General features: G+C 63.2%; 52 protein-coding genes. 30 read left to right on the plus strand and 22 right to left on the minus strand.

Features of this window, described 5'->3' with window-relative positions:
- Window positions 1-121: 121 nt before the first annotated feature.
- The 8 genes from NMG80_RS23865 to NMG80_RS23900 all read right to left on the minus strand — a co-directional run bounded on the left by NMG80_RS23865 (window position 122) and on the right by NMG80_RS23900 (window position 9,217).
- Window positions 122-1,909 carry a cache domain-containing protein gene (locus tag NMG80_RS23865; RefSeq protein WP_254020374.1) on the minus strand — a complete coding sequence of 596 codons (1,788 nt, stop codon included), beginning with the start codon at window positions 1,907-1,909 and terminating at the stop codon, window positions 122-124.
- Window positions 1,910-1,916: 7 nt separating this feature from the next.
- A complete protein-coding gene (locus NMG80_RS23870; protein WP_254020375.1) occupies window positions 1,917-2,915 on the minus strand; it encodes an ABC transporter substrate-binding protein in 999 nt (332 codons plus the stop codon).
- 341 nt (window positions 2,916-3,256) lie between these two features.
- Window positions 3,257-4,684, minus strand: a complete 1,428-nt coding sequence (gene gnd / locus NMG80_RS23875) for an NADP-dependent phosphogluconate dehydrogenase (RefSeq protein ID WP_254020376.1) — start codon at window positions 4,682-4,684, stop codon at window positions 3,257-3,259.
- Between the two features lie 153 nt (window positions 4,685-4,837).
- Window positions 4,838-6,460, minus strand: coding sequence for a copper resistance CopC/CopD family protein (locus NMG80_RS23880; protein WP_254020377.1), 1,623 nt, complete (start codon window positions 6,458-6,460; stop codon window positions 4,838-4,840).
- 56 nt (window positions 6,461-6,516) lie between these two features.
- Entirely contained in the window at window positions 6,517-7,035 is a 519-nt protein-coding gene (locus NMG80_RS23885) for a YcnI family copper-binding membrane protein (protein WP_254020378.1), read from the minus strand.
- Window positions 7,036-7,090: 55 nt separating this feature from the next.
- Window positions 7,091-7,630 (minus strand): copper chaperone PCu(A)C, encoded by a 540-nt coding sequence (locus NMG80_RS23890; protein WP_254020379.1) that lies wholly within the window; start codon window positions 7,628-7,630, stop codon window positions 7,091-7,093.
- Between the two features lie 104 nt (window positions 7,631-7,734).
- Window positions 7,735-8,091 carry a hypothetical protein gene (locus tag NMG80_RS23895; protein WP_254020380.1) on the minus strand — a complete coding sequence of 119 codons (357 nt, stop codon included), beginning with the start codon at window positions 8,089-8,091 and terminating at the stop codon, window positions 7,735-7,737.
- A 232-nt stretch (window positions 8,092-8,323) separates the two neighbouring features.
- Complete coding sequence (locus NMG80_RS23900) at window positions 8,324-9,217, minus strand: GntR family transcriptional regulator (RefSeq protein WP_254020381.1); 894 nt, start codon at window positions 9,215-9,217, stop codon at window positions 8,324-8,326.
- Window positions 9,218-9,486: 269 nt separating this feature from the next.
- Here NMG80_RS23900 and NMG80_RS23905 point away from each other — a divergent pair, with 269 nt between their 5' ends.
- The 6 genes from NMG80_RS23905 (at window position 9,487) to NMG80_RS23930 (ending at window position 16,970) form a co-directional block, all read left to right on the plus strand.
- Window positions 9,487-10,992, plus strand: a complete 1,506-nt coding sequence (locus tag NMG80_RS23905; RefSeq protein ID WP_254020382.1) for a UxaA family hydrolase — start codon at window positions 9,487-9,489, stop codon at window positions 10,990-10,992.
- Between the two features lie 58 nt (window positions 10,993-11,050).
- Complete coding sequence (locus NMG80_RS23910; protein ID WP_254020383.1) at window positions 11,051-12,049, plus strand: aldo/keto reductase; 999 nt, start codon at window positions 11,051-11,053, stop codon at window positions 12,047-12,049.
- 232 nt (window positions 12,050-12,281) lie between these two features.
- Window positions 12,282-13,277: an ABC transporter substrate-binding protein gene (locus tag NMG80_RS23915; RefSeq protein ID WP_254020384.1), complete on the plus strand. Its 996-nt coding sequence runs from the start codon at window positions 12,282-12,284 to the stop codon at window positions 13,275-13,277.
- A gap of 91 nt (window positions 13,278-13,368) precedes the next feature.
- Window positions 13,369-14,922, plus strand: a complete 1,554-nt coding sequence (locus NMG80_RS23920; RefSeq protein ID WP_254020385.1) for a sugar ABC transporter ATP-binding protein — start codon at window positions 13,369-13,371, stop codon at window positions 14,920-14,922.
- Window positions 14,919-15,884 carry an ABC transporter permease gene (locus tag NMG80_RS23925; protein ID WP_254020386.1) on the plus strand — a complete coding sequence of 322 codons (966 nt, stop codon included), beginning with the start codon at window positions 14,919-14,921 and terminating at the stop codon, window positions 15,882-15,884. The genes NMG80_RS23920 and NMG80_RS23925 overlap by 4 nt, the downstream gene beginning before the upstream one ends.
- A 69-nt stretch (window positions 15,885-15,953) precedes the next feature.
- Window positions 15,954-16,970 (plus strand): zinc-binding alcohol dehydrogenase family protein, encoded by a 1,017-nt coding sequence (locus NMG80_RS23930; RefSeq protein WP_254020387.1) that lies wholly within the window; start codon window positions 15,954-15,956, stop codon window positions 16,968-16,970.
- A gap of 10 nt (window positions 16,971-16,980) precedes the next feature.
- Here NMG80_RS23930 and phnF read toward each other — a convergent pair whose 3' ends face one another.
- Window positions 16,981-17,730 carry a phosphonate metabolism transcriptional regulator PhnF gene (phnF, locus tag NMG80_RS23935; RefSeq protein WP_254020388.1) on the minus strand — a complete coding sequence of 250 codons (750 nt, stop codon included), beginning with the start codon at window positions 17,728-17,730 and terminating at the stop codon, window positions 16,981-16,983.
- Between the two features lie 123 nt (window positions 17,731-17,853).
- Between phnF and phnG the strand changes: the two genes are divergently transcribed.
- The 11 genes from phnG (at window position 17,854) to phnE (NMG80_RS23990) (ending at window position 27,859) form a co-directional block, all read left to right on the plus strand.
- Window positions 17,854-18,315 (plus strand): phosphonate C-P lyase system protein PhnG, encoded by a 462-nt coding sequence (phnG, locus tag NMG80_RS23940; RefSeq protein WP_254020389.1) that lies wholly within the window; start codon window positions 17,854-17,856, stop codon window positions 18,313-18,315.
- Window positions 18,315-18,926, plus strand: coding sequence for a phosphonate C-P lyase system protein PhnH (phnH, locus tag NMG80_RS23945; protein WP_254020390.1), 612 nt, complete (start codon window positions 18,315-18,317; stop codon window positions 18,924-18,926). Before phnG ends, phnH begins: the two co-directional genes overlap by 1 nt.
- A gap of 1 nt (window position 18,927) precedes the next feature.
- Complete coding sequence (locus NMG80_RS23950) at window positions 18,928-20,037, plus strand: carbon-phosphorus lyase complex subunit (RefSeq protein ID WP_254020391.1); 1,110 nt, start codon at window positions 18,928-18,930, stop codon at window positions 20,035-20,037.
- The gene (locus tag NMG80_RS23955) at window positions 20,034-20,939 is read left to right on the plus strand and encodes an alpha-D-ribose 1-methylphosphonate 5-phosphate C-P-lyase PhnJ (protein ID WP_254020392.1); all 906 of its coding nucleotides are present in this window, start codon (window positions 20,034-20,036) and stop codon (window positions 20,937-20,939) included. The genes NMG80_RS23950 and NMG80_RS23955 overlap by 4 nt, the downstream gene beginning before the upstream one ends.
- Window positions 20,936-21,712, plus strand: coding sequence for a phosphonate C-P lyase system protein PhnK (phnK, locus tag NMG80_RS23960; RefSeq protein WP_254020393.1), 777 nt, complete (start codon window positions 20,936-20,938; stop codon window positions 21,710-21,712). Before NMG80_RS23955 ends, phnK begins: the two co-directional genes overlap by 4 nt.
- Before the next feature lie 2 nt (window positions 21,713-21,714).
- Window positions 21,715-22,422 carry a phosphonate C-P lyase system protein PhnL gene (gene phnL / locus NMG80_RS23965; RefSeq protein WP_254020394.1) on the plus strand — a complete coding sequence of 236 codons (708 nt, stop codon included), beginning with the start codon at window positions 21,715-21,717 and terminating at the stop codon, window positions 22,420-22,422.
- Complete coding sequence (locus NMG80_RS23970; protein WP_254020395.1) at window positions 22,419-23,036, plus strand: DapH/DapD/GlmU-related protein; 618 nt, start codon at window positions 22,419-22,421, stop codon at window positions 23,034-23,036. The genes phnL and NMG80_RS23970 overlap by 4 nt, the downstream gene beginning before the upstream one ends.
- Before the next feature lie 295 nt (window positions 23,037-23,331).
- Window positions 23,332-24,189, plus strand: coding sequence for a phosphonate ABC transporter ATP-binding protein (gene phnC, locus NMG80_RS23975; protein WP_254020396.1), 858 nt, complete (start codon window positions 23,332-23,334; stop codon window positions 24,187-24,189).
- A gap of 162 nt (window positions 24,190-24,351) precedes the next feature.
- Window positions 24,352-25,260, plus strand: coding sequence for a phosphonate ABC transporter substrate-binding protein (gene phnD / locus NMG80_RS23980; protein ID WP_254020397.1), 909 nt, complete (start codon window positions 24,352-24,354; stop codon window positions 25,258-25,260).
- A gap of 75 nt (window positions 25,261-25,335) precedes the next feature.
- Entirely contained in the window at window positions 25,336-26,310 is a 975-nt protein-coding gene (gene phnE, locus NMG80_RS23985; protein ID WP_254020398.1) for a phosphonate ABC transporter, permease protein PhnE, read from the plus strand.
- A gap of 4 nt (window positions 26,311-26,314) precedes the next feature.
- Window positions 26,315-27,859 (plus strand): phosphonate ABC transporter, permease protein PhnE, encoded by a 1,545-nt coding sequence (gene phnE, locus NMG80_RS23990; RefSeq protein WP_254020399.1) that lies wholly within the window; start codon window positions 26,315-26,317, stop codon window positions 27,857-27,859.
- A 17-nt stretch (window positions 27,860-27,876) separates the two neighbouring features.
- Here the strand turns inward: phnE (NMG80_RS23990) and NMG80_RS23995 are convergent, their stop codons facing one another.
- The 3 genes from NMG80_RS23995 to NMG80_RS24005 all read right to left on the minus strand — a co-directional run bounded on the left by NMG80_RS23995 (window position 27,877) and on the right by NMG80_RS24005 (window position 31,334).
- Window positions 27,877-28,731 (minus strand): sugar phosphate isomerase/epimerase family protein, encoded by an 855-nt coding sequence (locus NMG80_RS23995; RefSeq protein WP_254020400.1) that lies wholly within the window; start codon window positions 28,729-28,731, stop codon window positions 27,877-27,879.
- 203 nt (window positions 28,732-28,934) lie between these two features.
- Window positions 28,935-30,122 carry a Gfo/Idh/MocA family protein gene (locus NMG80_RS24000; protein WP_254020401.1) on the minus strand — a complete coding sequence of 396 codons (1,188 nt, stop codon included), beginning with the start codon at window positions 30,120-30,122 and terminating at the stop codon, window positions 28,935-28,937.
- A 156-nt stretch (window positions 30,123-30,278) separates the two neighbouring features.
- Window positions 30,279-31,334, minus strand: a complete 1,056-nt coding sequence (locus NMG80_RS24005; RefSeq protein WP_254020402.1) for a sugar phosphate isomerase/epimerase family protein — start codon at window positions 31,332-31,334, stop codon at window positions 30,279-30,281.
- A gap of 390 nt (window positions 31,335-31,724) precedes the next feature.
- Here NMG80_RS24005 and NMG80_RS24010 point away from each other — a divergent pair, with 390 nt between their 5' ends.
- The 4 genes from NMG80_RS24010 (at window position 31,725) to NMG80_RS24025 (ending at window position 35,550) form a co-directional block, all read left to right on the plus strand.
- Window positions 31,725-32,612 (plus strand): sugar phosphate isomerase/epimerase family protein, encoded by an 888-nt coding sequence (locus NMG80_RS24010; RefSeq protein WP_254020403.1) that lies wholly within the window; start codon window positions 31,725-31,727, stop codon window positions 32,610-32,612.
- Between the two features lie 67 nt (window positions 32,613-32,679).
- Window positions 32,680-33,849 carry a mandelate racemase/muconate lactonizing enzyme family protein gene (locus NMG80_RS24015; RefSeq protein WP_254020404.1) on the plus strand — a complete coding sequence of 390 codons (1,170 nt, stop codon included), beginning with the start codon at window positions 32,680-32,682 and terminating at the stop codon, window positions 33,847-33,849.
- Between the two features lie 2 nt (window positions 33,850-33,851).
- Window positions 33,852-34,568 (plus strand): FadR/GntR family transcriptional regulator, encoded by a 717-nt coding sequence (locus NMG80_RS24020; RefSeq protein WP_254020405.1) that lies wholly within the window; start codon window positions 33,852-33,854, stop codon window positions 34,566-34,568.
- 1 nt (window position 34,569) lies between these two features.
- Window positions 34,570-35,550 carry a hydroxyacid dehydrogenase gene (locus NMG80_RS24025; RefSeq protein WP_254020406.1) on the plus strand — a complete coding sequence of 327 codons (981 nt, stop codon included), beginning with the start codon at window positions 34,570-34,572 and terminating at the stop codon, window positions 35,548-35,550.
- A gap of 5 nt (window positions 35,551-35,555) precedes the next feature.
- On the opposite strand, the gene NMG80_RS24030 is transcribed toward NMG80_RS24025, so the two are convergent.
- Window positions 35,556-36,851, minus strand: coding sequence for an amidase (locus NMG80_RS24030; protein WP_254020407.1), 1,296 nt, complete (start codon window positions 36,849-36,851; stop codon window positions 35,556-35,558).
- A gap of 131 nt (window positions 36,852-36,982) precedes the next feature.
- Here NMG80_RS24030 and NMG80_RS24035 point away from each other — a divergent pair, with 131 nt between their 5' ends.
- Window positions 36,983-37,330, plus strand: a complete 348-nt coding sequence (locus NMG80_RS24035) for a GFA family protein (protein ID WP_254020408.1) — start codon at window positions 36,983-36,985, stop codon at window positions 37,328-37,330.
- A 7-nt stretch (window positions 37,331-37,337) separates the two neighbouring features.
- Here the strand turns inward: NMG80_RS24035 and NMG80_RS24040 are convergent, their stop codons facing one another.
- Window positions 37,338-38,552, minus strand: a complete 1,215-nt coding sequence (locus tag NMG80_RS24040; RefSeq protein ID WP_254020409.1) for an MFS transporter — start codon at window positions 38,550-38,552, stop codon at window positions 37,338-37,340.
- Between the two features lie 92 nt (window positions 38,553-38,644).
- On the opposite strand from NMG80_RS24040, the gene NMG80_RS24045 reads away from it, so the two are divergent.
- Entirely contained in the window at window positions 38,645-39,616 is a 972-nt protein-coding gene (locus NMG80_RS24045) for an AraC family transcriptional regulator (protein WP_254020410.1), read from the plus strand.
- A 32-nt stretch (window positions 39,617-39,648) separates the two neighbouring features.
- Here the strand turns inward: NMG80_RS24045 and NMG80_RS24050 are convergent, their stop codons facing one another.
- The 7 genes from NMG80_RS24050 to NMG80_RS24080 all read right to left on the minus strand — a co-directional run bounded on the left by NMG80_RS24050 (window position 39,649) and on the right by NMG80_RS24080 (window position 46,337).
- Window positions 39,649-40,734, minus strand: a complete 1,086-nt coding sequence (locus NMG80_RS24050) for an ABC transporter ATP-binding protein (protein WP_254020411.1) — start codon at window positions 40,732-40,734, stop codon at window positions 39,649-39,651.
- A complete protein-coding gene (locus tag NMG80_RS24055; protein WP_254020412.1) occupies window positions 40,734-41,843 on the minus strand; it encodes an ABC transporter ATP-binding protein in 1,110 nt (369 codons plus the stop codon). Before NMG80_RS24055 ends, NMG80_RS24050 begins: the two co-directional genes overlap by 1 nt.
- Window positions 41,840-42,049, minus strand: coding sequence for a hypothetical protein (locus NMG80_RS24060; RefSeq protein ID WP_095493280.1), 210 nt, complete (start codon window positions 42,047-42,049; stop codon window positions 41,840-41,842). Before NMG80_RS24060 ends, NMG80_RS24055 begins: the two co-directional genes overlap by 4 nt.
- Window positions 42,046-43,005, minus strand: coding sequence for a carbohydrate ABC transporter permease (locus NMG80_RS24065; protein WP_128173440.1), 960 nt, complete (start codon window positions 43,003-43,005; stop codon window positions 42,046-42,048). Before NMG80_RS24065 ends, NMG80_RS24060 begins: the two co-directional genes overlap by 4 nt.
- Window position 43,006: 1 nt before the next feature.
- On the minus strand, window positions 43,007-43,912 hold the full coding sequence (locus NMG80_RS24070) for a carbohydrate ABC transporter permease (RefSeq protein WP_236393045.1): 906 nt from the start codon (window positions 43,910-43,912) through the stop codon (window positions 43,007-43,009).
- A gap of 66 nt (window positions 43,913-43,978) precedes the next feature.
- Window positions 43,979-45,295 (minus strand): extracellular solute-binding protein, encoded by a 1,317-nt coding sequence (locus NMG80_RS24075; RefSeq protein ID WP_254020413.1) that lies wholly within the window; start codon window positions 45,293-45,295, stop codon window positions 43,979-43,981.
- Between the two features lie 358 nt (window positions 45,296-45,653).
- The gene (locus tag NMG80_RS24080) at window positions 45,654-46,337 is read right to left on the minus strand and encodes a TetR/AcrR family transcriptional regulator (protein ID WP_254020414.1); all 684 of its coding nucleotides are present in this window, start codon (window positions 46,335-46,337) and stop codon (window positions 45,654-45,656) included.
- A 115-nt stretch (window positions 46,338-46,452) separates the two neighbouring features.
- On the opposite strand from NMG80_RS24080, the gene NMG80_RS24085 reads away from it, so the two are divergent.
- The 3 genes from NMG80_RS24085 to NMG80_RS24095 are packed head-to-tail and all read left to right on the plus strand — an operon-like array spanning window position 46,453 to window position 48,948.
- On the plus strand, window positions 46,453-47,649 hold the full coding sequence (locus NMG80_RS24085; RefSeq protein ID WP_254020415.1) for a Tm-1-like ATP-binding domain-containing protein: 1,197 nt from the start codon (window positions 46,453-46,455) through the stop codon (window positions 47,647-47,649).
- Window positions 47,650-47,660: 11 nt separating this feature from the next.
- Window positions 47,661-48,524, plus strand: coding sequence for a phosphoenolpyruvate hydrolase family protein (locus NMG80_RS24090; protein WP_254020416.1), 864 nt, complete (start codon window positions 47,661-47,663; stop codon window positions 48,522-48,524).
- Between the two features lie 4 nt (window positions 48,525-48,528).
- Window positions 48,529-48,948, plus strand: a complete 420-nt coding sequence (locus tag NMG80_RS24095) for a cupin domain-containing protein (protein ID WP_254020417.1) — start codon at window positions 48,529-48,531, stop codon at window positions 48,946-48,948.
- A 380-nt stretch (window positions 48,949-49,328) separates the two neighbouring features.
- Here the strand turns inward: NMG80_RS24095 and NMG80_RS24100 are convergent, their stop codons facing one another.
- On the minus strand, window positions 49,329-50,519 hold the full coding sequence (locus NMG80_RS24100) for a M24 family metallopeptidase (protein WP_254020418.1): 1,191 nt from the start codon (window positions 50,517-50,519) through the stop codon (window positions 49,329-49,331).
- Between the two features lie 277 nt (window positions 50,520-50,796).
- Here NMG80_RS24100 and NMG80_RS24105 point away from each other — a divergent pair, with 277 nt between their 5' ends.
- The 4 genes from NMG80_RS24105 to NMG80_RS37970 form a co-directional block, all read left to right on the plus strand.
- On the plus strand, window positions 50,797-52,407 hold the full coding sequence (locus NMG80_RS24105; RefSeq protein WP_254020419.1) for an ABC transporter substrate-binding protein: 1,611 nt from the start codon (window positions 50,797-50,799) through the stop codon (window positions 52,405-52,407).
- 276 nt (window positions 52,408-52,683) lie between these two features.
- Window positions 52,684-53,670, plus strand: coding sequence for an ABC transporter permease (locus NMG80_RS24110; RefSeq protein ID WP_254020420.1), 987 nt, complete (start codon window positions 52,684-52,686; stop codon window positions 53,668-53,670).
- On the plus strand, window positions 53,667-54,497 hold the full coding sequence (locus NMG80_RS24115; protein ID WP_254020421.1) for an ABC transporter permease: 831 nt from the start codon (window positions 53,667-53,669) through the stop codon (window positions 54,495-54,497). The genes NMG80_RS24110 and NMG80_RS24115 overlap by 4 nt, the downstream gene beginning before the upstream one ends.
- On the plus strand, window positions 54,494-54,788 hold a 295-nt coding region (locus NMG80_RS37970), incomplete at its 3' end, for an ATP-binding cassette domain-containing protein (protein ID WP_436798666.1). The genes NMG80_RS24115 and NMG80_RS37970, both read left to right, overlap by 4 nt.

A 54,788-nucleotide genomic window follows, 5' to 3' on the forward strand; every position in this document is an offset into this window, starting at 1 on the left:
GGCCCGCATCGAAAAACCTTCACCCTAGCTGCCGTCCAATCGCACGATCTCGATGGTCCGGTTTAGGGTGACGAGCTGCCATTCGCTCCAGCCGCGTGCCCAAGATCGGTTTTCAGCCGACCTAGCTTCTCGCGCTGATTTCATTCGCATCAGGAGCGAAATCTGACTTCATGCTTCGCGTTGCAACATCATATACGGGTACTTGCTCGTCGAAGCCCTTGAGGGGACGCATGCCAAGCGCGGCTACCGGAATCTTCCCACCCACCGCCCGCGCCACGGAATGATCGATAAGGATTTGCCGATCATCAGCCGACGAACACAGTCTAGACGCCAAGTTTACGACATTGCCGATCGCGGTGTAGTCAACGCGGGCTTCATAGCCAATTCGACCGACCGTTGCCCATCCCATCGCGAGCCCTATGCCGAAACCGACTGCATGGCCCCGCAGACGCCACGCGGCGATCAGGCGCTGAACGGCGTCCTGCATGTCGATTGCCATCTCGACTGCGCGAAGCGCCGGCTCCGCGCACGGCACAGGGGCGTTGACAAGCACCATCAACCCGTCCGCCGAGAAGTTGGTCAGCGTCGCCTCGTAGCGTGTGATGATCGCGCCGAGAGCCTCGTAGTAGTCGCGCAACACCTGCATGACGTCATCGGGTTCGGCGTGGGCCGAGAACGCGGTAAAGCCGCGTAAATCGCAGAAAACAGCGACCACTTCCGCCCGCTGGCCTGCGAGCACGCTCTCGTCACCGGACTTTTCCACAAGTTCCGCGACCTGCGGTGCGAGAAAGCGTTTCAGCCGCGCAATCCGCTCCGAACGATCCCGCGATATGGCGAGTTCCTGCGCCATCTGATTGAACCGGACCGCCAGCCGTTCAAGTTCATCTCCGGTGGCGATGTCGATCCGGTGATCGAACTGTCCGGCCCCGATTTTTTCGGTGCCCTCCTCCAGCAGGCGGATCGGGCCGGTCATGCGCCTGGCAAGCCAGTAGGCGAGCGCCGCCGCTAAGGCGATTGCCGCAAGCAACAGGCCGCCAGTCCGCCACAAAGAAGCATAGAGCGGTGCAAACGCCTCTGCCTGCGGCTGCTCGACGAACACAGTCCAGCCAACACTGGGGATCGATGCCATCGCAGTCACGACGCGTTCATCCTCGGCGTTGCGGGCCGTCGTCGCCTCGCCACCTGCCGTGGCGATCTCGTCCCGCAATCTGAGCAGGGCCGCCGCCGTGTTCTCGTCGGTGCCCCGCAACACCTTGCTGATGTCTGGGTGAGCGATGATCCGGCCGGTCTGGTCGAGAACAAATGCGTGGCCGCTGCGCCCCACACGAATTTCCGAAATGACTACCCAAATGAGCTTCAGGTTGATCTCGACGACGACGACGACGGAACTCAGTCCCCACAGTGCCATGGTCATGAACGGTTCGGAGCCATCGCGATAGGTGACCGGGCCATACCATATGCCCGTCGACCGGGCTCCCACTACGGCAGGATCACCTGAGCGATCCAATCCTCCTTCAACCCTGTTCAGGCCAATGCGGGAGACGTGCAGCCGCTCCACGCCGGTACGGTCGATAAGACTTACGCTGACGATTGCAGGGGCGCGGCGCATCGCCTGCAGGGCCTCGAGCCGATGCTGTCCCCGGTTGTCGGCGGTCAAGGTCCTTTGGACCGTCCAGCGGAGCTGATCCCTGATGCCGTCGAGAAAGCTCTGCATCCTGCCGGCTGCCGATCTGGTCTCGACCCGCAAGAGAGCACTGAGCATGGCACGCTGGTCGCGATAGCCGAACCAGGCGTCGCTGATGCCGCTGGCAGCTATCGGGACAATGACGGCGGCGAACAACGCGATGAAGTATTTCCGAAACAGTGATCGGCGCACGGGAGCGGCTTCGCGATGGATCGAATCCCGCACATCATCCTCATTCGATGACTTCGTCAGCCATGAGCAATACGGTCTGCGGCAGATCGATGCCCAGGGCATTGGCCGTTTTCAGATTGATTGACAGCTCGAACTTCGTTGGCTGCTCGATCGGCAGGTCGCCTGCCTCGGAGCCCTTCAAAATGCGGTCGACATAGAAGGCGAGCCGATGTCCCATTCCGCTATAGTCCGCCGAATAGGCCATCAGGCAGCCGGCTTCGGTGAACCATGGCCCCCAGGCCATGGTCGGCAGGCGATGCTCGATCGCTAGGGCGGCAATTTGCGGCGACAGCGAGGACAGCATGAGGTCGGGCAGCACGAAGACCGCCTGCGCGCCCGCGGCCTCCATGCGCGAGAATGCAGCATCGAGTTCGTCCGGATCGCTGACCTGCTGGACGTTCAAGGCAACTCCGAGCTGGTGGGCCGCACTCTTTGCGTCCTCCTCGAAGGGCAGATAGTTGACCACCGGGTTCGCCAGCACGCCGACTGTGGTCAGCTCTGGTATTGCCTCCATCAAAAGCTCCATCCGTTTGGCGGCGAGTTCGGTGGCGTAGTAGCTGACACCGGTGAGATTGCCGCCCGGCTTTGCGAGGCTGCTCGCCAGACCCGCCGCGACCGGATTACCGCTTATGATGGTCACGATCGGAATCACATCGGTCGCTTCGTGGGCAGCATGCGCCGCCGGCTGCGACGTCGTGACGATCACGTCGACCGGGAGTTGCACCAGGTCTGCCGCCGCTGTAGCCAAGCCACTGTCGTGCTTGCTCGCGCTTCGGCACTCGAAGCTGAGTTCGCTCAGCGTGTGGCCGAGTTCGCGAAGCCCTCGCATAAACGATCCGAATTCACTAGACTCGCCCGTATACGGCATGTCGCAAGGCCACCAGGCGATAAGCCCGATCCGTGGCATCTGAGCTGGCGACTGCTGCGCAGCCGCAACGGCGGGAAAGCTCATCGCCAGCGCGCCGGCGAGATTGAGGTAGTGTCGTCGTTTCGGTTTCATCCGGGCACCCTCGACCCCCGGCACATAGTGGGTGGGATCGTGAGATGGCTAAGCGCAACCCGAAGAAGCGGCGCACAAATGAGCCGGACTTTTCAGGTCCGGCAAACATAACCGATACTGCCGCGGATTGGTATGGGTAAGGACGTTCTGCGCCCTCTCAGGCGGCTTGGGATCAGTTTGCCTTGTAGCGCGTCCCCGGGGAACGACCACTTGATCTACAACTGCCATTCGCTGTTGTCCCCTCGAACGCTGCTGTTGGCGCATACGACCTCCAGCGTGATCGCCGGCAAGATCTGCTTCCAGGAAGCTGCGAAGCCGATCTCTACGGCTGAGATTGGGCGCTAACCTGCCGCCCCGCTCCCCCACGGGCCATGGAATGCGCCCGGCCCGTCGATGCGTTCGAAGCCGTGCGCGCCGAAGAAATCGCGTTGCGCCTGGATCAGGTTCGAGGTGCCGCGGCCCTGGCGGTAGCTGTCGAAATAGGCCAGCGCCGACGACAGCGCCGGCACAGGCGAGCCGGCCTCCGACGCCCTTGCCACGATCCGCCGCAGCGACGGATGCGCCTCCTGCATCATCGCGATGAAAGCCGGTGCCATCAAAAGATTGGTGGCCGCCCCGCCGGTGCCGAAGGCTTCCGCCATCGTGTCCAGCAATTGCGAGCGGATGATGCAGCCGGCCCGCCAGATCTTGGCGATGGTCGGCATCGGCAGGTTCCAGTTGAATTCCTTCGATGCGCCGCCCATCACCGCGAAGCCTTGCGCATAGGCAGCGATCTTGCCGGCGAACAGCGCCAGTTCGAGATCGTCGAGAAGCGCGTCCTTGTCTCCGGAAATGGTGGTCACGCTGCCTTTGCCATAGGCCTTTTCGGCGGCCAGGCGCTCGTCCTTGATCGACGACAGGACGCGCGCCGCCACCGCGGCCTCGATCGCGGTGGCCGGAATGCCGAGCTGCTGCGCCTCGATGACCGACCATTTGCCGGTGCCCTTCTGGCCGGCGCGGTCGAGGATGATATCGACCACCGGCTTGCCTGTCTTCGGATCATCGGCGGCCAGCACCTTGGCGGTGATCTCGATCAGATAGGAGTTGAGCCGGCCCTTGTTCCAGCCGGCAAACACCTGTGCGATCTGCTTCGGCCCCATACCGAGCCCGTCGCGCAAAATGCCGTAGATCTCGGCGATCATCTGCATGTCGGCATATTCGATGCCGTTATGGATGGTCTTGACGAAATGCCCGGCGCCATCGGTGCCAAGCCATGCCGCACAGGGCTCATCCCTGAACTTGGCCGAAATGGCGGTCAGCACCTTTTCGACGCGTTTCCAGGACTGTTCCGTGCCGCCGACCATGATCGACGGTCCATGGCGCGCGCCCTCCTCGCCGCCGGACACGCCCATGCCGATGAAGGTGAGACCCGAATCGGAAAGCTCGGAGAAGCGCCGCATCGTGTCGCGGAAATTGGCGTTCCCGGCATCGATGACGATGTCATTGGCTGACAGTACGCCGCGCAGCGCCGCGATCTGCTCGTCGACCGGCTTGCCGGCCAGCACCATGATGATGATCGGCCGCGGCGGCCGGATTGCGGCGGCGAGTTCCTCCAGGCTGTAGCAGGGCACGACCATATCCCTGAGCCCCCCTGCATTCTCGACAAAGGCGTCGGTGCGTGCCGCGGTGCGGTTGAAAACGGCTATGCGGTGCCCCTTTTCGGCGATGTTGAGCGCCAGGTTGGAGCCCATCGTGCCAAGGCCGATCAGGCCGATTTCGGCTTTTTCCATGGTTTCTTCCCTGCCTTCGGATCTTTTGTTGAGGCGGCGATTTGTGGCGACGCCAATTCTTGTCGGGATGCCATTCTTTGCCGCGATGTTTGACGAGCCTTCAGCGCGGCGTCAACCGCCTCGCCGAATTGTGTTTCGCAGACTGCCGGCTGGTCACCTGATATCGATCGGCGCCTCTATCTTCACGATCTCGAAATCCGAGACGAGAATATCGAGCCGGGCCGTCCAGCGGCCAGGGAGCGGGACGACGAGATCGTCGACGCGCCAGGTGCCGTCGCCGCGCTTTGTCGCCGCGCGCTTGATCGGCTCGATGCCGGAGTCGGGTTTTGACAGCATCAGCGTCACTTGTTCCGCGTCGAGCGGGCCGAAATCGCCTGTCATGATGACGATCGAGGCGGCAACCGGCCCAACATGGCCGGGCGTAATGCTGAGGTCGGCCATCGCCTTCGGCGTGTGGATATGCACCGACGCCGGCTGCGCTGCTGCGATCGCCAGGGCGCGTGGCGGCGGCGTGAAGCGCCAGCCGGCGGCAACGCCGAAGATCGCCAGAACGATCAGCATCTCAATGCCGATCGAGCGGACCAGCCTCCTCTGTGCTTCCGTCTCTCCCGCTTCGGCCGGGCCGGTGAGTTTCCAGCGGTTGGTGGCGGCAAGCGTGAACAGAAAGAACAGCAGTGCCAGCTTGACCAGCAGCAGCCGGCCATAGGCGGTCTCAAGCAAAGCTGCGGGCGCCTGCACCTGGATGACAGCCAGCACGAAGCCGGTGGCAGCAAGCACGGCCACGACAGGCAGTATCCCCTGGGAAAACCGGCGCAGGAAAGGCTCTGCCTCGACCGGCTTCCGCCTCATGGCAAGGCCGAGCGGTGCCAGCGCCCCGGCCCAGAAGGCAATGCCGACGCCGTGCAGAAACACTATCGGCCCTGTCAGCCATTGCGGTTCGGCAGCACTTGCATGTCCGCTGGCGGCGAGGGCGGCGCCGACACCGGCCAAGCCGGCAGCGGCAAACAGTTTTGCGCCGCCGCGCGGTCCGACCAGCGACAGCAGGCCAAACCCGAGCGCCACCAGTGCGACCAGCACCGTCCGGCCGAAGCTGGTGGCGAGCCCGGCCTGCCAGACGTCCGGCTGCGCCAGCCGGACGAGCGGTGCACGGAGCGCGTCCAGTCCTTGGAAGCCGAGCGACAGGGGCGCCGCGACAAGGCCACACAGGATTGCAGCGATGACGAAGCGCTGGCCGGAACGCCCGCCGTTCGCCAGCCAGGCGATGGCAAAGGCGCCGCCGACGCCGAGAAACAGGCCGACATAGAGAAAGACCTTGCCGATCCAGATTGCCGACCTCAGACCCCTGTCGACAGCTTCGGAGACGGCCGGCGCCGCACTCGGCGCGCCGATGGAAAACAGCACCGAGCCGCCGACCGGATGGCCATCGGCGGAGATCACCCGCCAGCTCAGCACATGCGTGCCGGATCCGAGCCTTTGCGGATTGTCGATGTCGAGCGTCTGGCCGTTGAGCCGAAAGGACGTCAGCGGAACCGGCGTTCCATCAGGCCGCACCAAGGCCAGCACCAGCGGTGACACCGGCTCGCTGAAGGTCAGCGAGAACTGCGCCGGGCTCTGCGCCAGCACGGCGCCGTCCGTCGGCTCGGTTGTGACCAGCGCCGCGTGGGCGAAGGCCTGACCTGGCGCGGCAATGGCGGCAAATAGCACGATCGCAGCCAGCAGGCAGATCGCAAATCGGCCGGCTGTGCAGACCGTTCGCAGCAGGGATGCAGCACTCATGTCACGGCCACAAAAATAGCGGCGCGCTCTTTCGAACAAAGCGCGCCGCCAAATAATCACTTCTTCGGCAGCAGCTTGAGGCCAGGCGCCGGATATTCCAGAGCATCCTCATTTTGGCCGGCCGCTGGAATCTCGATCCAGCGTTCGGCGGCGCCGTCGCATTCCTGCACCACCGGGAAATAGAGGATTTGGCCGGCCGGCAGATCCGCCGCCAGTGTGCCGCGGAAGACGAATTCGTCGTAGAACTCGTCCGGCAGGCTGCCGCCGCTCCAGTCGATTTGCTTGGCACCTGATGTCACCGCCTGGCCGTGGAGCTGGTAGGACTTTTCGTATCTGCCTTGCTTGGCCTGCAGCGTCCAGCCCGGCTTCGGCATCGGCTTTACCGAAATCACCCCTTCTGGGATCTGCACGCGCACGGCGGTCGTCGCCTTGCCCTCGCAGCCATGCGGCACGCGCAGGATCGCCTTATAGGTCGAGCCGACAGGCGCTTCCTGGGTTTCGAGCGTGACATGGGCGAAAGCTGCACCCGTCCCGAAGACGAGAAACGCGCAGGCCGACAAAAGATACTTGTTCATGATGGTCTCTCTGATTTCCATAATGATGCTTCTGGTTACGAAGCTTTTGGCCGGATCAATTGGCATGGTCGTGCATGCCGCCCATTTCGCCCATGCCCTCGACGGCGAACTCGACGATCACCGTGCCGGCCTTCTCGAAGGTCAGCGTCGCGGGAAATGTCTCGCCTTGCTTGGGCTGCTGCTTCAGCCCGACGAACATCAGATGATAGCCGCCGGCCGCCAGCGCGACCTTGCCAGCGGCCGGGATTTCGAGGCCGCCGCTGACCGGCCGCATGGTCATGACGCCGTCCTTGACGCCCATCTCATGCAGTTCGGTCTTGGCCGAAATTTCCGAGGAGATCGACAGCAGCCGGTCCGGCGAACTGCCGGTGTTGGTGACGGTAAAATAGCCGCCGGCCACTTTGGCGCCAGGTGGCGTGGCGCGCGACCAGGGATGCACGATCTCGAGGTCGCCAACCCTGAACTCATGCGCGAAAACGGCCTGGGCGCTGACGAACAGCAGGGCAAGGAGGAGTACGGTGACGCCGAGTCGCTCCTCGAAGCTGCGCAGGAAGCGGCTGTTGCGGCCGAACCGCGCGCGGAAAAAGTGAGACATGATAGCTCCAGGAACTGAGAAATCGCGCCGTCGGCCGGTCGCGAACAGTTTCGATGTTGAACGAATGCGCCCGCGAAAAATTCCGCAAGGCGAACTGGAACGGATCAGGCCGTCACCGGCGGCGCGCGCGGATTCGACGGAGAGCGGTCGCGGGCAAAGTCGAGATGCCTGAACGCCGGCAGCCCAAACGCGACGGTTTCGACGGAAAAATTGCCGGACACAGTGGCGGCAGCGGGCGGCGGCGCGTAGACAGCCGAGGCCATGCCGCAGCCAGACATGCAGCAAGGCGCCATGTGCTGATGGTGCGGATCGCTGCCGGGAAGCTGGGCGGCGCCCTCATGGGTGCAGATGACGTTGCCGAAGGCGTCGTGTTGCGAAGCATCCGGCCCGATGCCGAAGGCGAATGCGCCAAGCACCGACTGGAGCACGAGCAAATAGGCGGCGGCGAATGCCGCCGGCATGCTCCATCGTCTCCGCCGGATGTTCAAAGGCCTGCCTCCTCACGCAGCAACGGCAAGATATCTAGCACGCGGCCGGCGGTCGGAAAATCGCCAAATTACCACTGCGGCAACGCGGCGCTCTAATGCATGTCGCGCAAAAGTGTGCAGCGGTCTTGCGATAACGACATGCATAAAACAACTACGTAAAGCGCGTCGCATGAGGCCGGTCAAACGCGACGCGCTTTTAAGCTCGCTACGGTTGCTGGCCTTCTGGAATCGACGTCAGCAGCGTGTGCCGCGCGGACTTCAGATGCTTGCGGCAGGCGGCGTCGACCTTGCCGAGATCGCGCGATTTGAGCGCCGCTATATAGGCCAGGTGTTCCGTGACCGCCACTTCGTTGCGCTCGCGCTCCTGCGCCTTGTTCCACTGATAGTGGTAGTGGAAGATCATGGCGATAACGTCGTAGAAATCGACGATGAAGCGATTGTGCGATGCGCGGTGGATCAGCCGGTGAAAGCGCTCGTCGAGCTCCGAGAATTCGTTGAAGCGCGTGGCGATCTCGCGCGCCAGCCGGCGATGCTCGTCCTCCAGCAGGTCGAGGTCAGCCCACACCGGGCTGTCTTCCGGCAGGGCGGCGAAGGCGGCGGCCGAGCGCAGTTCGAACATCTCGCGGATTTCGGTCAATTCCAGCGCGAAAGCGCGGGTAAAACCTTTCAGCACCCAATGGCTGTTGCGGCGCTTCTCGATCAGCCCGAAGCGGGAAAAGCGGATCAGGAACTCGCGCACGCTGGTGGTGCCAACGCCGATCTCGCGCGCCAGCTCGAGTTCGTTGATCTGCATGCCGGGCTCGGCACCGCCGGCAAGCAGCCGACGCATGAAGGAGCGCTCGATGATCTGCGACAGCGTGTCGGTTTCTTCTTCGGGAAAAAAGTCGTCCGGCCGCGGCACGCGCAAGACCGTCTTGCTGCGCTTGTTCCAAGCGATCAGCCCCGTCTCTTCCATGCGCGCAAGGATGGTGCGGATGGTCGTGCGGCTGACGCCAAGCAGGGCGCCAAGCTCGGGCTCCGACGGCAGGCTTTTCGTTTCGTCGAGCAGCCGCAAACCGCGATTGTAGGCGTCTTTGTAGACGTTGTTGCTCTTCGACATCCCCTGCCCCGTTGCGCGCCGGCGCTTGCGGCGGCCGGCTTGAAGCGCGTTATGCAGATGCTCCTAGCGCAGGCTCCCAAGAAGCAGAATCGCTTTTCGGAAGTCAGGCCTGCTTCCAGTGTCCGGTCCTCTGCGCTTCCACAAGAACGCGCGGCTTCGTGATGAAAAAACATTTGACGCAAAACTGTTTTTTCACGATAAAAGACATTAACTGTTAACAGGCGCGTGTCAATCGCTTGCCGATCCCAGGAACACCCAGGAAACTGCCCGTGAACGCCGCAAACAGCATTCTTCTGTCCCCCGCCGACAATGTCGCGGTCGCCAACGGCCGCATCGAGATCGGCGCGCTGCTGCCGGGCGGCGCCGTTGCCACGGCGCTGATCGAACCCGGCCACAAGGTGGCGATCAAGCCGATTGCCGCCGGCGAGGCCGTGGTCAAATACGCCCAGGCGATCGGACGCGCCACTGAAGCCATTGCGCCCGGCGAGCATGTCCATTCGCACAATCTGGTCTTCGAGTCCGGGCGTTTGCCGGTGGTGCCGCCGAGCGAAGCCGTGCACGCGACCGAGGCCGACCGCAGCCGCACCTTCATGGGCTACCGTCGCGCCGACGGCCGTGCCGGCACGCGCAACTTCATCGGCATTCTCGCCAGCGTCAATTGCTCGGCCACCGTTTGCCACGCCATCGCCGACGAGGCGAACCGCACGCTTCTGCCCGGATATCCCGGCATCGATGGCTTTGTTCCCATCGTCCACGGCCAGGGCTGCGGCATGAGCGCCACCGGCGACGGCATGATGGTGCTGCACCGCACGCTCGCCGGCTATGCCCGCCACCCGAATTTCGGCGGTGTGCTGATGGTCGGTCTCGGCTGCGAGGTCAATCAGCTCACCCTCTATGGCCAGAAGGGCGTCGCCGCGGGAAAACGCCATTTCAACATCCAGGAAGCCGGCGGCTCGCGCAAATCTGTCGAGAAGGCGTTGGTCGTGCTGGCCGAGATCGCCGAGGAGGTCGGCAAGCTTGAGCGTGAGCCGATTCCGGTCAGCGAGATCGTCGTCGGCCTGCAATGCGGCGGCTCCGACGGCATGTCCGGCATCACTGCCAATCCGGCGCTGGGCGCCGCCGTCGACATCCTTGCCGGCGTCGGCGGCATCGGCATCCTCTCCGAGACGACGGAAATCTACGGCGCCGAGCATCTGCTCGCCTATCGCGCGGCGACCCCGGAGATCGCCGCCAAGCTCGACGGCTATGTAAAATGGTGGGAAGACCATGTTGCCAAGCATGGCGCCTCCATCGACAACAATCCGTCGCCCGGCAACAAGCGCGGCGGCCTGACCACTATTTTGGAGAAGTCGCTTGGCGCGGTCGCCAAGGGCGGCCAGACACCGCTCAACGGCGTCTTCGGCTATGCCGAGAAGGTCACCGGGCACGGGCTGGTGTTCATGGACACGCCCGGCTACGACCCGGTCTCCGCCACCGGCCAGGTGGCGGGCGGCGCCAACGTCATCGTCTTCACCACCGGCCGCGGTTCCTGCTTCGGCTGCCGGCCGACGCCGTCGATCAAGGTCGCCAGCAACTCGACCATGTACCACACCATGGAAGAGGACATGGACGTGAATTGCGGCGTCATCGCCTCGGGCGAAAAGACCATCGCCGGCATGGGCCGTGAGATTTTCGAGCTGATCGTCGAGACGGCTTCCGGCCGCAAGACCAAGAGCGAGGAGTTCGGCTACGGCGACAACGAGTTCGTGCCCTGGCACCTCGGCGCGACCCTCTAGACCAGCCATTAGCTGACTCAAGACGACGGGCCGGCAAATGGCCGGTGGGAGGCTTTGCATGAAGAAACGCCGTGTCGGCAGCACCGCGCTGGAAATAACCGAAGTCAGCTTCGGCGGCGCGGCGATCGGCGGCCTCTACCGAGCCTGCCCGCGCGAGGCGGCGATGCAGACGCTGCAGGTCGCCTGGGATGCCGGCCTGCGCTATTTCGATACGGCGCCCTTCTACGGCTTCGGCCTTTCGGAACGCCGCTTCGGCGATTTCCTGCGCGACAAGCCGCGCGACTCCTACGTGCTGTCGACCAAGGTCGGGCGCCTGTTGCGGCCGGTGCCGGAAGACCAGATTCCGGACCATTCCTATGCCGAACCGCTGCCCTTTGCGGTCGACTACGACTATTCCTACGACGGCATCATGCGCTCGGTCGAGTTCAGCTATGCGCGGCTTGGCCTCAATCGAATAGACATCCTGTTCGTCCACGACATCGGCGTCTACACGCACGGCCTCGAGAAAACCAAGCTGCATTTCCGCCAGTTTATGGATGGCGGGCTGAAGGCGCTGGAGGAGTTGAAGTCGTCCAGGGTCATTTCCGCCTACGGCCTTGGCGTCAACGAGGTTCAGATCTGCCTTGATGTGCTGCGCCAGGCGCCGCTCGACTGCATCCTGCTGGCCAGCCGCTACTCACTGCTCGACCGCACCGCCGAAGCCGAGTTGCTGCCGCTTTGCCGGCAACGGCAGACCTCGCTGATCATCGGCGGCGTCTTCAATTCCGGCATCCTGGCAACGGGCCCGGTGCCGGGCGCCCATTTCGACTACCTGCCGGCCACCGAGGACATTCTCGACCGCGTCGGGGCGATGGGAAAAATCGCCGCCGAGGGCGGCTACCCGCTTGCAGCGGCGGCATTCCAGTTCCCGCTGCACGAGCCTGCGGTAGCGTCCGTACTGACGGGTACGGCCAAGCCCACCAACCTGACGCGCAACCTCGAACTGCTCGGCATCCAGGTGCCGGAAACCGACTTCGCCAAGTATGATCCCTACACGATCGTTCAGCAGCTCGGCTGATGCACTTCCAAACTGTCAGGCTGGAGGCATTTGAACGTGGCAATGAGGATCGGTAGGACCCTTTCTTCCGGTCGAGCCCATACGGAAAGCGGTACGAAACACCGCTTGCGTCGACCGCACCGATAGACTATCAAAATGCGGAAATGTTTTTTATTGATAAAGTTCTGTTTGGGCAGCGCCTAGCCGAATGGAGTTTCGAAACGTTCACCGGGCGATTTAGGGAGGAAACCTAATGAAATTCGTGACCAGCATTCTCAACCGCCGCGCCTTCGTGGCGCTCGCTGCCGCTTCGATGCTTGCCGGCGTGATGCATTCGGCGCCGGCTTCGGCGGCGGACGTGACCATTCCGATCATCGTCAAGGACACCACCTCTTTCTACTGGCAGATCGTCCTGGCCGGCGCCCGCAAGGCCGGCAAGGACCTCGGCGTCAACGTGCCGGAGCTCGGCGCCCAGGCGGAGACCGACGTCAACGGCCAGATCTCGATCCTCGAGAACGCCGTCGCCGGCAACCCGGCTGCCGTGGTCATCGCACCGACCGAAGCCAAGGCGCTCGGCAAGCCGATCGACGAGGCAGCCACCAACGTCAAGATCATCGGCATCGACTCCGGCGCCGACTCCAAGGCCTTCACCTCGTTCCTGACCACCGACAATATCCAGGGCGGTCGCGTCGCCGCCGACGGCCTGGCGGCCGCGATCGGCGAGGCCAACGGCGGCAAGATCGAGGGCGACGTCGCCCTGATCACCGCACTTCCGGGTGCCGGTTCGCTCGAACAGCGCGCTCAGGGCTTCAAGGAGCAGCTTGCCGCCAAATATCCCGGCCTCAAGCTTGTCGCCGACAAATACGCCGACGGCCAGGCCACCACCGGCCTCAACATCGCGACCGACCTGATCACCGCCAATCCGAACCTCAAGGGCATCTTCGCCTCCAACCTGATCATGGCGCAGGGCGTCGGTCAGGCGATCGCCGAGAACAGCCTGGCCGGCAAGGTGGGGTTGGTCGGCTTCGACAGCGACGAGAAGCTGATCAAGTTCCTCAACGACGGCGTCATTTCGGCTCTCGTCGTCCAGGATCCGTACCGGATGGGCTATGACGGCATCAAGACGGCGCTCGCCGCCTCGAAAGGCGAGAAGGTCGAGGCCAATGTCGACACCGGCGCCAACCTCGTCACCAAGGCCAATATGAAGGACCCGAAGATCGACGCGCTGCTCAATCCGAAGCTCGACTGAGCATCGACGTAGGTGCACCGTTTCCGGGGCTTTTTGTCCCGGAAACGACCTATACTCGTGCCACTCGTGAGGCCAGTCTGGGAGGATTGTCATGACGTCGACGGCGCAGGAACTGCATCCGGCCCCAACGCTGGAACCGGGCAGGACGATCCTCGAACTCAAGGGCTTGGAGAAGCGATATCCCGGCACGCACGCGCTGAAGCCGACTAACCTCGCCTTCAAGGCCAGCGAAATCCACGCCATTGTCGGCGAGAACGGTGCCGGCAAATCCACCCTGATCAAGCTTTTGACCGGCGTCATGCCGCGCACCTCCGGCGACGTCATCTGGGAGGGCACGCCGGCAGCGCTGGCGACGCCGCATGAGGCGATGGCGCTCGGCATCAATGCCGTGCATCAGGAGGTCGTCCTGTGCCGCCATCTCACTGTCGCGGCCAACATGTTCCTCGGCGAGGAGGCTTCCCGCTTCGGCATCCTGCAGCAACGGGCCATGGTCAGGGAAGCGCAGAAGATCATCGACGATCTCGGCTTCGATCTTCCGGCGCATGTCGTGCTCGGTGACCTGACCATAGGCCAGCAGCAGCTGATCGCCGCCGCCCGCGCCACCGTGCGCGGCACCAAGTTCCTGATCTTCGACGAACCGACTGCCTATCTCACCCGCAAGGAAGCCGACCAGCTGTTCACGCTGATCCGCCGGCTGAAGGGCGAAGGCGTCACCATCATCTACATCAGCCACCGCATGGAAGAGGTGTTCGAGCTCGCCGACCGCGTCTCGGTGCTGCGCGACGGGACGCTGGTCGGCACCAGGAACATCGCCGAGACCAACGACGCCGAGCTGGTCAAGATGATGATCAACCGCTCGATCGAGCAAGTCTATCACAAGGAGCATTTTACCCCGGGCGCGACGCTCCTCGAAGCCCGAAATCTTTCCGGCAAGGGCTTTGAAAATGTCTCGATGACGGTCCGTGCCGGCGAAATCGTCGGGCTCTACGGCCTGATCGGTGCCGGGCGCAGCGAGTTCGTCACCGCGCTCTACGGCCGTCATCGCAAGTCGGCCGGCCAGATCCTCTGGGAGGGCAAGGCGGTTCAGGTCAACTCCGAGCATGACGCTATCAGGCTCGGCATGGCGCTGGCGCCGGAAAGCCGCCGCGACCAGGGGCTCTGCCTCAACCTGCCGGTCGGCCTCAATCTCAATCTGCCGATCTACAAGCGCATCTCCAGCAATCTGCTGATCTCCAGCGCACAGGAGAAGACCGAGGCGGATCGCCAGATCGCCAATCTCAGGATCAAGACGCCGACGCGCAAAGCCCTCGCCTCCAGCCTGTCCGGCGGCAACCAGCAGAAGATCGTCATCGGCAAGTGGCTGGCGCACGGCGCCAAGCTGTTCATCTTCGACGAGCCGACCGTTGGCGTCGATGTCGGCACCAAGGCCGAGATCTACCGCCTGTTCAGTGCGCTTTTGTCCAATGGCGCCGGCATCATCCTGATCTCGTCCTATCTGCCCGAGGTCTATGAACTGGCCGACACGCTGCATGTGTTCCGGCGTGGCAAACTGGTGGCCACTCATGGTTTCCACACTGCCGACCATGAGGAGATCCTCACCCAGGCGCTGGCCGAGAAACAAGAAAAACCGGGAGGACAGATATGAGCACCGAGGCGATCTCGGCCGAAAGGCCGAAACGCAACTACAACGCGCTGTTCGGGCTAACGCTGCTGGCGCTGCTGGTTCTTTTGTGGATCATCCTGTCGGTGGCGACGCCGAGCTTCGCTTCCGCCAACAACATCTCGAACCTGCTGCGGCAAGGTTCGATGATCGCCATCCTGGCAGTCGGCCAGACCTTCGTCATCATCACCGGCGGCATCGACCTTTCCGTCGGCGCCGTCGTCGGCTTCGCCACCGTCATCGTGGCGATGCTGATCAATGCCGGCGTGCCGATTTTCCTCGCCATTCTGATCACCTTGCTGGTCGGCGTCGCCATCGGCATGTTCCATGGCTTCGGCATCGTCAAGATGGGCCTGCCGCCCTTTATCATCACCCTGGCGACACTGACCTCGCTGCGCGGCATCGGCCTTTTGATGACCAATGGCAACTCGATCTCGATCAACAACGATGCCTTCCAGCTTTTTTCGCGCAGTTCCTTCCTCGGCATCCCCAATCTGTTCTGGATGGTGATCCTCGTCGGCATCCCCGCCTACATCTTCCTTCATCACAGCCGTTGGGGCCGCTATCTGTTCTCGGTCGGCTCCAATGCCGAGGCGTCGCGTCTGTCCGGTGTCAACGTCCAGCGCACTATCTACATGGCCTATACGCTGTCGGGCCTCTGTGCGGCTTTTGTCGGCGTGCTGCTTGCCTCGCGCATCGGCATCGGCAATCCAACGCAGGCCGAGGGCTGGGAGTTGCAGGCGATCGCCTCGTCGGTGATCGGCGGCACCTCGCTGTTCGGCGCCGTCGGCTCGGTGCACGGGCCGCTTCTCGGCGCCTTCATCCTCGCCACCATCAACAACGGCGCCAATCTCTTGAACGTCAATGCCTTCTGGCAGCGCATCATTACCGGCGTGCTGATCATCGTCATCGTCTATTTCGACGGCCTGCGCCGCCGCGGCAAGTAGACCATCTTAACAACCGCCGGCCCGGCGCTAGCGGGGGCCGGCGGTGCCATGAACCGACTGGATCAAAGCATGAAAGCCGTCGTCTGCCGTTCGCCCGGTGAGCTTGTTCTGGAGGACCGCCCGGCGCTAGGCACTCCGCCCTCTGGCTGGGCACTGGTCGCGGTCAGCCATGTCGGCATCTGCGGCACCGACTATCACATCTTCGAGGGCAAGCATCCGTTCCTCGCCTATCCCCGCATCATGGGCCACGAGGTTTCAGGCACCGTGATCGAGGCTGGCGAAGGCGTCGATCTGGCCGTCGGCGACCCGGTGATCATCAACCCCTATCTCGCTTGCGGCAAATGCATCGCCTGCCGCCAGGGCAAGCCGAATTGCTGCGTCAGGATCGAGGTGCTCGGCGTCCACCGCGACGGCGCCATGTGCGAACGGATCCTGGTGCCGGCGCAAAATCTCTATCCGGCAAACGGCCTGTCGCTGGCCGATGCCGCCGCCGTCGAATTCCTCGCGATCGGGGCGCATGCCGTGCGCCGCTCGCTGGCTGATCCCGGCGCGCGCACGCTGGTCATCGGCGCCGGGCCGATCGGCCTCGGCACGGCGCTGTTTGCCCGTATCGCCGGACTCGACGTGACGCTGCTCGACATGAGTGCTGAGAGGCTGGGTTTTGCCGCAAGCGAACTCGGCTTCGCCACTCTCGACGGGTCGCGGGCAGCGGCGGCCGACCTGGTGCGCGAGGCGACCGGCGGCGAAGGTTTTGACGTGATTTTCGATGCCACCGGCAACACCCAGTCCGTCCAGTCGGCTTTCGCCCATGTCGCGCATGGCGGGACGCTGGTCCTGGTCAGCGTCGTCAAGGACGACATCGTCTTTTCCGATCCCGAATTCCACAAGCGCGAGATGACGCTGATCGGCAGCCGCAACGCGCTGCGCGCCGACTTCGACCATGTCGCCGCTTCGATCCGCGATGGTGCTGTGCCGCTGGCAAAGCTCGTCACCCATCGCACGACGCTTGGCGACACGCCGCGCGACCTCGCCCGCTGGGCGCATGAGAAATCCGGCCTGATCAAAGCCGTCATCCAGGTCGGATGAACGCCAGACCTTAAAGCGCCGATATCTTGAGCTCGACCCGCTCGGCCGGAAAGCGCGTTTCGGCGAACTGGATCGGCTGGCCGTCCGGCGTAACGTTGACGGCGACCGTGACCAGCACGATGGCGCCGGGCTGCAGATCGAGATCGGCAAGGTCGGCGGCGTCCGCGTGGCGGGCCGACAGCACCGTCGATTGCCTGAGATAGTCATCGATGCCGAAACGCTTAAGCGAGGCGGTCACCGATCCGGTTTCGGCCATGGCGGCATCGATGCCGGCGAAGCGTCCCGCGTCGAACCAGCCGGTGGCACGCGAGACCGGTTGCCCATCGGCTTCGCCGCGTGTCTCGAGGCGTATTACAGTCGAACCCTTGGCAAGCCCCAGCCCTTCGGCGACCCGCCGGCTGGCCGGCTCGACCGCCGATTCGAGCAGCACGCTGCGACGCTCCGACGCCTGGCCCTGCAGGCCCTCCGAAAAACGGGTGCGGGCGCCGATCGGATAGGACAGCCGCTTGCGCGACTGCACGAAAGTGCCGCGCCCCTGTTCGGCCCTGAGCACGCCGTCCTGCACCAGTGCGGCGATGGCGCTGCGCACCGTATGGCGGTTGACCCCATAGCGCTCGGCCAATGCAACTTCCGGTGGCAGCGCAGCATTCTCGGCAAAGTCGCCGGCGGCGATCGAATGCAGGATCTGGTCGGCGATCTGCCGCCACAGCGAGACGCCGCTGCGCCGCTCCAAGCTGCTGGCCATCTGCTGACCGATCATCTCTTTGCCCCGATCTTTTTGTCCCTGTCATCCATCCGTCATGGACACGCATTAGAAAATAGCTATAATTTGTATAATTGTCTATATCAATAGACAAATTTTCGTTGCAAGGGAATGTTAACCATGCGAGGACAGGAAGCGCGCGATCAGGCTGAGCGCAAGGCCGTCATGGCGACGCTGGCGCAATCGACCGGCGACGATATCGTCCGCCTTTGGAAAGAAGCCGGCCTGCCTTCGGAAGCAGAACTCCTGCGCGGCCCCGAAACCGGCCTGGTCACCGTGCGTGGCCGTATCGGCGGCGGCGGCGCGCCGTTCAATGTCGGCGAGGCGACGGTCACCCGCGCGACGGTGCGGCTTGCCTCGGGAGAAGTCGGCCACTGCTACGCGCTGGGCCGTGACAAGCAGAAGGCAAAACTGGCGGCGATCGCCGACGCGCTCTGGCAGGATCCCACCCGCCGCAACGAGGTCGAGACCAAGCTCATTGCGCCGCTGCAGGCCGCGCTGGCCAGGGCACGCGAGCGGCGGCGCGCCGAGACGGCGGCGACGAAGGTCGATTTCTTCACCATGGTACGCGGAGAAGACTGATGGACATCGCAACCCAAGCGATCGAGGGCGGTTTTGCCGATCCGGTGTTCGACGCCCAGACGGTGTTTCGCGCCGTGATGGACGCGATGGCGCGGCCGGGCACCCTGCAGCCTCTGCCGGTCTTTGCCCGCCCGCCGGCGCCGCTGTCGGCCACCGCAGGCGCCATCGCGCTGGCGCTGTGCGACAACGACACGCCGCTCTGGCTCGACCTCGTTTTGCAGCCCCCGGCAGCGATAAAATCCTGGCTTGGCTTCCACACCGGCGCGCCACTGGCCAACACGCCAGCCGATGCGCATTTCGCGCTGATCGCCACGCCGGCCGAGATGATGGCGCTCGACGGCTTTTCACAAGGCACCCAGGACTATCCCGACCGCTCGACGACGCTGATCCTGCAGGTGAGCGATCTCGTCTCAGGCGCCCCTCTGCTGCTTGAAGGTCCTGGCATCGAAACAACCGCGACAATCGCGCCGGCGCAGATGCCGCGCCACTTCGTCGAACAATGGAAGCAGAACAATCAGCGTTTTCCGCGTGGTGTCGACATTATCCTCGCCACCCCGGAAGGCGTTGCCTGCCTGCCGCGCACGACGCGCATCAAGACGATGGAGGCGTGATATGTATGTCGCAGTAAAAGGCGGTGAAGCGGCCATTGCCAACGCCCACGCCCTGCTCGCCGACCGCCGCCGCGGCGACCGTTCGGTGCCGGCGCTTCGCCTTGACCAGATCGTCGAGCAGCTGGCGCTCGGCGTCGACCGGGTGATGAGCGAAGGTTCGCTCTACGACCGTGAATTGGCGGCGCTGGCCATCGTTCAGGCGCGCGGCGACATGATCGAGGCGATCTTCCTGGTCCGCGCCTATCGCACCACGCTGCCGCGCTTCGGCTACACCAAGGCGATCGACACCGGAGCGATGCTGGTCGAGCGGCGCGTGTCGGCGACCTACAAAGATCTTCCCGGCGGCCAGCTGCTCGGCCCGACTTTCGACTACACCCACCGGCTGCTCGATCCCGAGCTTGCCGCGGGCGGGGACGTCGCCGAGCCGCTGCAGCGGGCCAGCGAGGCGGAAGCCATGCCGCGCGTCTCCGCCATCCTCGCCCGCGAAGGCCTGATCGAGCCTGATGGCGACATGCCGCAGGACCATATCCCGGGCGACATCACCCGCGAGCCGCTGGAATTTCCGATGGCGCGCGACATCCGCCTGCAGGCGCTGTCACGCGGCGACGAGGGTTTTTTGCTGGCGCTCGGCTACTCCACCCAGCGCGGCTATGCCCGCAACCATCCCTTCGTCGGCGAGGTTCGCATCGGCGAGGTCGAGCTGGAACTCGACGTGCCGGAGCTGCCATTCGCAGTACCGCTCGGCTCCGTGCGTGTCACCGAGTGCCAAATGGTCAACCAGTTCAAGGGCTCAGCCAAGGCGCCGCAATTCACCCGCGGCTACGGCCTCGTCTTCGGCCAGAGCGAGCGCAAGGCGATGGCCATGGCGCTCTGCGACCGCGCTCTTCGTGCAACCGAATTCGGCGAAGACGTCGTCGCCGCAGCCCAGGACGAGGAGTTCGTCATCTCGCATTCCGACAACGTCCAGGCGACGGGGTTCGTCGAGCACCTGAAGCTGCCGCACTATGTCGACTTCCAAGCCGAGCTCGATCTGGTGCGCCGCATGCGGGCCGAGCACGACGCCCGCGAGAACGCCGGCAGGGCCGAAGAAAAAAGGGAGGCCGCGGAATGACCGCACAACCGACCGACATCGCTACCTATAACTTCGCCTATCTCGACGAGCAGACCAAGCGGATGATCCGCCGGGCGATCCTCAAGGGCATCGCCATTCCCGGCTACCAAGTGCCATTCGCCTCACGCGAAATGCCGATGCCCTATGGCTGGGGCACCGGCGGCGTCCAGGTCACCGCCTCGATCATCGGCCCAGACGATGTGCTGAAGGTCATCGACCAGGGCGCCGACGACACCACCAACGCCGTCTCGATCCGCGCTTTTTTCAAGAAGGTCGCCAATGTCGCCGTCACCACCGAGACGGCGAAGGCAACCATCATCCAGACCCGCCACCGTATTCCCGAACATCCGCTGACAGCAGGCCAGGTGCTGGTCTATCAGGTGCCGATTCCCGAGCCGCTGCGCTTCCTCGAGCCGCGCGAGACAGAAACGCGCAAGATGCATGCGCTGGAGGAATACGGCCTCATGCACGTGAAGCTCTACGAAGACATCGCCCGGCACGGCCGCATCGCCACCACCTACGCCTATCCGGTCAAGGTCGAGGGTCGCTATGTGATGGACCCGTCGCCGACGCCGAAATTCGATAACCCGAAAATGCACCGTTCGCCGGCTCTGCAGCTGTTCGGCGCCGGCCGCGAAAAGCGCATCTATGCGCTGCCGCCTTTCACCGATGTGGTCAGCCTCGACTTCGAGGACCATCCGTTCGAGGTGCAGACCTTCGACCAGCCCTGCGCGCTGTGCGCGGCCGAGAACGTCTATCTCGACGAGGTCATCCTCGACGACCATGGTGGCTACATGTTCGTCTGCTCCGATACCGACCATTGCGAGAAGCGGCGCGAGCAAGGCCATCGCGGCCACCTTGCGCCCGAGAGCCCCCTGGAAAAAACGGAGCCGGCGCAATGAGTGACGAGCCGTTGCTGCGCGTTTCCGCGCTGTCCAAGTTCTACGGTTCGCGCGTTGGTTGCGAGAACGTGACCTTCGATCTGTGGCCGGGCGAGGTGCTAGCGGTGGTCGGCGAATCCGGATCCGGCAAGACGACGCTGCTCAACTGCCTGTCGACCAGATTGCTGCCGAGCTCCGGCACCGCCAGCTACCGCATGCGCGACGGCCAGTTCCGCGAGCTCTACCGCATGAGCGAGGCCGAACGCCGCTTCCTGATGCGCACCGACTGGGGTTTTGTCCACCAGAACCCCGCCGACGGGCTGCGCATGACGGTGTCGGCCGGCGCCAATGTCGGCGAGCGGCTGATGGCGGTCGGCGACCGCCACTACGGAAAAATCCGCGCTACCGCCGTCGACTGGCTGTCGCGCGTCGAGATCGACGAGGACCGTATTGACGACGAGCCGCGGGCCTTTTCCGGCGGCATGCGCCAGCGCCTGCAGATCGCCCGCAACCTCGTCACCGGGCCGCGCCTGGTGTTCATGGACGAGCCGACCGGCGGCCTCGACGTTTCCGTGCAGGCGCGCCTGCTCGACCTGCTGCGCGGCCTGGTCACCGATCTCGGCCTGGCGGCGATCGTCGTCACCCACGACCTTGCGGTGGCGCGTCTGCTGTCGCAACGCATGATGGTGATGAAGGACGGCCGCGTCGTCGAAAGCGGCCTCACCGACCGCGTGCTCGACGACCCGCGCGCGCCCTACACCCAGCTTCTCGTTTCCTCGATACTTCAGGTGTAACCATGGCAACCCCGCTCGTCGTCTCAGATGTCGCCAAGAGCTTCACCATGCATCTGCGCGACGGCATCAAACTGCCTGTCGTCGCCGGCGTGTCGTTCTCGATCAGGAGCGGCGAATGTGCCGTGCTCGGCGGCCCCTCCGGCGCCGGCAAGAGCTCGATCTTGAGGATGCTCTATGGCAACTATGCCGTCGATGCAGGCCAGATCATCGTCCAGCACGAGGACGTGCTCATCGACCTGGCGACGGCCAGCCCACGCACCGTGCTTGCCGTGCGCCGCCTCACGATCGGCTATGTCAGCCAGTTCCTGCGCACAGTGCCGCGCGTCTCGGCGCTGGACGTTGTCGCCGAGCCGCTGGTCGAGCGCGGCGAGGACCGTGAGGTCGCGCGCGGCAAGGCGCGTGCCGTGCTGGCGCAACTCAACCTGCCGGAAAAGCTTTGGATGCTGCCGCCGGCGACCTTTTCCGGCGGCGAGCAGCAGCGCGTCAACATCGCGCGCGGCTTCATCACCGAGCACCCGATCCTGCTGCTCGACGAACCGACGGCTTCGCTCGACGCCAGCAACCGCGATGTGGTGATTGCGCTGATCGCGGCTAAAAAGGCGGCCGGCGTCGCCCTGCTTGGCATCTTCCACGACCAAGACGTGCGTGAGGCAGTGGCCGACCGCGTCATCGACGTGACCGCTTTTGCCGCCGGGAAAATCGCCGCATGACCCGAAAACTGTCGGAAACGCCGCTGGTCCATGAGACGGCGGAAGTCGAGAGCTCGACGCTCGGCCGCTGGACCGAGATCGCCGAACGCAGCCGGGTCTCGGAAAGCACGCTCGGCGACTATTCCTATATGATGCAGGACTGCAGCGCCTGGTGCGCGACGATCGGCAAATTCGCCAACATCGCCGCCAGCGTGCGCATCAACGCCACCAACCATCCGACTTGGCGGCCGACGCTGCACCATTTCACTTATCGCGCCTCTGACTATTGGGACGACGCCGAGCACGAAAGCGAATTCTTTGCCCAGCGCCGCGCCAGGCGCGTCACCATCGGCCACGACACCTGGCTTGGCCACGGCTCGACCATCCTGCCCGGCGTCAGCGTCGGCAATGGTGCGGCGGTCGGCGCCGGCGCCGTAGTATCGAAGGACGTCGCCCCCTACACCATTGTCGGTGGCGTGCCGGCGAAGCCGATCCGCGAACGCTTCGATCACCGCACGGCGGAACGCTATCAGGCACTTGCCTGGTGGGATTGGGACCATGCCCGCCTGCGCGCCGCACTTGATGATTTTCGCGCGCTTTCGGCGGAAGCGTTTCTGGAAAAATACGGCAGCTAGTGAAATGGTGAATGGTCAATAGTGAATGGTGGCTGGGAAGCCGTTCTTATCACTATTCACTATTCACTATTCACTATTCACTATTCACTATTCACTATTCACTATTCACTATTCACTATTCACTATTCACTATTCACTATTCACCATTTCACTTGATCGAACTGCCGCCGCCGGCTCGCCCTTTCCAAGCTGTGGACGGTAACAAAACTGACATCAATCCGACACCGCAGTTTCATGCGGCTGCGCTAGCGAAGGTTAACAGACCTTCGAAACGCGACTGGACTGGAACTTGCCTATGTCAGCAACCTCAGCCACGCTCGAAATCCGCGGCGTCACCCGTCGGTTTGGCAAGAACACCGCCGTCAGCAATGTCGACATCTCGATCCCGCACGGTCAGATGGTCGGCATCATCGGCCGCTCGGGTGCCGGCAAGTCGACGCTTTTGCGCATGATCAACCGCCTCATCGATCCCAGCCAGGGCTCGATTTTCTTTGACGGCGCCGAAGTCTCCAGCCTGCGCGGTTCGCTGCTCAGGCGCTGGCAGCGCGATTGCGCCATGATCTTTCAGCAATTCAACCTGGTGCCGCGCCTTGACGTGCTGACCAACGTGCTGCTCGGCCGACTCAACCACCGCTCGACAATTGTCAATCTGCTCGGTGTCTTCTCCCGCGAGGAACGGGCCGAGGCGATCGCCGCGCTCGAGCGTCTCGACATTGCCCGCACAGCGCTGCAGCCGGCCGGCACCTTGTCCGGCGGCCAGCAGCAGCGCGTCGCGATTGCCCGCGCCATGATGCAGCAGCCGAAGGTCATTCTCGCCGACGAGCCGATCGCCTCGCTCGACCCGCTCAATGCCAAGGTGGTGATGGATTCGCTGCAGGACATCAATCTGCGCGAGGGCCTCACCGTGGTCACCAATCTGCACACGCTGGATACCGCGCGCACCTATTGCAACCGCATCATCGGCATGGCCGCCGGCAAGGTGGTGTTCGACGGCCCGCCCGAAGACCTCAATCGGGAGGCCGTGCGCATGGTCTATGGCGCCAACAGCAATGGCGAAGAAATCTCCGAGGCGATCACTTCGACCAGCGTCGCCATCAAGCAAAAGATCGCCGCATCCGCCGGACCGCTCGAGCCGGCATTTCCCGGCTACTAGCTCCAAGATCCCAGCAAGTGGATACCGGTATACGAGTATACGAAAGCAGACGACGAAAGAGCGCCTGGATCGCCAGTCCGCATCAAGGCCGGGCGTAAAAAAGGCGGTTTCAAAATTCGAACGCTGCCGGCGCGATGCCGGAACCAACAGGAGAGATGCGAAATGTTTAGAAAGATGCTTTTCGGTGCTGTTTCGATCATCGCCATGGCGATGGGCGCGGTCCAGGCACAGGACCTGAAGGAATTCCGCGTCGGCATTCTGGGCGGCGAGAACGAAGCCGACCGCCTGCGCAACTACCAGTGCTTCGCCGATCACATCAAGCAAGTCCTCGGCGTGGAAAAAGTTTCGCTGTTCCCGGCCGCTGACTACGACGGCGTCATCCAGGGCCTGCTCGGCGGCACGCTCGACTTTGCCGAACTCGGCGCTTCCGCCTACGCCAAGGTCTATCTCGAAAACAAGGATGCGGTTCAACCAATCCTGACGACGATCCAGACCGACGGCTCGACCGGCTACCGTGCGGTCATGGTCGCCCGGGCTGATTCCGGCATCAAGACGCTCGCCGACATGAAGGGCAAGAAACTCGGTTTCGCCGATCCCGATTCGACTTCCGGTTACCTGATCCCGGTCACATCATTGCCCAAGGACATCGGCATGGATGTGAAGAGCTACTTCTCGTCGACCGGTTTCGGTGGCGGCCACGAACAGCTTGTCCTTGAGGTCCTCAAGGGTACGTTCGATGCCGGCACCACCTGGGCCTCCGGCGTCGGCGACTTCAACGACGGCTACAGCTCGGGCAATCTGCGCAAGATGGTCGACAAGGGCGTCCTCAAGATGGACGACCTCGTCGAATTGTGGCAGTCGCCGCTGATCCCGAACGGCCCGCTGGTCGTGCGTACGTCGATCGACGCCGGCGACAAGCAGAAGATCACCGATTTCCTGACCAAGCTGCCGGAAACCGATCCGGCCTGTTTCTCGGCGATACAAGGCGGCGACTACAAGGGCTATTCGGCGGTTACCCCAGAATTCTACCAGCCGATCATCGACGCCCGTAAGGCGAAGATCGGCTCGTAAGTAAACTGCCACAACGCCGCCGGGGCCATGAGCCGCCGGCGGCGTTGCCGCATCAGGGGCCGGGAAAAAATATTGATGAGTGCGACCGACGTCTGCCGCGCGCCTGCGCTTTCACCGGAGGGAGCCACTGTCGAGCGGCACTGGCACGACCTCGCCGCCCGCCGGCGCCTTTACACGATCGGCGGCCTGGTTTTCCTGTTTCTTGCACTGTCTGGCTCGCTCTGGTTCGCCAACGAAACCAACGCCGGAAAATTCTTCGACCGGCTTCCCTACGTCGCCGACTTTTTCGCCGAGTTGAAGCCGCGCGACTGGATCGACCCGGTGCGCGCGCTGTTCGACCTGCCGTCCCCCTATGACGACGGCAGCCTCAAGTTCGACTACCCGGAGGGCCGGGTCTACCTGACCCAAGGCATCTACATTCCGGAGTATTTCCACCGGATGGTCGAGACGCTGAACATCGCCCTGTTTTCGACGCTGGTGGGCGCCACATTCGGTTTTCTGCTCTGCTTCTTCGCTGCAGGCAATATCACCGCCAGCCGCTGGCTCCGTTTCTTCACGCGCCGCTTCCTTGAAATTGTCCGCGCCTTTCCGGAAATTGTCATTGCCGGCTTTTTTCTGGCGATTTTCTCGTTAGGACCGATTCCTGCGATCATTGCGGTCAGCATCCATACCGTCGGCGCGCTCGGAAAAATGTTTTTCGAAGTCGTCGAAAATGCCGACATGAAGCCTGAAGAAGGCTTGCGGGCCGTAGGCGCCAACTGGGTCGAACGGGTGTGGTTCGGCATCGTGCCTCAGGTCCTGCCCAACTTCATGAGCTATTTCCTGCTTCGCTTCGAGATCAATGTGCGCGCTTCGACCATACTTGGCGCCGTCGGCGCCGGCGGCATCGGCGAATCCCTGCGTCTTTCGATCGGCCGAAGCCATGAGGCCAAGACCATCGCCATCGTCTTTCTGCTGTTCTGCACGATTGTCGCCGTCGACCAGTTTTCAGCATGGCTGAGACACCGTCTTGTCGGCCGGCAGGCGTTCGCATATGGGCGCGGAGAGTAAGAGAATGAATCCCGATGCCGTCAACGACATCGCCGCTCGCCACCCGGACGCGTTCCGGCGCTCGCTGTGGAAGCGCTACGCCACTCCGATCGGCATCCTTCTTTGCATCCTCTACACCTTCTATTGTTCGTGGTTCTTCTCGGTCGCCAGCGTTCTCGAAAAGGCGAACTGGAACCTTGCCGGCGCTTATCTCGCCGACTGGGTGTCCTACGAAATCCGGCCCGACATCGAATTCAAGGACAATCATCTGACAATCGACTACTCCCGCTTCTCCAAGCTGGGATCCAACCCAAATCCCGACTGGGTGGCCAAGCAGATGGCCGTCATCGAGCGGCAGGTCGAGGCAGCGCCGGCACCGGCGATCGCGACCAACAAGTCGTCGCAGGATTCGTTCATGGCGCCTGGTGCGCCAACTGCCGAGAACCCGGCCGTCCCGTTGGGCCAATCCCCTCCGGCTGTGCCTGAAACGGTGCGCGAAAACGCCGTCATGGCGGCAACCGTCACCCTTGGCAATGGCCAAATCGCCGTCACGCCAAACCTGGTCACCGTGACGCGCGGCGCCGAAAGCGTCTTCTTTGACATTGCCAAGGGCAGTTCTGTGACGCCGCGCACACCGCTGCCTGACTGGATCGAGCAGCGCAGGCCAGGCTCGACAGCCTATGTCTCGTTCGGATTTCTCGGCCGCGCTGAGGTGCAGAATGACGAGGTGGTCGCCTGGCGACGTTTCTTCGGCTGGGCCAATTTCGTATTCGACACCAACTCGCCATTCTGGGGAAAGCCGTTCAGCGAGGTCGCTTCACTGATCGTCTCCGGGGCTCGCATCGACCCGTCGCGGTCAAACGCGGCGCTCGCCTGGGACAACATTTTGAACAACGCCGAGTGGCAGCACGGCGACGTCTGGCTGAAACTTTTACAGACCATCGTCATGGCTTTTGTCGGCACCGTGCTGGCCTCGATCGTCGCCTTTCCGCTCGCCTTCCTGGCTGCGCGCAACGTCACGCCGAGCCGGTTAGCCAACCAGGTGACAAAGCGCTTCTTTGATTTCCTGCGCTCGGTCGACATGCTGATCTGGGCGCTGTTTTTTACGCGCGGCTTTGGTCCTGGGCCGCTGGCCGGCATGTCGGCGATCTTCTTCACCGACACCGGAACCCTCGGCAAACTTTATTCCGAGGCGCTGGAGAACATCGACGACAAGCAGCGCGAGGGCATCCGCTCGGTCGGCGCCACGCCGGCAATGGTGCAGCGCTATGGCGTGCTGCCCCAGGTTCTGCCGGTATTCCTCAGCCAATCCCTCTATTTCTGGGAATCGAACACCCGCTCAGCGACGATCATAGGAGCTGTCGGCGCCGGCGGCATCGGCCTGAAATTGTGGGAGGCCATGCGCACCAACACCAACTGGGCCAATGTTTTCTACATGGTTCTGCTTATTCTGCTCGTCGTCTTTGTCTTTGACAACATCTCCAGCTATTTCCGCCGCAAACTGATGGGGAGTGCCGGCAACGATGAGCGGCGCGTTTCCGCCCGTCCGCCGGCAGCTCAGATCGCCTGAGAGAGGAAGGCTGCGTCCTAGGCACCTGCCTTTTTCCAGCCGCTCCTGATGTGCTTGTAGCCGTCGCGGTAGACGCCTTCCGGGCTTTCCGAAAAATCGCGCCACACCTTGGTAGCCGCCGCCAAATCTCTCAGCGAGCGGCCGAAGGCCTCGATCGTCAGCCAGTCGTCATAGCCGCTCTTGCGGATCGCCGAAAACGTGTCTTGCCACGGAATGTGGCCGCGCCCGGGCACGCCGCGATCATTCTCCGAAATATGGATATGGACGACATTCCTGCGGTTGCGCGTATAGGCGCCGATCGCGTCGGTCTCTTCGATATTGGCGTGGAAAGTGTCGTACATCGCCTTGATGTGTGGCCGGTCGATCGCATCGACATGCTCCGACAGATCGTCCATCGTGTTGAGCAGATAGCATTCGAAGCGGTTGAGCGCCTCCAGCCCGATGGTGACGTTTTTCTTGCCAGCATGATCGCCAATGGCGCGTTGCGAGGCGACGGAGCGCTTTTTCTCCGCCGCCGTCGGCCCACGGCCGGAGAAGGCGCCGAGCGTCGAATGCAGCGGGCCGCTCAGCGTTCTGGCGCCAAGCGCTTGTGCGCAGTCGATCGCCCATTTCATATAGTCGATGCCGGCCTTGCGCGTCGAGGCATCGGCCGAAATCAAATTCATCGCCGGATCGCCCATCGCCGAAACGGCGGTGCGTTCCAGCCCGATGCGGTCGAGCAGCGCGCCGAGCCTTTTGTAATCGTCCGGCGTGCCGGCAAAGATCGGTATCTCGACGCCATCGAAGCCGGTCGCCTTAATATCCCTGAGCAGCGGCTCGTGTTTCTTCGACACGGCCGTAGTCCACAAAAACATGCACATGCCGATTTTCATCGACGTCCCCTCTCTATCATTGCCAATCGCACAAGGGGTGTTGAGATTCAGGTCAGGCCGAGCCGGAGTCGAAGACGGGCGCGAAGCGACCAAACTAGGCAGTTTCCGAGAACCGGAGCGGAGCGTACTTTTGGTACGTGAGCACCGGAAGCGCAGGAAACTGCCGTTTGCAGGCCGGCATCACCTGAAGATCAGCACCCCGATCAGAGCTTCGTCCAGGCTCCATTCTTCCTCGACGACTTCACGCAGGCTTCGATGAAGGCCATGCCTTCGACACCGTCCTGGATGGTCGGGAAAATGACATCCTTAGCCGGCTTGCCACCCTTCCGGCGCGCCGCGCGGATGGCCCGGGCCGCCTCCTGATAGATGTTGGCGAAGCCTTCGAGATAGCCTTCCGGATGGCCTGACGGAACCCGGCTGACGCGCCCGGCGACGGGCAGCGCGCCGGCGCCATTTCGGGTGATCAACTGCTTCGGCTGGCCGAACGGCGTGTACCAGAGGTAGTTCGGGTCGGCTTGCACCCATTCAAGCCCGCCCTTCGAGCCGTAGATGCGCAACTTCAGCCCGTTCTCGTGGCCGGGCGCCACCTGGCTCGCCCACAACATGCCCTTGGCAGGGTGCGACTTGCCTGCCGGCTTGAAGCGCAACATCACATTGACATTGTCGTCGAGCTGCCGGCCCGGCACGAAGGCGTCGAGATCGGCGGAAAGCGCATCAAGCTCGAGCCCGGAGACGAAGCGTGCCAGATTATAGGCATGCGTGCCGATGTCGCCCAGCGCCCCGCCGGCGCCGGCCTGTTTGGGATCGGAGCGCCACGCTGCCTGCTTCTGGCCGGTGGCGGCAAGGTCCTCGGTCAGCCAGTCCTGCGGATATTCCGACTGCACGATGCGGATGTCGCCGAGTTGCCCCTTGGCCACCATCTCGCGCGCCTGCCGCACCATCGGATAGGCGGTGTAGTTGTGGGTGAGGACAAAGACCTTGCCGGTCTTTTCGACCAGTGCCGCCAGCTTCTTCGCTTCCGCCAATGTCGTCGCCAGCGGCTTGTCGCAAATGACGTGGATGCCGGCTTCGAGAAACGCCTTCGCCGCCGGCACGTGCACATTGTTGGGCGTGACGATGGCCACCGCCTCGATGCCGTCCGGCCGCTTGGCCTCGGCCTTTGCCATCTCGGCGAAGGAGCCGTAGCTGCGCGCCGGATCGAGGCCGAGCTCCTCGGCCGAGGCCTTGGCTCGCGCCGGGTCGGATGACAGGGCACCGGCGACCAGCAGGAACTCATTGTCCATACGCGCCGCGATCCGGTGCACAGCGCCGATGAAGGCGCCTTGCCCGCCGCCGACCATGCCGTAGCGGATCGGGCCGCCTCCCGTTTCCGATTTCGATGCGCCGACCATGATTTTTCTCCCTCGTCTGAAATACCCCTCCCCCTTGAGGGGAGGGTGGCCCGAAGGGCCGGGAGGGGTCGGTCCATGCCGAGCTCTACGCCCAGCGACCCCACCCCGATCCGCTGCGCGGATCGACCCTCCCCTCGAGGGGGAGGGAAAGCGGTGCTAAATCCCCATCATGGCGCGCAGCACTTTTTTGTCGGTCGCGCCGCCGGCGAAATCGTCGAATGCCCTTTCCGTCACCCTGATGATGTGATGCTGGATGAAGGGCGCGCCTTCGGCCGCACCGTCCTCCGGATGCTTCAGGCAGCACTCCCATTCCAGCACCGCCCAAGAATCATAGTCATACTGGGCGAGCTTGGAGAAGATGCCGCCGAAGTCCACCTGGCCGTCGCCGAGCGAGCGGAAACGCCCGGCCCGGTTCGTCCAGCTCTGATAGCCGGAATAGACGCCTTGCCGGCCGGTCGGATTGAACTCGGCATCCTTGGCGTGGAACGCCTTGATCCGCTCGTGATAAATGTCGATGAATTCGAGATAGTCGAGCTGCTGCAGCAGGAAGTGCGACGGGTCGTAATTGATATTGCAGCGCTTGTGGCCGCCGACGGCGTCAAGGAACATCTCGAATGTCGCACCGTCGAAGACGTCCTCGCCCGGATGGATCTCGTAACCAACATCGACGCCATTATCCTCATAGACGTCGAGGATCGGTTTCCAGCGCTTTCCCAGTTCGGAAAACGCTTCCTCGATCAATCCCGCCGGCCGTTGCGGCCATGGATAAAGGTAGGGAAAAGCCAACGCTCCACAAAACGACACTGACGCCTTGAGCCCGAGGTTCTTCGAAGCCTTGGCGCCGAACTTCATCTGTTCGACCGCCCATTGCTGCCTGGCCTTCGGGTTGTTGTGCACCGCAGGCGGTGCGAAGCCGTCGAACTGCGCGTCATAGGCCGGATGCACCGCCACCAACTGCCCCTGCAAATGCGTCGACAGCTCGGTGATCTCGACGCCCGCCTCGGTGCAGATGCCCTTCACTTCGTCGCAATAGGCCTGGGAAGACGCCGCTTTCTCGAGGTCGAACAGCCGGCTGTCCCAGGTCGGGATCTGCACGCCCTTGTAGCCCAGCCCGGCCGCCCATTTGGTGATCGACGGCAGCGAATTGAACGGTGCGGCATCGCCCGCGAACTGCGCCAGAAACAGCCCAGGACCTTTCATTGTCGACGGCATCGGTATCCTCCCTATTTATCCACGACCAAGCATAGCGCCGATTGAAAGCAGGGCCAGCCACTTTGGTCTTTTCTCGACAGGCGCTAGTGCGCACCGCCATTCTGGTATTACCAAATACAACCATTTGGTCAAGCGGCGCCGCTCGCAACCAGCGCCGCGAAAATTGCCGGGCAGCGGGCAAATATGTTAGTTTAATCAACAAAATAACCGTTGGCCGGGGCTGCCATACAGGATTTCTTGCCGTCCAGATGAAATTACTGTAGACCTCTTTTCACGCTCAATTGGTCGAACCAGTTACTACGAATGCTGGAACGCCTTGGGGAGGAAGCCTGCAACGCAACCTGGCGTCGCAGGCGAATTGTTAAAGGCGAATTCTGGGAAGGACAGACCATGCATCTTTCGACGCACAACTGGATGCGGGCGGAGCCGTTGGAGACGACGCTCAAGCGCATCAAGACGTTCGGCTATGAGTCGATCGAGATTTCCGGCGAGCCCGAACAATACAAGATCAATGAGACACGTGCGCTCCTGAAGGAGCACGGCATTCGCTGCTGGGGGGCGGTGACGCTGATGCTGGGCGAGCGCAATCTCGCCGCCAAGGACCAGGGCCAGCGCGAGCGCTCGGTGCAGTATGTCAAGGACGTGCTGACGATGGTGAGCGAGCTCGACGGCGAGATCATCACGCTCGTTCCCGCCACCGTCGGCAAGGTGGTGCCGGACGGCACCGAGGAAGAAGAATGGAAATGGGTGGTCGACGCCACCAGGGAATGCTTCACCCATGCCAAGAAGGTCGGCGTAAAGATCGCGGTCGAGCCGCTCAACCGCTTCGAGACCTATCTGTTCAACCGTGGCGCCCAGGCGCTGGCGCTCGCCGATGCGGTCAGCCCCGAATGCGGTGTCTGCCTTGACGCCTATCACCTCCACATGGAGGAGTTCAACGTCTACGATGCCATCCGGCAGGTCGGAAACCGCCTGTTCGATTTCCACGTCGCCGACAACAACCGCTTCGCCGCCGGTCTCGGACAGATCGACTGGCCGAAGATCGTCGGCACCCTGATGGAAGTCGGTTACGACGGCGCGTTGACCAACGAGTTCGTCGCCCCTGTCGACCGCACGCCGGCTGCTCCCTATCCCGACATGGTCGAACGCAACCCGGTCGACATCTCGCCGGAGCAGCTCAAATTCATCCAGGACCACGGTTCCAGCGTGCTCACGGAAAAATTCTACACCGACCAGATGCGCATCACCGCCGAAACGCTGCTGCCGCTGATCAAGTAATCGATCTCTGGAAACGAGCCTTTCCGCCCGACGGCGGCCCCTAACGGCGGCAAGGCAGAGGATGAACATGCGCATCAAGACGGTCCAAGCCTGGTGGGTCCGCATACCGATCGAAGCCGCGCGGCAGCACCGCAGCGACTTCGGTCAGGTGACGACGTTCGACGCCGCCATCCTGCGTATCGAGACCGACGATGGGCTGGTTGGCTGGGGCGAAGGCAAGAATGCCGCCGGCAGCACCGGCAGCTATGGTGCCCTCGTCCACATGCTGAACCACGAGGTCGGCCCGCAGCTGATCGGCTGCGATCCGGCCGACATCGGGGTGATCTGGGAGATGCTCTACAATGGCGTGCGCCACGAAAGCGCCGCGCAAAACGGCCATGCCATGCCGCAATTGGCGCGGCGCGGCATCAGCATCGCCGCAATCAGCGCCGTCGATATCGCGTTGTGGGATATTCTGGGCAAGTCGCTGGGGGTTCCGGTCTGGCGGCTGCTCGGCGGCCGCAAGCTTGACCGCATGCCGGCTTACGCCTCCGGCGGCTGGGCCTCCTCCGAGGCGATCGGCGAGCAGTTGAAATCCTATATCGCCAAGGGCGGATTCAAGGCGCTGAAGATGCGGATCGGCGCGATGGACGGCGCTCCGCACAATTCCGCCGCCCGCGTCCGCGCCGCAAGACAGGCGCTCGGCCCCGAAGTCGACCTGATGGTCGATGCGCACGGCACCTATACGGTGGCGGAAGCCAAACGCTTCATCCATCTCGCCGGCGATCTCGATCTGGCCTGGTTCGAGGAGCCGGTCATCGCCGACGACAAACCCGGCATGGCCGAAGTGCGGGCGTCCGGTTCTATCCCGATCGCCACCGGCGAAAGCGAAGCGACGCGCTACGCGTTCCGCGACCTCGCCACGCTCAAGGCTGCCGACATCTTCCAGCCTGACCCCGCCTTCTGCGGCGGCATCAGCGAGGCGATGAAGATCGGCACCATCGCCAGCGCCTTCAATCTGCGCTTTGCGCCGCATCTTTGGGCCGGCGCACCTTGCTTCTTTGCCGGGCTGCATGTCTGCGCTGCTTCGCCGGCTAGCTTTACCGTAGAATATTCGCTCGGCGCCAATCCGATGATCCACGATCTGATCGAGGAGACTGTCGAAGCAAAGGACGGCATGATAGCGATCCCCGAGAAACCTGGGCTGGGATTCAACCTTTCGGAACGGTTCCTGGAGGCGCACGCGCTACGCGGCTGATCATGAAAGAAAAGAACCTTCTCGCGGAACTCGCCGCCTATCTGTTCTCCCACTCCGACGAGGCGACCGGCCGAACGCCGTCGGAGCGTGAACTGGCGGAGCATTTCGCCGTCAGCCGCGGCCAGATCCGCGAGGCGCTGGCCATCCTCGAAGCCATGCGCATCGTTGAGCGCCGGGCCAAGTCCGGCATCTACATCGACACCAAGCAGGCTAGCGTCGAGGCGATGGCGCTTTTTGCGCGGGCCGGCCTGCCGCTCGATCCGATCCAGATCTACGAGACGGTCGAGTTGCGCAAGATCCATGAGATCAAGGCCGCCGAGCTTGCCTGCTCGCGCGCCACCGAGGAAAATTTCGAACGGCTGCGCGAAATCCTGAAGGCTTCGGAAGACCGCATTGCGGCGGGCGAGGGCCTCGCCAGGGAGGACCGCGAATTTCACCTTGAGATCGTGCGGGCGACCAAGAACAGCGTCTTTCACAACATATGCAGCCTCTATTACATGATGGGCGAGCAACGCCTGCCGATTTATTTCAACGATCCCGAACGCAGCGTGCGCTCGCATGCCGAGCACATCCAGATCTACGAGGCGCTGCTGCGCCGCGACGGCAATCTCGCCCAAGCGCTGATGAGTGCCCATCTGCAAGGCGCGGAGAGCTACTGGAAAGGCCTGATCGAGGGTGGCGGGGCAGAACCTAACAGCCCAGCGCTCGAACCGGTCTGACATGCCTAAGATCTTGACGACACACACGCTGCACCCGCGCGCCTCCGCCATGCTGACCGGCGCCGGCGAACTCGTCGTCGCCTCCGCCCTCGATGCGGACACGCTGGCGACTGAGGCGAGGAATGCCGATATCATCATCGTTCGCGCGCCGCTGCCATCAGCGCTTTTCGAAGGTGCGACGAAGCTCCGGGCGGCAATCCGCCACGGGGCCGGGCTCGACATGGTCCCTATGGAAGCCGCCACTGCAGCCGGCGTGCTGGTGGCAAACGTGCCGGCGGTCAATGCGCGCTCGGTCGCCGAATACGTGATGTTCGCGGCCCTGGCGCTGCTGCGGCGCTTCCGCATGGTGGACCGCGACTTGCGGGCGAAGGGCTGGCTGGCCGGCCGCGATCACACCATTCTCGCCAGCGAGCTCGCCGGCAAGACGATCGGCATTGTCGGCTTCGGCGCCATCGGGCAGGCAGTCGGCCACATCGCGGCGCATGGTTTCGACCTGAACGTGGTGGCGACGACGCGCAGCATGAGGCCGGCGCCGGACAGGGTCGGGTTCCTGTCGATCGATGCGCTGGTCGAGCAGAGCGACATCATCGTTCTGTGCTGCCCGTTGACACCCGAGACGCGCGGCCTGATCAACCGCGAGCGTATCGGTCGAATGAAGCTGCATGCGCTGCTGATCAATATTTCGCGCGGGCCGGTGATCGACGACGACGCGCTGATCGAAGCGCTGCAGAAGGACCGTATCGGCGGTGCCGCGCTCGATGTCTTTGCGACGCAGCCGCTGCCGCCCAATCACCCCTATTTCGGCTTCGACAATGTCATCGTCACGCCGCACATGGCCGGCATCACCGAGCAATCGATGATGCGCATGGGCGTCGGTTCGGCTGATGAAGCCTTGCTGGTGCTGGCCAACAAATTGCCGGTCAACCTGCGTAATCCCGAAGTGGTCGAGCACTACCGGCGGCGGTTCCCGGCCGATATCTGAGCACCTCAACCGGCAAGCAGAGCCTCGACTTCCGCCGCGATACGCAGGAGCCAGTGGTCGTGGCCGTGGCGCGCCACCAGCATCAGCCCGGCCGGGCGCGCCATTCCCGGCATAGGCAGCGAGATCGCACAGAGATCGAACTGGTTGGCGACCTGCGTGTTGCGCAGCAGAAGGCCTTCCGTACGCCCACACAGAGCTTGGTCGCTGGTCATCGACACGATGGTCGGCGCGGTGACCGGCGTGGTCGGCAGGGCCAGCACATCGACGGACGCCAGCCGCTCGTCCATGGCCGCGACAAGCGCCGTGCGGCGGCGGATTGCGCTTATATAGGCCGTGGCCGGAACGGCGGCGGCGCGCGACAACGGCTCGCTCACCCGCGGATCGACCGGCGTCGCCGCACCTTCTGCAAGCCAATCTGCATGGACCGCGGCGCCCTCCATTGCTGCGATCGAGGCCCGCCTGGTTGCCGCTCGCAAATCGGCAAGGAGGTCATCGATGGACAGATCGGCGAGGCGTCCACCGGCGAGTTCCAGCTTGCGAGCACATCGCTCGAACGCCGCCGCGATATCTTCTTCGGTATCTTCGAAGAGCACGCCGCGCGGAACGCCGATGCGCAGTCCGGCAAGCGGAAGCGGAACCAGAGCCACAGGCTCCTCGCCCGCCATCACCGCATCGGCTGCCGCACATTCGGCGACGGTCCGGGCAAGCGGGCCGATGGAGTCGAGCGTGTCGGACAACGGGAAGCCGCCAACGCGGGACACGCGCCGCGCCGTCGGCTTGAAGCCGACGATACCGTTCAGCGCCGCCGGAATACGCACCGAACCGCCGGTGTCGGAACCGATCGAGATCTCGCTCGTGCCTTCGGCAACGGAAACACCGGCGCCGGAGGATGAGCCGCCGGCAATCCGGCCGGCGTCGGTCGCATTGCCGGGCGTGCCGTAATGCGGGTTGACGCCGATCGCGGTGAAGGCGAATTCGGTCATGTTGGTCTTGCCGAAGATCACCGCGCCGGCCTGCCGCAGCCGCCGAACGATAACAGCATCCCGCAGCGCCGGCGCCGCGGTGCTGAGCAGCAACGAACCGGCCGTGGTCGGCTCGCCGGCGACGTCGAACAGGTCCTTGATCGACAGAATTGTTCCGTCGAGCGGCCCGAGCGTCACGCCGGCTCTGCGCCTGGCGTCGGCGGCGTCGGCCGCTGCTCGTGCGACTTCCGGATAGAGTCTTACGAATACGCTTTCACTGTCGGCGCGGACGGCGAGACGCGAAAGGACGGCTTCGAGGCGGTCGCGGGCTGATTGCATTTTCGGTGTCGGACTCCGGACGTGTTGAACGTCTTAAGGGCAATGCGAGCGCATAGCGCCAAGAATTAACCCGGCGCGGGCTGTTTTTGTACCCCTGCCAAACGCCAGGAATATGGAAGGGAAGAACACCGATGCTCTACAAAGGCAGCTGCCACTGCGGCAAGATCGCCTTCGAGGTCGAAGGCGAGCTGACCGGAGCCGTGCGATGCAATTGCTCGATCTGCTCATGCAAAGGCGCGCTGCTATGGGCCGTGCCGCACGAGGCATTGCGGGTGCTTGCCTGGGGCGACGATCTTGGCAAATACACCTTCGGCAATCATGTCATCGCCCACCGGTTCTGCCGGACCTGCGGCATCCATCCATTCGCCGAGGACGTCAGCGAAGGGAGCGAACGAAGCGCTTACGTCAACATCCATTGCATAGACGATCTCGATCTGGACGCTGTGCCGGTTTTGGACTTCGACGGCCGCGCTGCTTGACGGGCCCTCACCTGTCGGTTGTCCTCGGGCCAAGCAGGAATGCCGCCAAGGCCGCCAGCAACGTTGCTATCCCGCAATAGGCGAACGCGCTGGCAACGCCGGCATTGTCGACCAGCAGGCCGCCGAAAACGGCGCCCAGCGCGATCGCCACCTGGAATGTGGCGACCATCAGCCCGCCGGCGCTTTCAGCCTGGTCTGGAGCGACTCGCACCAGCCAGGTCTGCAGCCCAACCGGGACCGCGCCAAAGGCAAAACCCCAGGCGGCAACCGCTATCGCCGCAACCACTGGCGAGGCGCCGATGGTCAGCAGCAGAAGTGCGGCGACCGCAATCAGCAGCGGCGCAAGCCCCACCGCGGTCTTGAGACTGCGTCCAGCCATGAACCCGCCGGCAAAATTGCCGAAGAAACCACCGATGCCGTAGGCGAGCAGCACAAGCGAGATCGTCTCGATATCCAGTGCGGGCACTTTCTCGAGAAATGGGCGGACATAGGTGAAGCCGGCAAAGTGTCCCGACGCGACCAGCAGGACCACCAGCAGCGCAACCCTGATCATCGGCCGCTTCAGCACTTCAAACAGGATCCGAAAGCTCGCCACGCCCGCCGGCGGCAGCTTCGGAAGGGTGGCGACCTGCATCAGCAGCGCCAGGGCGCCGACAACAGCCGCGATCATGAAGGCGGTTCGCCATCCCCAGATGTCGCCGACATAGGCGCCGACCGGGGCGGCGCAGACGGTCGCCACCGAGACGCCGGTGAGAATGATCGACATGGCGCGTGGCATCAGCCGCATCGGGACAAGCCGCATCGCCATGGCCGCCGACATCGACCAGAAGCCGCCGAGGCTGATCCCGAGCATGATGCGGGCGATCAGAAGAACGGGAAGCGAGGACGCAAACGCCGCCAAGAGGTTCGACAGGATCAGCAGCACGGTCAGTCCCCACATGACGAGCCTGCGGTCCAGCCGTCTGGTGATGATGGCCATGGTCGGAGCGGCTATCGCTCCGACCATGGCCGTTGCCGTCACCGCCTGGCCGGCAGTGCCTTCCGATATGCCGAGGTCCTGCGCCAGCGGCGTCAGCAGGCTGGCGGGCAGGAATTCTGCGGTCACAAGCCCAAACACACCGAGCGCGAGGGATACGACCGCTCCCCACGCCGGCTCGGCTCGTTCGCCGGTTTCCGCAGGATCGAGAACGGCGGCCATGACGCCTGTCGCGGGTTCGGTCATGATGGAATCTCCAATCTGGTTGCAGCGCAGCATCTGGCTGCAGTGCAACATAGGGAGTGATCGTCTGGCGTTTCCATGCTAGAAACACCATCATGCTTGACCATTCGTCCAAAGTTCCGATCACCGGCGATCCGCTGACAGACATATTGCGCGGGTTAAGGCTCGACGGCGTCGAATACGGCCGCTGTGAAATGCAGGAGCCTTGGGGCCTCGAGTTTCCGGCCCGGACGGCGGCGCGGTTTCATTTCATCGGCCGCAAAGGATGCTGGCTGCTGCAGCCGTCCGGCGAATGGGTTGAGCTCAAGGCGGGCGACGCGGTGCTGCTGCCGCGCGGTGCAGCACACGTCCTGGCGAGCGAGCCGGGCACCAAGGCTTCGCCGATCCAGGGCTACGAGGTCGCCGAGCTCTGCAAGAACGTCTACTGCATGTCCAATGAAGGTTGCCGGCCGGGGACGCTGCTGTTCTTCGGCAGCATGTATTTTAATCTCGACGGTTTGCACCCATTGCTCGGCATGATGCCGGACGTGATGCGCGCGCACGAGTTGGAAGCCTATGAACCTGGTATCCCGCATCTGCTGGAGGCGATGGCCCGCGAAGTGACGATGGAGCGCGTCGGTTCCGGCGGCATTCTGGCACGGCTTGCCGATGTGCTGGCCGCCACCGTCATCCGCTCATGGGTCGAGCGCGGCTGCGGCGACTCGTCCGGATGGATCGCGGCAGTGAGGGATCGCGAGATCGGGCGCGTGCTGGCCGCGATCCACCTTGAACCGAACCGCGACTGGACGGTGGAGACCCTGGCCAGGATGATGGGCGCCTCCCGGTCGGGCTTCGCCGAGCGATTCGCGACGATCGTCGGCGAAACGCCGGCCAAATATGTCACCCAGGTGAGAATGCACCAGGCACGGCAATGGCTGGTCCGCGACCGGTTGAAGATTTCCGTCGTCGCCGCACGCCTGGGCTATGAATCCGACGCGTCGTTTAGTCGGGCGTTCAAGCGCGTCATCGGATCGGCTCCCAGCCATTTTCGCGCCGAGGAACAGGCTGAAAATCGTCAAGCCGGCTAAGCCTGGCCACAGGCTCCAGCCGTAGACGCGCCTTAGCCCGCGTGACGGAGGCTTACCCCGGTACCCTTGTCGAACAGCACCACCTTGTCCGGATCCCAGGCAAAGCGCACCGGTTGCTCGATCTCGACATCGGTTCTGGCCGGCACCGTGGCCCGCAGCATGGTGTCGCCGACCCGCAGGGTCAGGATCTTTTCGACGCCATGGTTCTCGACATCGTGGACGCGCGCTTCCACCGGCGCTCCGCTCTCGAGATAGAGATCCTCGGGACGAATACCGAAGACGAGCGGGCGACCGTCGGTCTCGCCGCTCGTCCTGGCCCCCCCCGCAAAAGGCAGTTCGAAATTCAGCGGTGCCATCACCGCGCGGCCGTTGACGAGCTTGCCGTCGATAAGGTTCATCGGCGGCGAGCCGACGAAGCTCGCCACATAGGTGTCGCGTGGATTGTTGTAGATCTCATAGGGCGTGCCGGTCTGGACGATGCGGCCATGATTGAGCACGCCAACCTTGTCGCCCATCGACATCGCCTCGATTTGATCGTGCGTGACGAACAGGAAGGTCTGACCAAGGTTCATTTGGATGTTCTTCAGCTCGGTGCGCAGCGCCTCGCGCAACTTGGCGTCGAGCGCCGACAGCGGCTCATCCATCAGGAATACGCGCGGCTTCCTGACGATGGCGCGACCAATCGAGACGCGCTGCATCTCGCCGCCAGAGAGGCGATCCGTCTTGCGGTCGAGCAGATGCTCGATACGCAAGGTCTTGGCAACGCGGTCGACACGCGTCTTGATCTCGTCGGGCTCGATGCGGCGGATTTTCGGCTTCAGCGGGAATTCGAGATTCTCGCGCACCGTATAGCGCGGATAGAGCGAGTATTGCTGCAGAACCAGCGCCACGTCGCGCTCGGCCGCACCCCAGTCAGCGACATCAGCGCCGTCGATGAGTATCTGCCCCTCGTCCGGCTTTTCCAGGCCGGCAATCATGCGCAGCGTCGTCGTCTTGCCGGCGCCGGTCTCGCCGAGCAGCACGAAGAACTCGCCGTCGGCAATGTCGAGATTGAGCCCGGTCAACGCGGTGTGATTGCCGAATGTCTTCGAGATATTCTTGAGCTGGATATGGGCCATCAGAGTCTCACCCCCAGCGAATTGCCGCTTGCCGTGTCGAAGAAGTGCGCCTGCGCCGGGTCGAGCTTGGCGAAGACCTGGACCCCCGGCTTGCCGACGAAACCGGAACGGGTTCGGGCGCGCAACATCTGTGCCCCGACCTTGAGGTCGACGATGTCGTAGGAGCCAAGCGGTTCGATGATGTGCGCCTCGACCGGCAGATAGCCGTCCGCCGGCTCGCGCGAGACCATCACGCCTTCGGGGCGGATGCCGAGTGCGAGGCGGTCCTGCCCGACGTTCGCGGCGTCGAGCTGGCTGACCAGTTCGGCCGGGAAAAGGAACCCTTCCGCGGCCCCGTCGACGGTGACCCTGGCGCCGGAGCCGTTCATCGTCACCGCCGCGTTGGCGACGTTCATCACCGGCGAGCCAACGAATTGCGCGACGAACAGATTGGCCGGTCGCTTATATACTTCCGATGGGCTGCCCACCTGTTGCAGAACGCCCTCATGCATAATGACGATGCGGTCGGCAAGGCTCATCGCCTCGATCTGATCGTGGGTGACGTAGATGGTGGTCGAGCCCTGCTTGATGTGCAGCCGCTTGATCTCCGCGCGCATCTCCTCGCGCAGCTTGGCGTCAAGCGCGCCGATCGGCTCGTCCATCAGCATCGCCTTCGGCCGCCGCACCAGCGCCCGGCCGATTGCCACGCGCTGCATGTCGCCACCCGACAGCGCCGACGGCTTCTTGCCGAGCAGATCGTTGATCTGCAGCACTTTGGCGACCGAGCGCACCTCGCCGTCGATCTCCGACTTGCTCTTGCGCATGGCGCGCAACGGAAAAGCGATGTTCTCGTAGACGCTCATATGCGGATAGAGCGAGAACGACTGGAAAACCATGGCGATGTCGCGGTCGGCAGCTTTGAGATGCTGGACCGGCTTGCCGTCGATGAGGACATCGCCGCCGTCGATCGTCTCAAGCCCGGCGATGGCGCGAAGCGTCGTCGTCTTGCCACAGCCCGACTGGCCGAGCAGCACGATGAACTCGTTGTCGTCGATCTTGAGGTTGAGGTCCTTGATGACCTGGACGGCGCCGAAGAATTTCTGGACGCCACGAAGTTCGATCTGGGTCATGCGTGACCTTCTTTTTCCGGCGCGCCGGTCGCCTGCGGCTTTTGCCTTGGGCCGACCCAACCGGTGATCATGAACGTCAGCAGCCCGACGATGATGATCGTCAGCCCGTAACGGTGCAGGAAGAGGTTCCATGGCTGGCAGAGCGCGATAATGCCGCACACCATCACGATCTCGGCCGTGCGCTGGATTGTAGCATGGCGGATCATTTTCGGATCGCTCCGAAGGACATGCCGCGCAAGAGGTGGTTGCGCAACAGGAAGGTGAATATGGCGACAGGCAGCAGGAACAGGAAAGTTCCGGCGGCAATCACCGTCCAGTCCGACAGGCCGGAACCGACCTGGCTTGGAATGAAGGGCGGTGCCGTCTGGGCGCGTCGGTTGGTCATGATCAGCGCGAAGGCATATTCGTTCCACGCGGTGATGAAGCAGAACACGGCGGTGGCGGCGATGCCGGTGGCCGCCTCCGGCAGCACGATCTTGAAGAAGGCCTCCATGCGCGTATAGCCGTCTACGAGGGCCGCCTCCTCGTACTCCTTCGGAATTTCGTCCATGAACCCCTTCATCAGCCAGACCGAGAAGCTGAGGTTGAAGGCGGTGTAGAGGATGATCAGGCCCCAATGCGTGTCGTTGAGGCCGACCGCCCGGTACATCAGGAACATCGGGATCGCCACCACCACCGGCGGCAGCATGCGCGTCGACAGGATGAAGAAGAGCAGGTCCTGTTCCCCCTTTATCTTGAAGCGCGAGAACCCGTAAGCCGTGAAGGTGCCCATGCCGACGGCGAGGATCGTCGAGGTGATGGCCACGATCAGCGAATTCATGAAGCGGTTCGGATAGCCGGACCACTGCACGTCGCCCCTGCCCGAGCGCACCACCTTCTCGCCGCCGTCAAACACCAGCCGCTCCCACCACGGGGCGGCGGCGTATTGTTCCGGCGTCGGCGCAGTGCGCAACTGCGAGCGCTTGGTGAACAGCTTGACGAAGGGCGATATCTCCGGCTGGAAGACCACCGTCGGCGGGATGGTGGTGGCGAGGTTGCGCGGCTTGAACGCCGTCGAGGCTATCCAGTAGATCGGCGCCAGAAAGATAATCGTGACGATCAGCACGCCGACGATGGCGAGCTTGTTGAGCGAACGCTCGGCAGAGGTGGTGACGGCGGCCATGCTAGCGCTCCTTCACCTTGTTCAGGTATTTGACGTAGATGTTGGTGATCGCCAGGATCATGATCAGCACGATATAGGCGAGCGCGCAGGAGCGCCCGGTCTGCCATTCCTGGAACGCCATCTTGTAGAGCCGGATCGAGATCACCTCGGTGGTTGGCTGGCTGGTCAGGATGTAGGCAAGATCGAAGGTCTTGAACGCCTCCATGGTGCGAAAGATGATCGCGATCATCAGGATCGGCGCGACCAAGGGCAGCGTAATGCGAAAGAACGTATAGAACGAGCCGGCGCGGTCGATCGCGGCCGCCTCGTAGAGGTGCTTCGGCACCGCCGACAGGCCGGCGAGCGACAGCAGCATGACGAAGGGCGACCACATCCAGATGTCGGTGATGGCAACCGCGTAGAGCGCCATGTCGGGGTTGGACAGCCACTCGAAGGAGCCGAGGCCGAGCGTATAGTTGATGATGCCGAAGGACGGATCGTAGAGCAGTTTCCAGAACAGGCCGACGACAGCCATCGACAGCATCATCGGCAACAGCAGCAGTGTCGTCAGCAGGCCCTTCAACGGGATATCCCGGTTGAGCAGCAACGCCACGCCGAAGCCGACGATGACCTGGCCGACCACGGAGACGATGACGTATTTGGCGGTGATGGCGAAATTCGACCAGATGAACGGGTCGTTGAGCAGCTCGCGGTAATTCTGCAGTCCGACGAAATTGGCCGCCGCGGGGCTCGACGCGCGAAAGTCGGTGAACGAATAGCCGAGCGAATAGAGCAGTGGAAAGATGTTGAAGACGATCAGGAAAACGATCGTCGGAATGATGAAGAGATTGCGGATCGAAAGGTCGCTCATACCGCGGGCGGCGGAGCGCGACTTGGGATCCAGCGTGGTCATGACTGCAGTGGCCAAGGCCCGTTCCTCCGAAAACGAAAACGGAAGGGGCGGGCTCCCGCCCCCTCCGAGCGTTGGTGCCGTCTACTTCACGCGGTTGTATTTCTTGAACGTCGCGTTCCAGTCCGCGGCGAGCGCATCGAGCACTTCCTTGGCCGTGCCCTGATTGCCGGTGATGTACGGATAGACGCGTTGGTTCATCTGGATGAGCAGTTCGGCATATTCCGGCGTCGCCCAGAAGTCCTTCACCTTGAACATGGTTTCGTAGAAGGCCTTGTTGTAAGGCGTGGCGTTCTGGAATTCAGGCGACTCAAGCACCTTGGCGCTTGCCGTGTAACCGCCGAGTTCCGCCCATTTCTTCTGCGTCTCGTCCTTGATGAACCATTCCAGGAACTTCATCGCCTCTTCCTGATTCTCGGAATAGGAAATGACGGAGATGCCCTGGCCGCCGAGCGCGGCGAACTGGTCGCCGTTCGGTCCTGGAGGGTTGGCGAAGAAGCCGGTGGCCTTGGCATTCGGGTTCGAGGCTTCGTTGATGAGCGCCGGGAAGAAGGCGAAGTAGTTCATGCTCATCGCCGCCAGGTTCTCGGTGATCGCCTGGTTGTCCTCGATGAAGAACGCCTTGGCCCAACCAGGAGGGGTGAAGGAATAGAGTTCCTTGTAAGCCTCGAGCGCCTTGACGTTCTGCTCGGAGTTGATGATCCCGTCGACCTTGTAAGTGGCATAGTCGCCAAGCTCGCCGCCGAAGGAGAAGATGGCGTTCTCGACGCCCATCACCAGAGCATCGTAGGAGTTATCGGTGTAGATGGCGACGCCGTAGCGCTTCTCGTCGGGACGGTGGAAGAATTCAGCGATGTCGCGCAGCTGCTTCCAGTCCTTCGGCACGCCGAGATCGTAGCCGTACTTGGCTTTGAAGGCTTCCATCTCCTTCGGGTCTTCGAACCAGTCCTTGCGATAGGACCAGCCGACCGCGTCGCCCTCGGCCGGGATCGACCAGTATTTACCGGAGTTGGACGGATATTCGGCGTAGTATTTCACCGTCGCCGGCGCCATCACTTCCTTCAGATTGTGCTTGTTGAAGAAGTCGGTGAGGTCGACATAGTGGCCTGCCTCGGAGGCCGCGCCGATCCACTGCGAATCGCCGACGACCATGTCGTAGGCGCTGCCCCTGGCGTTGAACTCGGTGAACGCCTTGGTCTGGAAATCCGGCCACGGCGTCGTCTCGACCGTGACCTTAACGCCGCTCTCGGCCTCGTAAAGGTTGACGAGTTCCTGCAAATAGTTCGCCGGATCCCACTCAGCCCAGAAGATGGTGAGTTCCTTATCCTGCGCGTAGACGGACGTTCCGCAGGCGAGCACTAAGCCGATACCAGCAAGCATGCTGGTCATTGTCTTGCGCATGATGATTTCCTCCCTTGTGCGCATTCTACCGTATCATCCGAGCCGGCGGCGAGGCCGGCCCTGGTAGTTCCTCGTGATGGCGCCGTTCCGGTTTTTTGAGCCTCCTCGCCCAGCCGGAATTGGATCGCAGCCCTCACTTTCAATCCGCTTTATTGTCCTGATCTGGTATTACCAATTTCGGACGGACGTCAAGCTCTTTCTTGGACGATGGCAGGGCCTCAGACAAGCAGATTCCAGCAACATCTGTCTGTTTTTCTTAAATTTTCCTACTCGTTGATACGCAAGGCCCTTGTTCAAGCTACGGAGCACCGACTATTGTCAGTACTCGGTATCCCCATCTGGTCGAACCAGATCGATATTATTCCGCCGCTGTCGCTGGCGCGCTTCTGTCTCCGTCGGTCGTCGATTCCATCACTGCAGCCCGTACCAGGGCGCCGGCTGCCCATTGCGCTACCGACATCATCTTGCGGCTGTCCAGCCCCCATATATCCTTCAGTATGATGAGCACTTCGACGCCGAAGATCAACGACAGGGCCTGTGCCAGGCGCTTGAATTCGCGTGGCGGCAGCCGGTTCTTGAGCGGTGCGATTGCGTCCTTGAGCAGATCGACGCGATGGCCGCGCGTGAAGGCCGGCTCGCCGCCCAGCGTGCCTGCCTGCTGCCGCGCCCACTGGTCGAGCGACAGTTTTAGCGCCGCCTTGAACGTCGCCTCGAAGGCTTCGATGCGCGGCATGGCCGTGTCGAACAGTTCGGCGACGCGGCGCTCGGGATCGACCGAGGCCGATTTCCAGGTGAGGATCGGCCCCAGCCCTTCATCGACGACCACCTGCACCAGCGCCGCCTGGCTTGGAAAATACCGATAGGCGGTGGCCCGGGAGACTTCCGCCGCTTCGGCGACCTCGCTGACCGAAGGCGTGGCGCCCGCCTGCATCAGCCTTGTCGCAGTCTCCAGCATCAACCGCCTTGTGCGGGCGCGCGGCCCGCGCGCTGCTCCAGAACTGGCATCGTCGGGCACTGTCACTGGTTGACGTGAGACATTCATGTCAATATGATACGCACGTCTCAAAAAATTGCAATGGCCTTTCGCGCTGCCGAACGGCCGGAGCAAAAGATCGGCCGGCAGCAACGCCGAGTGCGCCTCGAACCGGGGAAACGCAATGAAGCGCGTCTATGTGGTGGGCACCGCCGACACCAAGGGTGAGGAACTCGCCTTTCTGGCCGATGCGGTCGCAGCCACCGGTGCTGCTGTCGCCCGCGTCGATGTCGGAACGCGCAATGCGACCGTGCCGGTCGATGTCTCGGCCGAAGAGGTCGCCGGCCACCATCCCGGTGGCAGCAGTGCCGTGCTGGGCTGCGACGACCGCGGCGCCGCGGTGGCGGCAATGGCCATCGCCTTCACCCAGTTTGTCCAGTCGCGCACCGACATATCAGGCATGATCGGGATCGGCGGTGGTGGCGGCACTTCGATCATCACATCCGGCATGCGCGCGCTGCCGCTCGGCCTGCCCAAGATCATGATCTCGACGCTCGCCTCGGGCGACACCGCTCCTTATGTCGATGTCTCCGACATCGTCATGATGCCGTCGGTGACCGACATAGCCGGCTTGAACCGGCTGTCTCGCGTCGTGCTGCACAACGCCGCCCAGGCGATAGCAGCCATGTCTGCGAAATCGGCGCCGCCGCCCGACGGCAAACCATCGATCGGGCTCACCATGTTCGGCGTCACCACGCCATGCGTGACTTCCATCGCCGAGCAGCTTCGTTCGACCTATGACTGCATGGTCTTTCACGCCACCGGCACCGGCGGCCGCACCATGGAGAAGCTGGCCGACAGCGGCTTGCTGTCCGGCGTCATCGACATCACGACGACAGAAGTCTGCGACCTCCTGTTCGGCGGCGTTCTGCCGGCAACCGAAGACCGTTTCGGCGCGGTCGCCCGCACGAAACTGCCCTATGTCGGCTCGGTCGGCGCGCTCGACATGGTGAATTTCTGGGCGCCGTCGACCATTCCGGAACGCTATAGCGGGCGGCTGTTTTACGAGCACAATCCGAACGTAACGCTGATGCGCACGACGCCTGACGAAAGCCGCAGGATCGGCGAATGGATCGGCGCGAGACTGAGCCTCTGCGAGGATCCGGTCCGGTTCCTCATTCCCGAAAAAGGCGTTTCGGCGCTCGACATCGAAGGCGGCGCCTTTTTCGATCCCGAGGCCGATGCAGCACTCTTCGAGGCCATCGAGCGCACGATCATGCCGGATAACACGCGTCGCGTAATCCGCTTGCCGCTGCACATCAACGATCCCGAATTCGCCAAGGCTGCGGTTGCGGCTTTTCTCGACATCGCCAGACAGTGAGAGACGAAGCCATGCCCGCCATACCGCGCAAGAAGATCCTGGAAAAGTTCCGCAAGATGATTGCCGGCGGCGTGCCGATCGTCGGCGGCGGCGCCGGCACCGGCCTTTCGGCCAAGGCCGAGGAGGCCGGCGGCATCGACCTGATCATCATCTACAATTCCGGCCGCTACCGCATGGCCGGCCGCGGCTCGGCCGCCGGCCTGCTCGCCTATGGCAACGCCAACGAGATCGTCAAGGAAATGGCCTATGAGGTGCTGCCGGTGGTGAAGAAGACGCCGGTGCTGGCCGGCGTCAACGGCACCGATCCCTTCGTCATCATGCCGCTGCTGCTGGCCGAGCTGAAGACGATGGGTTTTTCCGGCGTGCAGAACTTTCCGACCATTGGCCTGTTCGACGGCCAGATGCGGCAGAGTTTCGAAGAAACCGGCATGGGCTTCGGGCTCGAGGTCGACATGATTGCCGCGGCACACGAGCTCGATCTGCTGACCACACCCTATGTGTTCAACCCCGATGAGGCGCGCGCCATGACCAAGGCCGGCGCCGACATCGTCGTCGCTCATATGGGGGTGACCACCGGCGGCTCGATCGGTGCGACGTCGGCCAAATCGCTCGACGACTGCGTGACGGAGAACGACGCCATCGCTGAAGCGGCGCGTGCCGTGCGCAAGGATGTCATCCTGCTTTGCCATGGCGGGCCGATCTCGATGCCGGACGATGCCCGCTATATCCTCGAACGCTGCAAGGGCCTGCACGGTTTCTACGGCGCCAGCTCGATGGAGCGGCTGCCGGCGGAGGCGGCGATCGCCAGGCAGACTGCCGATTTCAAGGCGGTCACACTTGGCACTAGAACTGTCGCAAAGAAAAAGAAGGGATGAGACGATGACCGATCGGAGCAAGCTATTCGTGTATCCGAAGGATGTCAGCGCCTTCGGCTTCGACTGGGGCAGACTGTCGCTGACGGTGGCTCCCGAAGTGAACGGTGCTGCCCGCTTTTCCGGCGGCGTCGTCGACCTGCCCTCCGGCAAGGGCCACACGCGCCACAATCATCCAGGCGCTGAAGAGATCATCTTCGTTATCTCAGGCAATGGCGAGCAGATGGTCGAAGACGAGAGGGGCAATCCGGTCGTTGAGAAGGTCGGCCCCGGCTGCACCATCTATGTGCCGGAAAGCCGCTTCCACTCGACGCTGAACACCGGCGATGCGCCGATGCAGCTCTTCATCGTCTATTCGCCGGCCGGGCCGGAACTGGCGCTGCGCGACCTGCCGGATTTCCGGCTGCTGCCGCCGGCTGGGAAGTAACTTTCTCTGGGCAGCGCTGCCCCTCATCTGCCTGCCGGCATCTTCTCCCCGTATAGAGACGGGGAGAAGGGCGCTGTCATCAACGGTTTCGCTAATCACGAATGCTCGAATTGCATGCAGCGTCGGAGCGTCCCCTTCTCCCCGTCACTATACCTATCATGTTCACACATCTCTGCCGGCATTAATCAATCACGAGGGAACGTGCTGGAAAAGCGAGTCTTTTCAACGTCGGCGGTGGCGCGCGGTGTCTGCTGCTTCCGACACCGATGGTCATCTAAGTTATTGATCCTGATTCGATTTTTGCGATGTGTGAATCCGATAGGTCACTATACGGGGAGAAGTGCCCGGCAGGGCGATGAGGGGCAGCGCGTACGGGCTGATCATGAAGCACCACCTCTGTTCCAGCCCCTGCCCCGATCGCCGAACATAGCATAGCCAGTCTCAGTGACCGCCAGCGTGTCTTCGAGCTTGATGAAGCCGCGCGTCGGGTGGAGCATCGTCGTCTCGACCGAGAGCACCATGTTTTTCTCCAGCGGCTTTTTGGCATAGGTGCCGTCATAGGTCACCGGGTGGTTGGTCATCAGGAACGGCGCTTCGTGGGTGATCAACCCCATGCCGTGGGCGAAGAAATCGGTGTACGGCGCGACCTTCGACGCTTTCAGCACGCCTTCCGCGTAGGAAATCATGTCACCACCAAGAGTGCCCGCCCTGACCTTGGAAAAGGCCGCCTGCTGCACCGTCTCGACCTCGGCTAAAAGGTCCTCGAGTTCGGCATCCGGCTCGCCCAAAATGCCCATGCGACAGAGGTCGCCGATATAGCCGTGATAATTGCCACCGGAATCGATCGACATCACCTCGCCCTTCTTCCATGCCTGCGGCGAGCCGGCGCGGTTGTGGCTGGCGCCGAGCGTCAACAGGCAATATTCGAAATGCGCACCGCGATTGGTCTCCTCGCGCCGCAGCTGCTCGATAATTTCGGTCTTGGTCGTGCCTTCACGTGCCCAGCGAATGGTCGCCAGCATGGAATCGGTGATCAGTTCAGAGGCGATGCGCAGCTTCTCCAGCTCCGCATCCGTCTTGATCGCCCGCATCCGCTCCAGCATATCGGTCGCATCGATCAGCTTGGCATCCGGCAGCGCCTTGCGGATCAGCGTGTAGGCGTCCGACGGCAGGAAAGCCGGCTCGATGCCGATGCGGGCATCACCCTTGCCGATTTTCGTCAGGTGCTCGACCGCGAGATTGGCGGCGTCGAGCGTGCCCCAGCAGGCGGCGTGGAAGGTCGGCGTCCAGAACGGGTTGTTCTGGTGCTCGGCGCCCTCCATGCGGTTGCCGATATAGGCGGCGTGGTCCGGCCCGCCCCTCTCGTAGACAATTATGGGCAGATAGCGGCTGTGGCCGATCGCATCCATGGCGGCGAAGAAGATGAACCTGTAGCCGCCAAGTAGATATTGCGTGTTGTGCTTGGAGGTGGCGAGCAGCACATCGATACCGGCTTCCTCCATCAGCCGATCGACCCTGGCATGATCGAACGGGATGGTGCTGACGGCATTCTTACCCGGAGCGACGTTCATCTTTCTCTCCCTGAATTCCTTGGCCGGCCGCTCGGATCGCCGGCGGTGCCCAGTCTCGTCCTACCAGATAAGCCTGGTCCTACCAGATAAGGTCGGATTGAACCGCTTCCCTGTAACTGGTCCAGCGGACGAAATTTTCAAAGCCACATGAGGATGCGCCAAATCCGTCTCTGGCGAAACCCTCGGCAAGGCTCATAATCACCCTTGCAAGGATGCCGTCTGGCGTCCCAGGGTACTGGCCCACCGGCCGGGTGGCTGAGAGGGACGGAGTTCGATCATGTCAGATTTCACGATTTCCAGACGCAGCGTGCTTGCCGGTTCGGCTTTGCTTCTGGCTTCGACGGCGCTGCCGACGATCGGCTGGGCGCAGACGCCGAAGAAAGGCGGGCGGCTGGTCGTCGCCGCCGATTCCGAGCCGCGCAACCTCAACCCGGCGATCGTCGCTTCCAACGGTGTGTTCTTTATTTCGAGCAAGATCGTGGAAACGCTGGCCGAGGCGTCCTTCGACGGCAAGGACGGGCTCGACCCACGCCTGGCGACAAGCTGGGAGGGCGCCGCCGACGGCTTGTCAGTGACGTTCAAATTGCGCGAGGGCGTCAAATGGCATGATGGCAAACCCTTTACCTCCGCCGACGTCGCGTTCTCGGCGCTGCAGATCTGGAAGCCGCTGCAGAATCTCGGCCGCACCGTGTTCAAGGATCTGGAGGCGGTCGACACCCCGGACGAACTGACCGCGGTGTTCAAATTCGCCAGGCCGACACCGTTCCAGCTGATCCGCAACGCCTTGCCGGCGCTGAGCAGCGTGGTGCCGAAGCACATCTACGAGACAGGAAACATCGAAGAGAACCCGGCCAACAACGCACCTGTTGGCACCGGCCCGTTCAAATTCGCCGAACACAAGTCCGGCGAATATTACCGGCTGGAGAGGAATGCGGACTATTGGGGTAAGGACCAACCTTACCTCGACGAGATCATCTATCAGGTGCTGCCCGACCGAACCTCGGCGGCAAGCGCGCTCGAGGCCGAAGAGATCCAGCTCGCCGCCTTTTCCGCGGTGCCGCTGGCCGATCTCGACCGCATCTCAAAAGTGCCTGGCCTCAAGGTGATCACCAAGGGTTATGAGGCGCTGACTTATCAGCTTGTCGTCGAGATCAATCATCGCCGCAAGGAGCTGGCCGACCTGAAGGTGCGCCAGGCGATCGCCCACGCCATCGACAAGGATTTCGTCGTCAGGACGGTGTTCCTCGGCTATGCCGCCACTGCCACCGGCCCGGTGCCGAAAAACGATCCGCAGTTCTATACCACCGATGTGCCGACTTATGCCTTCGACGTGGCCAAGGCCAACGCCCTGCTCGACGAAGCCGGCTACAGCAGGGGTGACGACGGCAAGCGCTTTTCGCTGAAGCTGCTGCCGGCACCCTATTTCAACGAGACCAAGCAGTTCGGCGACTATCTGCGCCAGGCGCTCGCCGCCATCGGCATCGACGCCCAGCTGGTCAACAACGACTCGGCCGCGCATATCAAGGCCGTCTACACCGACCACGCCTTCGACCTTGCGGTCGGGCCGCCGGTGTTCCGCGGCGATCCGGCGATCTCGACCACCATCCTGGTGCAGAGCGGCATCCCGGACGGGGTGCCGTTCTCCAACCAGGGCGGCTACAAGAACGACGAACTCGACGCCCTCATCGCCAAGGCGTCGGAGACGCTCGACCCCGCCGCGCGGACGGAACTTTACAAGGAGTTTCAGAAAAAGGTCGCAGCCGACCTGCCGCTGATCAACGTCGCCGAATGGAGCTTCATCAGCGTTATCAGAGACACGGTGGGGAATGTCGCCAACAACCCGCGCTGGGCGGTGTCGAACTGGGCGGACACCTGGCTGGAGGCTTAGCAAGGTTCGCTCCAGGCTTGCACATGGTGTATCCAGGTGCTCAGCTTTGGTGATGAGAGCTCTATGGCGCCCCCCTCTGTCCTGCCGGACATCTCCCCCACTTGGGGGGAGATTGGCAGCTTCGGCGTTGCCGGCCCTCTTGCAACGCTGGAGATTGGCGAAAGCGACAATGACAGCCGATCTCCCCCCAAGTGGGGGAGATGTCCGGCAGGACAGAGGGGGGCGCCGTAGAACGCAACGCGGAAGAATTGGCCCACCTGCCAATGTCGGTGCACCATGACCCGCGCGCTTCTCCTCCTTCGCCGTCGCCTCGTCGGCAGCGTCTTCGTGCTGCTGATCGTCGTCGTGGGCACTTTCCTTTTGCTTGAAGCCGCCCCTGGCGACGCGGTCGACGCCTATATCGCCTCGACCGGCGGCGACGCCGGCATGATCGAACTGCTGCGCCATCGCTGGGGCCTCGACCAGTCGGCGTTGACGCGGCTGGCGACCTATCTCTGGGCGTTGCTGCATCTCGACCTCGGCCAATCGGTGACCTTTTCGCGGCCAATCCGCGACGTCATCCTCGAGCGCCTGCCCAACACGCTGCTGTTGATGGGCAGCGCCACCGCGCTCTCCTTCGGGCTCGGCTCGGCGCTCGGCATCTATGCCGGCGCCAGGCCCGGCAGCTTTCGCGACCGCTTGCTGTCGATCGGCTCGCTGGCGCTCTACGCCGTTCCCGGCTTCTGGCTTGGGCTGGTGCTGATCATCGTCTTTGCCGTCGACCTGCGCTGGTTTCCGATCGGCGGCATCGAGAGCATAGCGTCGGGCAAGACCGGCCTCGACCGTGCGGCCGACATCGCCCGCCATCTCATCCTGCCGGTGTCGGCACTCGGCTTCATCTATCTGGCACTCTATCTGCGCATGATGCGCGCCGGCATGTCCGAGGTCTGGCGACAGGATTTTGTCCTCGCCGCCTTCGCCAAAGGGCTCTCCCGCCGCCGCATCGTGCTCGCCCACGTTGCCCGCAACGCGCTGTTGCCGTTGGTCACCATGCTCGGCCTGCAATCGGCGCAGATGCTCGGCGGCAGCGTCGTCATCGAAAGCGTTTTTTCGGTGCCCGGCCTCGGCCGGCTGGCACAGGAAGCGGTGGCGGCGCGCGACACGCCGCTGCTGCTCGGGATAATCCTGGTCAGCGCCGTTCTGGTCATCGTTATCAATCTTCTTGTCGACATCGCCTACGCCTTCCTCGATCCGCGCGTCGGCGCCAGCGAGGCCGGTGCGTGAGCCCGCTTCGCCGCTTTCTTCGCACGCCGGAAGCGATCGCCGGCGCGATCATCCTGGTAGCGCTGTTCGCCATGGGGCTGACGGCGCCGCTGTTCTTTCCCGGCGACCCGCACGCCATTGCCGGGCCGGCATTGCTGCCGCCCTTTCAGGACTGGTCGCTGCCGCTCGGCACCGACCGGCTCGGCCGCGACGTGCTGGCCGCGCTTCTCCACGGCGCCCGTACCTCGCTGGCGGTCGGGCTGGCGGCGGCAGCCGCAGCCCTTGCCGTCGGCGCTGTAATCGGCACGCTGGCCGGCTTTGCCGGCGGTCTAGTCGACGAAGTGCTGATGCGCATCACCGACGCCTTCCAGACCGTGCCGAGCTTCCTGCTGGCGCTGGCCTTCGTCAGCGTCGTCGGGCCATCGCTCGGCGTCGTCGTCACGGCGATCGCGCTCGGCGCCTGGACGGGGCCGGCGCGTGTTGCCCGCGCCGAAGTGCTGTCGATCCGCGAGCGCGATTTTGTCGCCGGCGCCCGCGTCATCGGCATGCATCCGCTGGAGATCGCCTTGCGCGAAGTGCTGCCCAACGCATTGCCGCCGCTGCTGGCGCTGTCGTCGGTGATCGTCGCCGCCGCGATCCTCACCGAAGCGGCCCTCTCGTTTCTCGGCCTCGGCGACCCCAACCGCGTGACCTGGGGCGGCATGATCGCCGAGGGTCGCGCCGTGCTGCGCACCGCGCCCTTCCTGTCGATCATTCCAGGCGTAGCACTCGTGCTGACCGTGCTCGGCGTCTATCTCGCCGGTGAAGGCGTCGTCGAGACGGCGGCGGTGAGAAGGAGCCTGTCGTGACGGCGCTGCTTTCGATCCGCGATCTGACGGTGACCTATCGCCGTGACGGCAGCGAGGTGGCGGCGCTGAAACATGTCAGCCTCAACGTCGCCGCCGGCGAACGCTTCGCCATCATCGGCGAGAGCGGCTCGGGCAAGAGCACGCTGGCGCTGGCCATTGCCGGGCTGCTGCCGGGTTTTACCAAGGTTGGAGGCTCGATCGAGTGGAAGTTACCGAACCTTCAATCACCTCATTCCTTCGCGCCCCCCTCTGTCCTGCCGGACATCTCCCCCAAAAGGGGGGAGATCGGCC

Origin of the sequence: Mesorhizobium escarrei, from assembly GCF_935825525.1 — a bacterium.
Taxonomy (GTDB): domain Bacteria; phylum Pseudomonadota; class Alphaproteobacteria; order Rhizobiales; family Rhizobiaceae; genus Mesorhizobium; species Mesorhizobium escarrei.

Bases quoted from the DNA above. Each gene is read 5' to 3' on its own strand.
- NMG80_RS23870 (WP_254020375.1), bottom strand. From the start codon at position 2,915: ATGAAACCGAAACGACGACACTACCTCAATCTCGCCGGCGCGCTGGCG.
- gnd (WP_254020376.1), bottom strand. From the start codon at position 4,684: ATGGAAAAAGCCGAAATCGGCCTGATCGGCCTTGGCACGATGGGCTCC.
- NMG80_RS23880 (WP_254020377.1), bottom strand. From the start codon at position 6,460: ATGAGTGCTGCATCCCTGCTGCGAACGGTCTGCACAGCCGGCCGATTT.
- NMG80_RS23885 (WP_254020378.1), bottom strand. From the start codon at position 7,035: ATGAACAAGTATCTTTTGTCGGCCTGCGCGTTTCTCGTCTTCGGGACG.
- NMG80_RS23890 (WP_254020379.1), bottom strand. From the start codon at position 7,630: ATGTCTCACTTTTTCCGCGCGCGGTTCGGCCGCAACAGCCGCTTCCTG.
- NMG80_RS23895 (WP_254020380.1), bottom strand. From the start codon at position 8,091: ATGCCGGCGGCATTCGCCGCCGCCTATTTGCTCGTGCTCCAGTCGGTG.
- NMG80_RS23900 (WP_254020381.1), bottom strand. From the start codon at position 9,217: ATGTCGAAGAGCAACAACGTCTACAAAGACGCCTACAATCGCGGTTTG.
- NMG80_RS23910 (WP_254020383.1), top strand. From the start codon at position 11,051: ATGAAGAAACGCCGTGTCGGCAGCACCGCGCTGGAAATAACCGAAGTC.
- NMG80_RS23915 (WP_254020384.1), top strand. From the start codon at position 12,282: ATGAAATTCGTGACCAGCATTCTCAACCGCCGCGCCTTCGTGGCGCTC.
- NMG80_RS23920 (WP_254020385.1), top strand. From the start codon at position 13,369: ATGACGTCGACGGCGCAGGAACTGCATCCGGCCCCAACGCTGGAACCG.
- NMG80_RS23925 (WP_254020386.1), top strand. From the start codon at position 14,919: ATGAGCACCGAGGCGATCTCGGCCGAAAGGCCGAAACGCAACTACAAC.
- NMG80_RS23930 (WP_254020387.1), top strand. From the start codon at position 15,954: ATGAAAGCCGTCGTCTGCCGTTCGCCCGGTGAGCTTGTTCTGGAGGAC.
- phnF (WP_254020388.1), bottom strand. From the start codon at position 17,730: ATGATCGGTCAGCAGATGGCCAGCAGCTTGGAGCGGCGCAGCGGCGTC.
- phnG (WP_254020389.1), top strand. From the start codon at position 17,854: ATGCGAGGACAGGAAGCGCGCGATCAGGCTGAGCGCAAGGCCGTCATG.
- phnH (WP_254020390.1), top strand. From the start codon at position 18,315: ATGGACATCGCAACCCAAGCGATCGAGGGCGGTTTTGCCGATCCGGTG.
- NMG80_RS23950 (WP_254020391.1), top strand. From the start codon at position 18,928: ATGTATGTCGCAGTAAAAGGCGGTGAAGCGGCCATTGCCAACGCCCAC.
- NMG80_RS23955 (WP_254020392.1), top strand. From the start codon at position 20,034: ATGACCGCACAACCGACCGACATCGCTACCTATAACTTCGCCTATCTC.
- phnK (WP_254020393.1), top strand. From the start codon at position 20,936: ATGAGTGACGAGCCGTTGCTGCGCGTTTCCGCGCTGTCCAAGTTCTAC.
- phnL (WP_254020394.1), top strand. From the start codon at position 21,715: ATGGCAACCCCGCTCGTCGTCTCAGATGTCGCCAAGAGCTTCACCATG.
- NMG80_RS23970 (WP_254020395.1), top strand. From the start codon at position 22,419: ATGACCCGAAAACTGTCGGAAACGCCGCTGGTCCATGAGACGGCGGAA.
- phnC (WP_254020396.1), top strand. From the start codon at position 23,332: ATGTCAGCAACCTCAGCCACGCTCGAAATCCGCGGCGTCACCCGTCGG.
- phnD (WP_254020397.1), top strand. From the start codon at position 24,352: ATGTTTAGAAAGATGCTTTTCGGTGCTGTTTCGATCATCGCCATGGCG.
- phnE (WP_254020398.1), top strand. From the start codon at position 25,336: ATGAGTGCGACCGACGTCTGCCGCGCGCCTGCGCTTTCACCGGAGGGA.
- phnE (WP_254020399.1), top strand. From the start codon at position 26,315: ATGAATCCCGATGCCGTCAACGACATCGCCGCTCGCCACCCGGACGCG.
- NMG80_RS23995 (WP_254020400.1), bottom strand. From the start codon at position 28,731: ATGAAAATCGGCATGTGCATGTTTTTGTGGACTACGGCCGTGTCGAAG.
- NMG80_RS24000 (WP_254020401.1), bottom strand. From the start codon at position 30,122: ATGGTCGGCGCATCGAAATCGGAAACGGGAGGCGGCCCGATCCGCTAC.
- NMG80_RS24005 (WP_254020402.1), bottom strand. From the start codon at position 31,334: ATGCCGTCGACAATGAAAGGTCCTGGGCTGTTTCTGGCGCAGTTCGCG.
- NMG80_RS24010 (WP_254020403.1), top strand. From the start codon at position 31,725: ATGCATCTTTCGACGCACAACTGGATGCGGGCGGAGCCGTTGGAGACG.
- NMG80_RS24015 (WP_254020404.1), top strand. From the start codon at position 32,680: ATGCGCATCAAGACGGTCCAAGCCTGGTGGGTCCGCATACCGATCGAA.
- NMG80_RS24020 (WP_254020405.1), top strand. From the start codon at position 33,852: ATGAAAGAAAAGAACCTTCTCGCGGAACTCGCCGCCTATCTGTTCTCC.
- NMG80_RS24025 (WP_254020406.1), top strand. From the start codon at position 34,570: ATGCCTAAGATCTTGACGACACACACGCTGCACCCGCGCGCCTCCGCC.
- NMG80_RS24030 (WP_254020407.1), bottom strand. From the start codon at position 36,851: ATGCAATCAGCCCGCGACCGCCTCGAAGCCGTCCTTTCGCGTCTCGCC.
- NMG80_RS24035 (WP_254020408.1), top strand. From the start codon at position 36,983: ATGCTCTACAAAGGCAGCTGCCACTGCGGCAAGATCGCCTTCGAGGTC.
- NMG80_RS24040 (WP_254020409.1), bottom strand. From the start codon at position 38,552: ATGACCGAACCCGCGACAGGCGTCATGGCCGCCGTTCTCGATCCTGCG.
- NMG80_RS24045 (WP_254020410.1), top strand. From the start codon at position 38,645: ATGCTTGACCATTCGTCCAAAGTTCCGATCACCGGCGATCCGCTGACA.
- NMG80_RS24050 (WP_254020411.1), bottom strand. From the start codon at position 40,734: ATGGCCCATATCCAGCTCAAGAATATCTCGAAGACATTCGGCAATCAC.
- NMG80_RS24055 (WP_254020412.1), bottom strand. From the start codon at position 41,843: ATGACCCAGATCGAACTTCGTGGCGTCCAGAAATTCTTCGGCGCCGTC.
- NMG80_RS24060 (WP_095493280.1), bottom strand. From the start codon at position 42,049: ATGATCCGCCATGCTACAATCCAGCGCACGGCCGAGATCGTGATGGTG.
- NMG80_RS24065 (WP_128173440.1), bottom strand. From the start codon at position 43,005: ATGGCCGCCGTCACCACCTCTGCCGAGCGTTCGCTCAACAAGCTCGCC.
- NMG80_RS24075 (WP_254020413.1), bottom strand. From the start codon at position 45,295: ATGCGCAAGACAATGACCAGCATGCTTGCTGGTATCGGCTTAGTGCTC.
- NMG80_RS24080 (WP_254020414.1), bottom strand. From the start codon at position 46,337: ATGAATGTCTCACGTCAACCAGTGACAGTGCCCGACGATGCCAGTTCT.
- NMG80_RS24085 (WP_254020415.1), top strand. From the start codon at position 46,453: ATGAAGCGCGTCTATGTGGTGGGCACCGCCGACACCAAGGGTGAGGAA.
- NMG80_RS24090 (WP_254020416.1), top strand. From the start codon at position 47,661: ATGCCCGCCATACCGCGCAAGAAGATCCTGGAAAAGTTCCGCAAGATG.
- NMG80_RS24095 (WP_254020417.1), top strand. From the start codon at position 48,529: ATGACCGATCGGAGCAAGCTATTCGTGTATCCGAAGGATGTCAGCGCC.
- NMG80_RS24100 (WP_254020418.1), bottom strand. From the start codon at position 50,519: ATGAACGTCGCTCCGGGTAAGAATGCCGTCAGCACCATCCCGTTCGAT.
- NMG80_RS24105 (WP_254020419.1), top strand. From the start codon at position 50,797: ATGTCAGATTTCACGATTTCCAGACGCAGCGTGCTTGCCGGTTCGGCT.
- NMG80_RS24110 (WP_254020420.1), top strand. From the start codon at position 52,684: ATGACCCGCGCGCTTCTCCTCCTTCGCCGTCGCCTCGTCGGCAGCGTC.